Genomic DNA, 57,671 nt, shown 5'->3' with positions numbered 1-57,671 from the left:
GGCGCGAACAATACGAAAAAATCGCCGCCGGCTGGAATCACTTTTACATTGAAGCCAACACTTATCCCGGCAGTGGCAACGCCTCAAAGCTGCACTGGATGAGTTCGGCCCAATTTGCGGCCGCTTTTAGCGGCGGCGACTATCACATTGAAGGCGATGCCTCCCAAAATATGTGGTCCGCTTATGAATTTGACGCCGGCGTTTACCAGCAAGTGAGCGGGCTGGCGGTCGGGCAGGGCTACAGATTTTTTATCAAGATGGTCACTTACTGGCGGGGGCCGGGCTACCCTGATACCGACGGCAAGATGGTCAAACAGGTGGGTATTGACCCTTACGGCGGCACCGACCCCACCGGCAACAACGTTATCTGGAGCGCCCCCGATGCCAATGATAATGAGTGGGTTGGAATGGTGGTGGCCGCCACCGCCGAAAGCAACACCATCACCGTATTTGCCAAAGTACAGGCCCCGGAAAACGATTCTTTTAACCACACCGATCTGGATATGGTTTATTTTGAAGACTCCCGGCTGGAAGAGCTGGCGCCCGGCCCCACCACCAGCCTGAACGTGGCCGCCAATGGCAACACGGTCAATCTGAATTGGTCCGGTAGCCCGGCTGGGGGGTGGGTGCTCAAGGGCTACGAGGTTGAGTACAAAGACCAGGCCGGCGGCGACTGGCTGACGATCCAGGACAAGGCCGGCGCGGCCACCGGCGGCTCCTTCATCGGCCAGGTGCTGCATACTTATACTGTTCGGGCGCGAACCTGGCAGACAAACGGCAGTATAGACATGCCGGGCCAGTGGGTTGAAAAAAGTATCACCATTGCTGATGCCGTGACCGGACAGGTGATTGACCACGCCGGTTTGGGCTTGAGCGGGGTCAGGGTATCGGTTAGTGGCCAGACTACCTCTACCTTAAGTAACGGTGGTAGTTATGCCTTACCAACCGGCCCCGGTACTTTTCACATTGTGGCCGATGATTTTGATAGTCTGGTCGCCCCGCCTCCCACAACGGTGAATGTGCCCCCTAATGGCGTTGGCAGCCTGACAATCACCCTGATCCCCACGGGAACCCATCAGGCCATCAGCAACAATCACTTTGAAACCGATCTGTCTGGCTGGAATGTGAGTGATGGTTTGGCTGCCGGGGTTTCAAGCGTAAACCAACATACGGGCAGTGGGAGCTTATGGTTATCAAATACCGTTAATATCTCACAAACCGGCGTTGTTTCCCAGATGAACGCCCCCCTGCTTTCTTTCTGGCACAAAAACAATGTTCCTTTTACCGTTGAATTTTTAGCCGAAGGAGCGGGGGCATCATCCCTTGACCCCAGTGCCGCGCGTCCTATCCTGGTTCAAACGGTGGGCGCGGCCGGTGATTGGTCTCACTTTACCCTCCGCTGGGCGGCAGATAGTGATTATAGCGGTTCTCTGGGGGTTAATTTTAGCCATAACGGTGGGCCGGCTAATATCTTTATTGATGAAGTCAGTATTGCCGCCGCTGGCTTTGAGCCCGTTTATCTGCCCGTGGTGGTGAAAAATTAAAATACTGCGCCGGCGTTACGCATCCAAATAAGGCGTTATTTTGTTTAAGATGGCTTTTTTGGATTGAGCGCCCATTAAACGTTCAACCGGCTGGCCAAACTTAAAGAGCATAAGCGTGGGCAGGCTCAATACGGAATACCGGCCGGGGGTCAAGGGATTGGCGTCAACATCCAGCTTAACTACTTTAATCCGGTCCTTGTATTCGGCTGCAATTTCATCCAAATACGGGGCAATGGCTTTACAGGGGCTGCACCATTCGGCCCAAAAATCGGTGAGCACCGGAATATCACATTTTAATACTTCGGCATCAAAATTGGCGTCAGTTACGTGAATGGGCGTTGTCATTTTTTTCTCCATTTGGTGTTATGTACCTGCTCAATAGAAAATATTTCCGCCCAAATATACAAGGCTTTTGTTATTTTGACAAAGTTTCCTTTAAATCGCCAATCTCCAAGATATACCCCTAAATATGGGATCATGTTAATAGAGATTACTATATATTGTAGTTGTTTTTTTAATATTTTTCACTTGACCCATTGAATCTAGTCTGATATAATGATAGCCGATTACTTCCACTGAGTTATCAAAGGAGGCGCTTAAGTGGGAGAAGTGCTTGTGCTTAATGCAACTTATGAACCCCTCAGCGTGGTTTCCATCAGGCGGGCGGTGGTTTTGCTGCTGAAGGAAAAGGCCGAATTGATTGAGGCAGCCGAAGCGAAGCTGCGTTCGGAGAATCTCAGTTTGCCTGTGCCGCTGGTGATTCGCCTGGTGTATTTTGTCAAAATACCCCGCCGGGTGGCCCTGCCCGTTACCCGGCGAGGCGTGTTATCGCGCGATCATTACACCTGCCAGTATTGTGGGGCCACGCCGCCGCGCAAGAATCTAACGGTAGATCATGTGGTGGCTCGTTCGCGCGGTGGCAAAACTACCTGGGAAAATGTGGTGACCGCTTGCGAAAAGTGCAACGGGCGCAAGGGCAGCCGCACCCCGGACGAAGCTAACATGAAATTATTATCCCAACCCAAACGCCCGCGCTACCTGGCCATTGCCGCGCTCTCCAGTGTAGAAACCAAGCAGGCCTGGGGTAAATATATCCTGTGGGATTAAGGTGTTTGGCTCATCACCAACGCCTCGGTACCGGCTGTACTGGGGCGTTTTTATTATTCAACTTTGCAGGGAGATGTAGAAAAGGAGTTTAACATGGCTGATTATAAAGAGCGGATCCGGGTGCACATTGCGGGCAAGGAATTCAGCGTGGTGGGGGGCGATTTCCACGACATGCTGGCGGCGGTGAAACAGATCAACGGCCGCCGTTTTGTGAGCGAGCTGAAAGTATGGCAATTGCCGGGAACAGCGGAAGAGGTGCAACATCAGCTTGAGATCAACGGCTATTACCTGGAAGGCGGCCAGCCGATTGCCGATGCTGCTGCTCCGGCTGCGCCTTCCCCACCCTCTCGCGGCGACCGGGTGCGGATTATGGTTGGCGGCCACCCGTTGGCCGTGGCAGGCGGCAGTTTTCAGGAGATGTTGGCCGCGGTGAAAAATCTGCCGGGCCGCCGTTATGATGGAGAAACCAAAATGTGGGAGATCCCGGGTGAAGTGGGCGTGATCAAAGGCATGCTGCAAGCCGCCGGTTTTGACCTGGAAGGCGCAGCCAACATTCCCCAGGCCCCCATCCCGCCCATGGCGGCGCTGCCATTTTCCAGCCCCGGCGAAGATGTTCCTCCCTTTGCCCCGCCGGATTGGGATGAGGATAATCTACCGCCGCCGCCCAATCCGCCGGCTTGGGGGGATGATGAATTGATCCCGCCGCCTGATTATGATTTATACGACCAGCCCCCACCTTTTGACCTGGAACCTCTACCTGGGCAACAGAAACCGTCCGGCTCAACCTCGGCCAAAATTCCCGGCAAACAGCAGCGCGGCGGCGACCGCATCCGCGTGCGCGTGGGGGTGTTCCCGCTGGTGATGACCGGTGGTTCGTTTCAAGAAATGCTGGCTTTTATCAAAAATATTCCCGGTCGTCGTTTTAACGGCCAGGATAAGGTGTGGGAAATTCCTGATGAGGTGGGCCTGGCGGGCATGAAGCAGATGATCAAGACCGCCGGCTTTGAGGTGGAAACGGGGTAAAAACACAACCGGGGGCGTAGCTGAAACTACGCCCCCGGCCCTGGATCCATCTTTTGTGGTTAGGTTAATGACCGAACCGGCAGGGCCAGCGCTTCGGCCTGGCCCGCGGCGTGGTAGCTGCTGCGGACCAGCGGGCCACTTTCCACCCAGCGAAAGCCCAACTCCAACCCTACGTGGTGAAATTCTCCGAACTCGTCTGGATGAACGTAACGGTAAATGGGCAGGTGCAGCGACGAAGGCCGCAGATATTGGCCGATGGTCAAAATATCAACCTGATGTTCCCGCAGGTCGCGCATAACGTTAAAAATTTCTTCTTTAGTTTCACCCAGGCCCACCATAATCCCGCTTTTGGTGATTGCGCCGGGATCCAGTTCTTTGGCCTGGGCCAGAACCTTGAGCGAGCGTTGGTAATTGGCCTGAGGCCGCACCGTCCGATAAAGACGAGGCACGGTTTCAATATTGTGGTTGAGAATTTCGGGCCGGGTCTCCATAACCTTCTGCAAAGCCGCTCGGTCGCCCTTAAAGTCGGGAATGAGCACCTCAACCGTGCAATGAGACATCCGTTTGCGAATTTCACGGATGGTGTTGGCAAAAATGTGCGCGCCGCCGTCGGGCAACTCGTCTCGGTTAACCGAAGTTAGCACGCAATGGTTGAGCTTCATGGCCAGCACGCTCTCGGCCACCCGGCGGGGTTCGTCTTCATCCAGCCCGGCAGGGCGGCCCGTTTTGATATGGCAAAAGCCGCAGGAACGGGTGCAAATATCTCCCAGGAGCAAAAAAGTGGCCGTGCCTCGGTGCCAGCACTCGCCAATATTGGGGCACATTGCCTCTTCACACACCGTATGCAGGCCCTTTTCCTGCATTAACTTTTTAAGGCGCTCATAGCCATTACTGGCCGGAATACGCACTTTTAGCCATTTTGGTTTGCGTTGCGGCAACTTATTCTCTGGAGCAATCTTATTATTTGAATCAATTAAATTTGGCATCAACCATTAATTTAGGGGTGCGCCAGCTAAAATTTTGACTTGTTGGCGCGGGCGTTGTTAGCGAAAGTGGTTCTAAGGCAAAAATCTGGCAAAAGGCTTGCAGCACCGGTTCAATGACCGCCCCCACTTCTATAGGCTCATTTAAAACATGGTGCAGGGAGGTGATGTGACCGTCTTTGACCCCGCCCGGCATGATTAGATCAAAATATTGTAAACTGGGATTAACGTTAATCCAAAAACCATGGCTAGTGACATTAGCCCGATTTACTTTTACCCCTACAGCGCCTATTTTGGCCACCGCACTATCAAATTGGCTATATTTGCGTTGGGTGCCAGAAAGCACCCAGATCCCGCCTTGCCCTGGTTGTCGAAAAGCCCGGACCTCAAAGAACGATAAGGCCCGAATAATAACGCTTTCTATAAGCTTGATGTAATCATGGTAATTGTAACAATTTTGGCCTAACTTCAAAATTGGATAAACTACCAACTGCCCGGGACAATGGAAAAAAATCGGGCCGCCCCGATCTGCCGTATAATAGGCAATGTTGAGTCGCGCCATCTCCTGCTGGCTGATGAGTAAGTGCCCTCGATGAGCATCAGCGCCCAGGGTGTAGGTAGGTGGGTGTTCCAGAAATAACAAAGTGTCAGGAATTTCCCCGACAGTTCGTTTGGCAACTAACTCCTTCTGAAGTTCCAAAGCCCGTTGGTACCCTAGTTGGCCAAGCCATTGCCGTTGACAAAGATTATTCATGGTATCCTCCTTTTCTTCTTTGAAAAGTGCAACCATTAATATTTTGTTGTGAGTAGTCTAAAGTCTAATAGAACAGTTGAGCGAAGAGAGAGTGTTTTGAGCCTATCTGGAATGATGAATAGTTTGGCTGTCTGCTGGCCGATTTCTCTACATTTTTAAAGTAAAAACAAATAATGGGAATTAAATATTGGATTGAAGGCCGATAAACGGGGTGTAAAAAAAATGCGCTATTATGAACTAACTAAGTATATCATATTTTTTAGCAAATGGAACCCCCAATTTTTAAGGGATTTTAACCCATCATCACAAGCAAAACCATCGCCCTCGTTTTACCCTCAACCATCGCCATAACTGGCTAACATAGCTGGCAAATCACCATTGAAAAAAATATAAACATGTTGATTCCACAATACGGTATCTACCGCATCGTAAACTTCGTCGGGATTGGGGCTATGAGCAATAAGCTTGCCGTGGACCGGCTCGTAATCATCATCCTCTTCTGGAGAAATGACGAACGCTAACCATTCGTTAGGAAATATCCGGGCGATTTTCTCAATAAGGGGCAACTGCTCTACCTTGGACATGGCGTTGTAAGGACAGCCACAATCGCAATCATCATCACCCTGACCGGGTGTATGACCTCCCCTTCGTTTGGTAAAAGGGTCAACATACCAATTTTCAGCGCCGGTTTGTTTTGCCGAAGCCATCCAATTGTCAGATAGGGTTATTCCTGCCACCAAATATTATGCCTTTTCTTTGAATGATTTTTTATCTCCAACTGAAGGTACGTTTTTCGCTTTCTGGGCTAACGGCAGTGCCGGAACCGTCGTCGTTGAGTCGTTCTACCACCACAAACCATTCGTAACGATTTTCCGGGCCATCAATCTGGCCGTAAAGAGATAAGGGAATGGTCCACTCTGTTTCTTTGATGTTTGTTCCTTGATAAGTTGTTTCGCCCTGGAATTCATAAATCAACCGAATGGCGTATTGTTCATCTGGAGCCAACTCGCCCACCGATTGCCAGCGCAACACAATGGTATTGCCGCTGTTAAAATCGGTACCATCTTTTGGCTCCAATAATACGGGAGCCTGATACTTTATGGCCGGGGTGGGGGTATCGGGCGGCGGTGGGGTGTCGGTGGGGGCGGCGGAAACAGGGGTATCGGTAGGAAGAGGGGTAGGCGTGTCGGCCGGGATAGGCGTATCCGTAGGTGGCGGTAAGGGAGTATCCGTAGGAACCGGCGTGGCTGTATCTGTAGGCGGTGGGGTGTCAGTAGGCGGGAGGGACGTGGGCGTTGAGGTGGGAGGTAAAGTGGGCGTTGGCAGCGGCGAATTCAGGGGCGGCGTTAAAGAGGCCATAATATCGCTTTCATTTGGGAATGATCCCGCAGCCGTATCCGACAGGCCCAGCCGGGCCAATACCTCGTCGCCGGCTTCGCTTTGCCAAACCAGCCAACCCCCGCCGACACACACCGCGCATAACAAAACCAGCACAAAGGTCACCATCCCCATTGCCAGCCGGGGCCATATACTTGAGCCTTTGGCCGGGGCTTCTTGAGCAGTCAATTGGCCCATGCGTTTGTTGGGCCGCGAGCCGGTTAGGTCGCCTTTTTTCTCTGGGGAAAAACTCTCAGATTGCCCAAATTTGCTGCCTTGAGACTCTTCTTGTTTCCTTTCCGGCGAAGACTTCACCCCAATCGCATCCTCTTTTTTCAAAGCTGGCGAAGGCCGCCCGGGTTTATCAGCCGGAGCGGATCGTTCCAGTCTATCCTGCGGAGTAACCGGGACAGGCACGGGCCGGGGCGGACGGGTGGGCGGCGGTTTGGGCCTGGAGGTCGGTAAGGGAATATTAACCGGTTTGTCCTCTTCCGGCGCGGTTGGCGGCGGCTGGAAAGCAACGGGCCTGAGACCGGCCAGGCCCGGCGGGGGCACGCCCAGTTCCGGCGCGGAAGGCGGCGGGGCCGGGCGGGAAGCTCTATCGAACATTTCGCTGGCCGAAGGCCGTTTTGTTTTTGCCTCTGAAGTTTTTGAGCGGCCAGGATCGGGCGGCTTGTCCGCCGGAGAAGGAGGTTGGGTTTTTGCGGCCTTGCCCACAAGCTGTTGTATCTCCTGCCAGTCCATGGCTTCGGTACTTTGCCCCGGGAACAAAAAATCGCCAATCGAGTCCGGTCGAGCTACCAGCCAGCCGACTAAGGCCCGGTGCGCTTCCAAATCAAGCTCCATTGTTTTGGGCGTGTCACTCCCCTCAGGCTTAAAGCTAAGATGGGGGTTTTTGCCGGCCAGGTGCAGGTCAGACAAACGCAACTGAGCCACTTCTTGCGGCGTTAAACCAACGTGCCTAACCAGGGTATACAGAGTTGTGTTCAGGATTGTCTCTTTTTCAGACTGTTCGCTCATAACTATATCTTGCCATGCTTTACTTTGTCAGAATAGGGTCTGATACTGTCATTCTACCGATTTTGCGATAACGGGCAAACTGGCCAATTAATAAATCATCCTCGATCAGCCGGTTGGCCGAGGCCCTCAATCACCCCTTATAGCAACGTTACGGCCTTTTGCCGCCTATTCAAAATTCCCTGGTTTGCCCAATTTGACCCTGGGGTTGGCTCCAAAATTCTGGCCGTAGAGACAGGATATTGTCCTGTGTCTACCCTATCAAAAAATTGGGATAGTCCCCGGGCCTGGCTTAAGATTGACAGCCTTTCCATAATGCGATATAATGCTCTCCTATGCACACGTGTGCATAAATTAACGCATTGGACTATAAAAATCTCATTCTCCAGACGCCTATATTATCCATCCATTTGCCAATATTCAAAGGAGATCAAAATATGTATCTTGAGGAACTCACCAAATTATACGATTTCACCGGCCGCTCGGTGGTGATTACCGGCGGGGCCGGGATATTGGGTGGTGAGTTGGCCTGCGCCCTGGCCGAGGTTGGGGCCAACGTAGCCATTATAGATCGTAACCCGGAGTTGGCCGAACGATTGCTTGACCGGCTGGACCTCTGCTCCGGCAAAGCTATTGTGGCGTATGGCGATGTTCTGGATGCCGCCTTGATGAAACAGGCCGCCGACCAGATCGTCCAGGAATTTGGCCGCGTTGATTGCCTGATCAACGGCGCCGGCGGCAACAATCCCCGCGCTACTACCGCCCCTGATTTATCCTTTTTTGACCTACCCGCCGACGCCTTGCGGTTTGTGTTTGATCTCAATATTTTGGGCACCATTATTCCCAGCCAAGTTTTTGGCAAAATTATGGCCGAGCAAAAAGAGGGTATTATTTTAAATGTCTCTTCCATGAACGCATTCCGTCCTCTCACCCGTATTGCGGCCTATTCGGCGGCCAAGGCCGGGGTAAGCAATTTTACCCAATGGCTGGCGGTGCACATGGCCCAAGAATATTCGCCCCGCATCCGGGTCAATGCCATTGCTCCCGGCTTTTTTATAACCGATCAAAACCGTTTTCTTCTGACCGACGAACAAACCGGCGATTTAACGCCGCGCGGCCAGGCCATTATTACCCACACGCCCATGGCCCGTTTTGGCCGCCCCGAAGATTTGGTTGGCCCCGTGCTGTGGCTGCTCTCCCCGGCTTCGGCTTTTGTAACCGGCGTGGTAGTGCCCATTGACGGCGGATTTGCGGCGTATAGCGGTGTATGATTTGATAGAAGTGAGTTATTTCTTATTCTCCGGCCTAATTCTGTATTTATGACCAACGATGGAGGTGACCATGCTCATTGGCCAGGGTTATGAAAACAAACATTTAACCGAAAACGAAATTCGTGATTTGATGTCGGCGGCGCTGGCCCAGGCAAAACTGGCCGGCAAACGAGTGCTCATCATCATCCCAGACAGCACTCGCACCGCGCCAATGCCCCAAATGTTCCGGCTGTTTCACGAATGTTTGGGTGCTTCCGTGGCTGCCCTGGATTACCTGATTGCCCTGGGCACGCACCAGCCCATGAGCGAAGCGGCCATCAATAAATTGGTTGGGGTAACGCCAGAGGAACGCCGCGGCCTCTATGGGCGGGTCAATATCTTCAACCATCATTGGGACACGCCGGAAACATTTGTGACCCTGGGCCAAATTACCGAAACAGAAATAGCGGAAATCACCGGCGGACTGATGCGCCAGACTGTGGAGATCAGACTCAATAAACTGGTCTTTGACTACGACCAAATCATCATTTGCGGCCCTACCTTTCCCCATGAGGTGGTGGGCTTTTCCGGCGGCAACAAATATTTTTTCCCTGGCATCGGCGGCGCAGAGGTGATCAATTTTTCCCACTGGCTGGGCGCGGTTATCACCAGTTATAACGTGATCGGCACCAAACATACGCCTGTGCGCCAGGTAATTGACAAAGCTGCCTCCTTTATTGACCGGCCCAAGCTGTGCTTTAGCATGGTAGTCACCGGCACTAACCTGGCCGGGCTTTACATCAGCACCCCAGAAGAGGCTTACGAGGCCGCGGCGGATTTGTCGGCCAAACTGCACATCAAGTGGGTGGATCGGCCCTACCGGCGCGTGCTGGCCGTGATGCCGGAAATGTACGACGATCTGTGGACCGGGGCCAAGGGAATGTACAAAATGGAACCGGCCATTGCTGATGGCGGCGAAGTGGTGATCTACGCCCCGCACATTAACGAGGTCAGCTACACCCACGGCCAATACCTGGATGAGATCGGCTACCACGTGCGGGATTACTTTTTGCAGCAGTGGGATAAGTTCAAAGCCTATCCCGGCGGGGTGCTGGCTCATAGCACCCATTTACGCGGGATGGGCGCGTATAACGCCGAAACAGGCATTGAAACGCCGCGCCTTAAGGTTACATTGGCCACCGGCATCCCGGCGGAACGCTGCCGCCGGTTGAATTTAGGTTATCTGGACCCGGCCCAGGTTAAGCTTAACGAATGGCAGGGCCGCGAAGCTGAAGGCATTCTGGTAGTACCCAAAGCCGGGGAGATGTTATACCGGGTCAAGCCGGGGTAACGAGTTTGTTACCTGGCATAGAATTTCTGTTTGGTCAAGAACAAACCCATGAGGCCGGTAACACCTTGTGGGTTTGTTTTTTGGTTCCCGCATACTTTTGGCAGGACAATTTGGTTGATATAGACAAATAGTCGTCTTGTTTAACCAACAAGGGTGCAAATTTTTGTCTATTTATTTGATATATCGAAAAAGTTTCATTTTTCATTCCCCGCACGGCCAATTCTAAAAAAAATTTTGCCAAGAATTGATTTCTCCTTACAATGTTCCAAATAATTTGCCGGGCCAAAATGCGGGGGCGACGGTAGGCGGCCATGAATTCCGGCAAGTTCACATTGGTAAATTATAAATACGCTTACAAGGGGCGCAGCCCACAGGAGCTAACCATGACAAACTTGGCGCTTATCGGTTACGGCAAAATGGGAAAAATCATCGAAACCCTGGCTACGGAAAAGGGGCACCACATTGTGGCCATTGTTGACCCTTACGCCGAAGGCTGTTATAAAAAAATCACGCAGGAGGCAATTTCAGGGGCGGAGGTTTGCCTGGATTTCACTCACCCGCAAGTGGTGGTGAACAACATCCGGCAGATCGCCGCCCTGGGTAAGAAGATGGTCATTGGCACCACCGGCTGGTACGAGCAACTGGATGAGGTAAAACAGGTCGTCGAGGCCAACCGGGTGGGTCTGATCTGGTCTGGCAATTTTTCTCTTGGCGTCAATGCCCTTTTCAGGCTGGTGGCGTATGCGGCCAGGGTTTTCAACAACCTGCCTGATTACGATGTATTGGGGCACGAATTTCACCACAGGCACAAGGCCGACTCGCCCTCGGGCACAGCCGCTATGCTGGGCCAGATTCTGCTGGACCATCTTGAGCGCAAACAAAAGCTGGTTTACAACAAACTCGACCGGAAAATAGAGCCGGACGAGTTGCACTTTTCCAGCAGCCGCGGCGGGGCCATCCCCGGCACGCACCTGGTGATGTTTGACAGCCCGGTGGACACCATAGAGATCAAACACACGGCCCGTGGCCGGGAAGGTTTTGCCGCCGGCGCGCTGCTGGCCGCGGAGTTCATCCAGACTAAAACCGGTTTTTACCATATCAATGATTTAATGGATACATTAGTGTAACTGTTCAGGAGCGTAAAATGTTTAGAGGCGTTTTTACCGCAATTGTCACCCCTTTCAATGAAGATGAGAGCGTGGACGAAGTAGCCCTGAAAAACTTAATAGACTTTAATATTGAAAACGGCGTTTCCGGCCTGGTGCCCTGCGGCACCACCGGCGAAAGCCCCACCCTCTCCCACGAGGAACACGACCTGGTGATTGACCTGGTGGTGCGGCACGTCAATGGTCGCGTGCCCGTTATCGGCGGCACCGGCTCAAACAGCACCAGAGAGGCTATCCGCCTTACCCAGCACGCAGAGTCGGTGGGCGTGGATGCGGCGTTGCTGGTCAATCCCTATTACAACAAACCTACCCAGGAAGGGCTTTATCGGCATTTTAAGGCCATCGCCGACAGCGTGAGTATTCCCTGCATTGTTTACAATATCAAGAGCCGCACCGCGGTCAATGTGGAAACCCCAACCCTGCTGCGGCTGATCCGCGATTGCGACAACATTGCCGGCGTTAAAGAGGCTTCCGGCGATATAGGCCAGATCCGGGACGTCATCAAGCAAAGCCCGGCGGCATTTAGCGTGCTTAGCGGCGACGACAACATTACCCTGGACCTGATCAAGGCCGGCGGCGATGGGGTTATCTCTGTGGCCAGTAACTTTATCCCGGCCCGGATGTCCCGGCTGGTTGAGTTAGCCCTGGTCGGAAACTGGGCCGAGGCGGAGCAACTGAACCGGGAGTTGACGCCACTTTTTGAGGCCGAATTTGTCGAAACCAATCCTATTCCGATAAAATATATGCTCTACCGGGCCGGCATGTGCCGTGAAATTTACCGCCTGCCTATGTGCGAGCTGCAACCGGAAAACAGAGACAAGGTTGACGCGGTTCTGGTTGAGATGGGCTTACTTGAACAATTAGAGCCGGTAATTGCTTGAGTAGTCTGAAACAGGAGCCGGGACACAGATGCAATCCATAACCATCTGGGTCCCGGCCCGGAAAACAAACAGGGTCATCTAAAGAGGTAAAAATAACCATGAAACAACTACGTGTTGGCATTATGGGCGCCACCGGCGTGGTGGGGCAAAATCTGATTAGCGTGTTGCATAAGCGCAACTTTCCCCTTGACACCCTTCGGTTGTACGCTTCGGAACGGTCCGAAGGCAAAACTCTGGCTACCCCCTTTGGGGCCATTACCGTAGAAAATGCCGATCAGGTGGATTACGGCCAACTGGATATGGCCTTTTTTGCCATTGGTGGGGGCTGGCCCCAAGAAAATGCGCCTAAAGCGGCAGCGGCGGGCTGCGTGGTTATAGACAACTCGTCCACCTTTCGCTACCACGAGCACGTGCCGCTGGTCATCCCGGAGATCAATCCGCAAGCCATTGGCAACGCGCCCCTGATCGCCAACCCCAACTGCACCACGGCTGTGGCCGCCATTCCCCTGTGGATCATCCATCAGCATTACCGGCTCAAAAAAGTGATCATCGCCACCTACCAGGCCACCAGTGGAGCAGGTAACCAGGGTATGGTCGAACTGGAAGCCGAAACGCGCAAAGTGTTGAGCGGCGAAACTCCCGGCCACAACACCTTTGTCCACCCCATTCCCTTTAACCTGATTCCACACATTGATTCCTTCCAGGAAAATGGTTATACCCGGGAAGAGATGAAAGTAGTGTGGGAAACGCGCAAAATCTTTGGCGATAACACCATCCCCATCTCCTGCACCTGCGTCCGTATTCCCACCATGCGCGCCCACGCCGAAAGCATTGTGGTGGAAACCAAACGACCCATTAATCCCGCCGATGTGCGCAAACTGTTTGCCGCAGCCAACGGCCTTGAAGTAAAAGACGACCTTGAGCGCAACGTTTACCCCATGCCGTTGACTGCCAGCGAAAAATTTGACGTAGAAGTGGGCCGTATCCGGCAAAACCTGATCTACGGCGAGCACAGCCTGGAGTTTTTTGTTTGCGGCGACCAATTGCTCAAGGGCGCGGCCCTGAACGCCGTGCAGATTGGCGAACTCATTGTTGAGCAAAGGTTCTTGGATTAATAGATTTACAGTTACTGCTTGTTGGTTGTAATGATTTACGACGAAGGACGATTGACGAACGAGGGACGAACAACAAAAGTTGGTCGTTGCTCGTTGGTCGAAAACACCGCATCCGTTTCCGTTTAACCGAGTTGCAAACCTAGAGAGAAGCATGTCCAAAACACTGCCTTTTACCAAAGAACAGATCATCGAGTTAACCCAAAGATTCCCCACGCCTTTTCACATTTACGATGAAAAGGCGATCCGGGACAATGCCCGCCGGTTCAAAAAAGTTTTTAGCGGCGTTCACGGCTTTAAAGAATATTTTGCGGTGAAGGCCCTGCCCAATCCCTTTATTTTGAAAATCCTGGCCGAAGAAGGTTTTGGCGCGGATTGTAGCTCTTTGCCGGAATTGCTGCTTTCGGAAAAAGTGGGGCTGCGGGGAGAGGATATTATGTTCTCCTCTAACGACACCCCGGCTCAAGAATACCAAAAGGCCAAAGCGTTGGGCGCCATTATCAATCTGGACGACCTCAGCCACATCGAATTTCTGGAACGGCACGCCGGCCTGCCTGAATTGCTCTGTTTTAGGTACAACCCCGGTCCCTTAAGAAAAGGCAATGTCATTATCGGCCACCCCCAAGAAGCCAAATACGGCTTTACTCGCCAGCAGCTTTTTGAAGGGTACCGGATGATCAAAGCCAAAGGCGTTAAACGTTTTGGCCTGCACACCATGGTGGCTTCAAACGAGTTGGAAAATGAATACTTTGTGGAAACGGCCCGGATGTTGCTGGATTTGGTAGTGGAAATCTCCACTGAGATTGGTATCAACTTTGACTTCATCAACATGGGCGGCGGCATTGGCATCCCCTACCGGCCCACCGAGGCTCCTGTTTCTTACGAAAAGATTGCCGATGGTGTCAGCCAGGTCTACGAAGAAACCATTCACCGGCATAATTTACAGCCCCCCAAAGTGTACCTGGAGTGCGGGCGGGTGATTACCGGGCCTTACGGTTACCTGGTATCCACCGTGCTGCACAAAAAAAATACGTACAAAACTTTTGTTGGTCTGGATGCGAGCATGGCCAATTTGATGCGTCCGGCCCTTTACGGCGCGTATCACCATCTTACGGTTTTGGGCAAAGAAAACTACCCCCCCACGCGCCAGTACGATGTTACCGGCTCGTTGTGCGAGAACAATGATAAGTTTGCCATTGACCGGATGCTGCCGGAAATTGAGATTGGCGACATTGTGGCCATTCACGATACCGGCGCGCACGGGTATTCGATGGGTTTTAACTACAACGGCAAACTCCGTTCCGCCGAACTGCTGCTGCGGGAAAACGGCGAAGTGGTGCAAATCCGCCGGGCCGAAACCCCCGCCGATTATTTTGCTACGCTCGATTTTGGACGGTTTGAAACCTTCAGGGTATGAGCCGTTTACCTGACGAACGACGAATGACGATTGACAAACGAAAAGCCCCAGATATTCATGGCTTTTTCGTTGTTTGTCGTTGCGTATTTGTCAAAAGGGTAAAGTTGGTTTCCCGTGCTCTATGAACCATCCCGATTTTTATAAAACAATTAGCGAGAAAAAATCATGGTGCAACGAAACAAAAACATAGCCAAATTACAGGCGGGCTATCTTTTCCCGGAGATCAGCCGCCGGTGCAGAGCCTTGCTGGAAAAAAATCCCGCCGCCAAAATTATCAGCCTGGGCATCGGCAACACCACTAAACCTTTGACGCCCCACCTGGTTGACGCTTTAAAAAAGGCCGCCCTGGGGCTGGGCACGCCGGAAGGTTACTCAGGCTATGACGACGACGCCAAAGGCCAGGAGTTATTGCAAAACCTTAAAACCAGGCTGGCCGAAAAGTGGTACCACGGCCTGGTTGGCCCCAACGAAGTGTTTATCTCCGACGGGGCCAAGTGCGATTGCGGGCGGCTCCAGGTTTTGTTTGGGGCGGAGGTGTCGGTGGCGGTGCAGGACCCGGCCTACCCGGTTTATGTGGACGGCAGCGTCATCGCCGGGGCCACAGGGTCTTATGACCGGGAGCGGGGTTTGTTCAATAACATCGTTTACATGCGCTGCGCCCCGGAAAACAATTTTTTCCCAAACCTGGCCGGCCTGCCTCCCACGGATTTGATCTATTTTTGCTCGCCCAACAATCCCACGGGCGCGGTGTCAAACAAAACCCAATTGCAGGCGTTGGTTGACTTTGCCCGCCAAAACAAATCCATTATCATCTTCGACGCGGCCTATGCCGCCTTTGTGCGAGACGAGGCTCTACCCAAATCCATTTTTGAGATTGAAGGCAGCCGGGCCGTGGCTATTGAAGTCAACTCTTTCTCCAAACCCATTGGTTTTACCGGCGTGCGGCTTGGCTGGACGGTAGTGCCCCAGGAATTGACTTTTGATGACGGCTCACCCGTGATGAACGATTGGCGCCGGGTGACCAGCACCCTGTTCAATGGCGCCTCCAACCTGGCCCAGTACGGCGGCCTGGCTGCCCTTGATGACGAGGGTATGGCCGAAATGCAACAAACCGTGGGCTATTACATGGAAAATGCCCGGCTCATCAAACAAGCCCTGGCCGAATTGGGGATTACCACTTACGGCGGCGTCAACTCTCCCTATGTTTGGGCTGAATTTCCGGGGAGAAATTCCTGGGAGGTGTTTGCGGAAATGTTGGAAAAGGCCCACGTTGTAACCACGCCGGGCGTTGGTTTTGGCCCGGCCGGGGAGAGTTTTATCCGTTTCAGCGCCTTTGGCCACCGGGAAGATATTATTGAAGCAACCCGAAGATTAAAAGAAAAACTTTAACCTTTGGATACGGAAGGAACCAATGGACCTGACAGACAAAGTTGCGCTTATCACCGGCAGCGCCAAACGGGTGGGCAAAACCCTGGCCCTGGCCCTGGCCGGGCAGGGCTGCCACCTGGTGGTGCATTATGGAAATTCCGCAGAGGTGGCCCAGAAAACCGTGGCCGAAATAAAGGCCCTGGGCCGGCGGGCCTGGGCTGTCTCAGCCGACTTGAACAACGAAGCCGCCGTCAATACCCTGGTCCCCTTTGCCCTGCAACAAGCAGGCCGGTTGGACATTCTGATCAATAACGCCTCCATCTTTCCCCCGGAGGATTTTCTCAGCGCCGACTCCGCTACCTGGGACCGCAATATGATGATCAACCTCAAAGCGCCTTTTTTGCTCAGCCAGGCTTTTGCCCGCGCCCTGCCCAAAGACCGGCCCGGCAAAATCATCAATTTGCTGGATGCCATCGCCCTGCGCCCCCAGAATCATCATTTTTCCTACACTATTAGCAAAGTGGGCCTGGAGGGGTTGACCAAAGCGATGGCCCACGCCCTGGCCAAACACAATATTCAGGTCAACGGCATCGCCCTGGGAGCCATTTTGCCCAATGTCAATGACGACCCGGCCACGTTTGAGCGCCTGGCCAAACGTATTCCCCTGAACCGTACCGGCTCCCCCGAAGAAGTGGTAAAGGCTATGCTCTACTTGCTTAAAGATGGCGACTACGTGACCGGCGAAATCATTTGCGTGGATGGAGGGCGGCATTTGGTGTGAATACCAAGCCCACTGAACCCGAGGCATTCATAGATGGCCCCGATGATGGCGACGAAGCAGAAGAGGAACGTAAACTCAGTCTGGCGGCCAAGTTAATCATTCTGCTGCTGGTACTGGCTATGCTGACCACCTTGGTCTGGCCGCTGCTCAGAACCAGACCTCAACGCCGGCCCACGCCTACACCGACGCCCCTATATTGGCAGGAGGCTAAACAGGCGGCGTATACTTAATCTGTCTGTTTTCTCTTGGACAGCAGGGGCGCAATGGCGGTGGCCATCTGCTTGGTGTAAAACCAAACCACGCCGGGCTTACGGTTGGCATCAAAAACTACGGCCAACAGAAACGCCCCGTTAACGTCGTAAGTGTACACATTATAACCTTCCCCCTCATGAAAGCTGGATTTGAACACCTTCTGATTGCCCAGCAAATTGCCCAACTCTCCGGCCGACATAAAATTGGCCGCAATCAAGGCGCTGATATTGGGGATTGATAAATTTCTGGTATCTCCGACCGCATCCACCAGATAACCATCCGCCCGGAGCAAAACAACGCACCGCGCATTAGCGTTAACTTGTAGGGCCTTCAAATGATCGCGGAGATCCTCGCCCGGTTCGGGCACTTCCGGCAGAGGCATGTCTGGCCTGGTGCGGATAGGCTCTTCAACCATTTGTTTGACAATGCCCCGAATTTTCTGCACGGTAAAAGGTTTGTCCAGGTAGCCGTCAAAACCCAACGACTCCGTAGTGGCTCGCAACCGCTTGGTGCCATACGCCGTCATCAACACCACCGGGGTGGTGGGCGAGATACGGCGCACGGCGCGGGCTAGGTCAACGCCGGTAATTTCTTTCATTACGTAATCGGTGACCACCAGATTAAACGGTTCCGATTTTTCAACTAACTCCAAAGCCTCAACACTGCCCATGGCCGTGACCACCTGATACTCCGGCCCCAACTTTTTGAGGGCGAACTCTAGCATCATCAATATTTCTTTGTCGTCGTCTACAATCAAAACACGTTTGGGCATAAGGTTTCTCGTCCTAGAGTTTACTCAACACGGTTCCACTCTGGCAAATGGCGGATGACTAAAATGACGGCGAGTAAAATAAATAACCACTGCACCTTTGCGGCCAGGGGGATAAAAAGCAGCGAAAGGATGATCGCCACCGGAATGGTGAGGATAACGCAGCGAGGCGAGTATTTTTTCTTAAAAATCACCATATAAAAAAAAGCCCACACCGGAATAGCCAGCGCAATGGTTAGCGGCGACAAAATGAGAATCAACGCCCCGGCCGTGGCCAGGCCCATACCCCCGTGCAAGCGGGTGTAAATTGGCCAGCAGTGCCCGACAACGGCCATTGTTCCGGCCAGCGGCAAAGCCCAAGGATTTCCCTGCGTGGTCAAGTAGGCCACCGCCCAGGCCATAAGTCCTTTTAAGGCGTCAATTACCGTTACCGCAGCGCCGCTCCAAAATCCCATTAACCGCATGGTATTGGTGCCGCCAATATTGCCGCTGCCATGATAGCGAACATCAGGCCCACCCTTCAATTTAGAAAACACCACGCCGGTAGGAAAAGAACCAATTAAATACGCGGCCAGGCCGGCGCTGATAAACTGAAGATAAAGGCTCATCATTTCTTATTTCCAAACTTGCAGGGCGGCGGGTAAGATTTCAAAGTTAAAATGACGTCCGGCAAGGCATAAAATCTCACCATCAACGTGGCCGGGAATGCCCTGCTCCACAAAAACCTCTACGTTGGCGGCGCGAGCTATCGTCACGGCGGGATGGCCCACGTGCGTGCCGTTGAGAGTTTTGGGCAGCAGATTCAACAGGGTCAACCGGGACAGGCCCGGGGCGTAACACAGATCAAACAAACCGTCATCCATGCTGGCGTCGGGCGTCAGGTAAAAACCTCCCCCGGAGCGAGTGCCGTTGCCTACGGTAAAAAGGGTCAGGGGCTGCTGCTGCATTTGGCCGTTGAAGGAAAACCGGGCCTGGTAGGGCCATTGGCCAAAAAGCAGCACTCTAAAAACGCTCCATAGGTACATGGCAAAACCATGCAATCGCCTGGCCTGTTTGGTATCCACGGCCACTTCGGCGTCAAAACCCAGGCCCACCACATTCACAAAGATCCGAGACTGCCCGTCTACGGTCACCCGGCCCACATCAAGCAGGTGTTCCGAACCGTTTTTGATAATGGCGCAAGCTTGGGTCAGGTCAAGGGGAATGTCTAAATAACAGGCCCAATCGTTGCCGGAGCCGCTGGGAATAAGCCCCAGGCTGGCCGACCGACCCTGTTGCGCCGCCAGGAGCAGCCCGTTGGCAATCTCGTTGCAGGTGCCGTCGCCGCCCACCGCCACCACTCGCTCATAACCGGCGGCCACTGCTTGTTGGGCCAGAGTGGTGGCATGGCCGGGGCACTCGGTTTTAACCATATCAAAATCCACTTCCAGTTGTTGTAAAGCCTTGTTTATTTCCGGGAGCAGAGTCAAGGTACGGCCCTGGTCCGAGGTTGGGTTTACAATGAGTCTGGTCTGCATGGTTTGCTGTCTTCCATTATACCACAAAGTTGTGGTTATATAATTGCGACCCTCATAGGCCAATGGTACAATCTGGATTTGGACATTATACTCGCAGGGCGTTTTTTGTGCATTTTAAGTTTCTGGCAAAACATAACCCGTCGCCGATAGCCCCAAACCGCGCTTGGGTTTATCCCAACTTGCTTCTCTTGCTGGTTTATTTTCTCCTGGCCATAGCCTTAACCTGGCCCACCATCACCCACCCCACCACTCACCTGCCCGGCGATGGCGCCGACGACCCGGCCCTGGCCTGGAATTTGTGGTGGGTCAAATACGCTTTGCTTAACGCTCCCCAAAACCCTTTTCAAACTGATTTTATATTTTACCCCATCGGTATCAACCTGGCCTTTTATACCCTCACGGCCCTCAATGCGGTCACTGCGTTGCCGCTCACCTTGAACGGGGGCGTGATCATTGCCAGCAATCTGCACATGCTTTTTACCTTTATGCTTGGCGGATATGGCGCCTTTCTGTTGGTGCGGTATATTCTCTCCACTTTGCCGGCCCCTGACAAAAGACCGCCGGGTGCAGAAAATACCCCAGACGGCAGCCTCCTTTGGTTCAGCGCGGCCATGGCCGGAGGTTTTTATGTTTTTGCCAGCAGTAAACTTTTTTACGTGGCCCTGGGTCAATTCAATATTGCCAGCAGCCATTGGATTCCCTTGGCGGCGTTGTACATTCTGCGTACCGGCCACCATCCCCGCCGGCTGAAAGAGCCGTTTATGGCCGGTCTCTTTTTGACCTTTCAAGCCTGGGCTGAAATGACCTACGCCTCCTTTATGGTGGTGTTCATTGGTCTCTACTGGGTTTATGGCCTGGGCCGCTATGCCCTCCGCAAATGGCGAAATCCCGCCTTTGCTCCTGCCGCGTCTCCCCTGCTGCACCTGCGGGCGGCCCTGGTAATGGGTTTCACCCTGGCCCTGGGGCTCAGCCCCATTTTGGCCCAAATGCTGCCCGACATGCTGGCTGAAGGCGACTTTATGGCCCAAGGGGCCGGTTTTGCCGATGCCTTCAGCGCCGACCTGTTTGGTTTTGTGATACCCACCATGCGCCACCCGTTGTTGGGCCATTTGGTTGCCCAAACGGGAATTCATTACAGCATTGGCCAGCACATTTTCATCGGCTTGGTGCTGTTGGGCCTGCTGCTGGTGAGCCTGGTTACGGGCTATCGCTATGCCCGGATCCGTTTCTGGCTCATTGCCGCTTTTGTTTTTGCCCTGCTGTGTCTTGGCCCGGTTGTCACCATCAAGGGACAAGCCACCAGCCTGCCCGGCCCTTTTGTGGTGCTGCAAAGCCTCCCTTTTTTTAAGGGCAATCGTTACCCCAGCCGCTATAGCGTAATGCTGCTGCTGAGCCTGAGTGTTTTGGCCGGGTTTGCCCTGGTGCAGATTGGGCACTGGCTTGGTGAACGTCATCGTTTGAGCGGAATTTCTTCTATATCCGTAAAGCCCCAAATACGCCATACGCCAGACGTAATATCTTCAAAACAACTTACCGCGTATGTGGTCTTTTTTTTCATTTTCCTCCTCTTCCTCTTTGAACACCTTTCCCTGCCCCTGCCGCAATCCGATATGCGCCTGCCCCCACCCTACCGCCTCATTGCTGCCGAGGCCGAGGATTTTACCGTACTCGACCTTCCTCTGGCCTGGCGCAACGGCTTTCGCGTGACCGGCCCGTTGACCACGCAATTTATGTTCGGCCAATTCTATCAAACCACGCATCAAAAAAGTTTATTGCAGGGCAACACCAGCCGCAACCCCGAATTCAAGTTCCAATACTTCACCAACGCCCCCATCATCAACTCTCTGCTGGCGCTGGAAACCGGCAAATCGTTACCCCCGGCCCGGCAAGCCGCCGACCGGGTTATTGCTGCCCAGGTATTAGACTTTTTTAATATCAAATACATTGTCGTGCGGCCCGATTTTTCCGGCAACCCAGGTGTCACACCCCAGGCCGCCATGCCCTATATTGAAGCTGTTTTCCCGGTCCAAAAAATTCACAATGAAACCAATATCATTGTTTATCGGGTTGAGCATACCAACCAGGAGTCCAGCTTAAGACCTGAACTCCTCATAAAAACCGGCTCTCCCCTGGCCCCCCTCTACTTTGGCGAAGGCTGGGGGCTGCTCAGCCCTGGCCGGCCGCTAACGGCCCAACGCCGGGAGGCTCGCCTGCTGCTGCCCTTAAGGGCCGGGGCACAACAAATTACGCTACACATACGCTTACCTGATGAGACCATCCAGGCCACGCCCCAATCGGTTTCGTTGGCCTTGAACGGCTGGCAATCGCCGCCACAGAGTTTTGGCGCAGCGTGGCAGGAAATAACGTTTGACCTGCCCGCAGGCATCGTCCAACCCGGCCTCAACGACCTTCGCCTGCATTTTGCCGGGGTCACTAAACTGCCTTTCCCCGGCCCCAACACCCCCCCTCTGGATGTGACCGTGCTCAGCGCCGGGCAAGAAGTGGGCAGCTTTGGCCACATTTTTGTCAATGGTCATCAGGTTTCCCCCAACCAACGCGGCTACAACGTGGCCCTGATCCAGGCCAACGGCGACATCCGGGCCGCTCATTTTGACACCCATCTTGACCCGGCTGCTTCGGCCGGCCTGGCCGGTTTTATTGAGGCGGCCCCGCCCCAGGAGATGGTGGTGGCGACGGCGGCAGACGAAGCCAGCGCCAGTTTGAGCCAAGAAGCGGCGGCGGCCCTTCAATCCCTGGGCGCAAGAGGTGACTTACGCGGCTGTTTTCGCTGTAGCCACGCCCTTATCGGCCAAACCGGCCAAACCGGCGGTGCGGCCATTGAGTTGCTGGACCCTCTCCGCCCGGTTGGCCTCACCACGGCCTGGGGTTTGACCGAACCCGCTGTGGCCGCAGTGGTGGATTGGATTCGGGTTGAGGGACGTCAGGAATAGGCTGATATAGATGGCCAGAAAACAGGGTATCAGGTAGCAAGGTAGCAGATAAACAGATAAAAAGTTTGCTACTCTGCTTGCTACCTGTTTCACTGAAAAAAATTCTGGAGCACTATGTTTACAAGCAAAGCCATAGTATAACACACACTCCCAAAATTGACGTAAATCGGCTGACCACATATAGTATGGGCCGGACTTATTTTAAAAGGGAGAGGGTTTACTGCTATGGCTTGGTCTCATAAGATCAATTTATCGCCGTCAGCCGCCACTGGCATGGGTGACCTGCCCCGCAATGTTTGGGTAATCACCATCACCAGCTTCCTCACCGATGTTTCCAGCGAGATGGTGCTCAATCTGGTGCCTCTTTTTCTGGCCAATGTGTTGGGTGTGCGAACCGGCGTTATTGGTTTGATTGAGGGTATCGCAGAGATGGCGGCCAGTTTGCTGAAGGTCTTCTCCGGTTGGTTGAGCGACCGGCTTGGTCAACGCAAGTGGCTGGCTGTGGCCGGTTATGGCCTATCAACCCTGGCCAAACCCTTTTTATATTTTGCCAATACTTGGGGTTGGGTTTTGGGCGTGCGTTTTACCGACCGGGTAGGTAAGGGCATCCGCACCGCTCCCCGCGACGCCCTCATTGCCGACAGTATCACCGAACGCCGCCGGGGCCTGGCCTTTGGTTTGCACCGGGCCGGTGATACGGCCGGCGCTTTTATTGGTTTGTTGATCACCTTGGGTGTTATTTGGGCCTGGCAGGGCAGCAGCCTGACCCTGGCCCGACCGGCTTTTCAAACCGTGGTCTTGTTGAGCATTATTCCAGCCGGGTTGGCCGTATTGGTGCTGGCTGTGGGGGCCAAAGATGTGCTAACCACAAGCGGCGTGGCTCAACGTGTGCCCAGCCTGTCGCTAAAAGGCTTTGCCCTTCCCTTTAAACGATTTCTGGTGGTGATGGTTCTGTTCACCCTGGGCAATTCCTCCGACGCCTTCATCATCCTGCGCGCCCAAGAACGTGGTTTGAATGTGTTAGGCGTAATTGGCATGCTGATTACCTTTAATTTGATCTACGCCCTGATCTCTGGTCCCGCGGGCGCTTTGTCGGACCGCTGGGGCCGGCGGCGGCTTATTGTGACCGGCTGGTTGATTTACGCCTTTATTTACCTGGGCTTTGCCCTGGCCGGAGCAATCTGGCAGGTTTGGTTGCTTTTTGCCCTCTATGGCCTGTACTACGCCATAACCGAAGGGGTGGGCAAAGCTTTGGTGGCCGATCTGGTCCAGCCTGAGCAGCGGGGTACGGCTTACGGGGTGTACAACGCCGCTATCGGGTTGACTGCCTTTCCGGCCAGCTTTATTGCCGGGATATTGTGGCAGGGGTTTGGTGGTTGGTCGGGCTTGGGGCCGGGCGCGCCGTTTCTTTTTGGCGCAATTTTGGCCCTGGCTGCCGTGCTTCTATTAGTTTTGTGGCAGCCGCGACAAGTTGTGGCGGTATAGGCTGCTTTCAACCGAATAGTGCCAAATTATCCTAAACTCCCTAAATTTAAGACTATCCATAGCCGGGCTGATTGGGACCAGGCGCTTCTCTCTTTGCCTGATCCTCACGTTCTGCAAACCTGGACCTGGGGCGACTGCAAAAGTGATTGGGGTTGGACTGCCGAGCGCCTGTTGTGGCTTGAGTTGGACACGCCGGTTGCCGCAGCCCAAATTTTACGCCGACTCATTCCGCACACGCCCTGGAGTTTTCTTTATGCGCCTAAAGGCCCGGCTCTTGATTACGCCAATGACACCCTGACCAACCAAGTTTTGGGCGATTTGGAACGTTACGCCAAACAAACGCGCGCCCTTTTTATCAAAATAGACCCCGACGTGCCACTTCAATACGGCGAGCCGCAAGCCGGTCAACCATTTGAACTTGGGGGGCAAGCTATGCTCGATATGTTGGCTCAACGCGGCTGGCATTTTTCCCCGGAACAGATTCAATTCCGCAATACGGTGATAGTTGACCTGACGCTTGAGCCGGATGACTTGTTGGCTGCGCTGAAAAGCAAGTGGCGCTATAACATTCGGCTGGCCGAACGAAAAGGTGTCGCCATCCGCCAAGGGAACAGCGACGATATATCCACGTTTTACCGGATGTATGCCCACACTGCGGCGCGGGATGGCTTTCTCATCCGGCCCCAAGCTTACTACCGGCAGATATGGCAACGTTTCCTGGCTGCGGGTCAGGCCGAAATGCTCCTGGCTGCGGTGGAGGATGAGGTGGTAGCCGGATTGATTTTATTCATTTTTGGCCAAACAGCCTGGTATATGTACGGCGCGTCTACCGAACAACATCGGCAATTGATGCCTAATCATTTACTGCAATGGGCGGCTATGAGGCGTGCCAAAGAACGTGGCTGCGCCCGTTACGACCTGTGGGGCGCGCCGGATGTTTTTAATAAAGCAGACGGCATGTGGGGAGTCTACCGCTTCAAACAGGGGTTTGGCGGGCAGGTGGTGCAAGGACTGGGCGCTTTTGATTATCCGGCCAACCGCCCTTTGTATTGGGCCTTCACCGTGGTTTTGCCCCGGCTGCGGTCGTTACTGCGGCGGCTCAAAAGGTATTGACGGGTGTCTCACGCAAGAGGCAAAAAACTTGACCTCTTAGAACTCTGAGAGTAAGATAGAGTTTCGCGATTTATCAATGGTGCTCTTTTTTGGGAAGAAAAGAGCCTTAAGTTTGAAGCAAGACCTTGAAGACCTCCCCACCGAAATCGAGGTCTGGGGAAATGGAGATGGATTGTGACCCAATTGGGTGAGTTGCTCAGAACAACCCGCGAGGAGCAGGGTATCACGCTGGCTGAAGCGTCGGAAGCGGTGCGCATCCGGCGGCATTTGTTAGAGGCGCTTGAAGAGAACAATTTTAGCGCATTTCCCTCGCCGGTTATCACCCGCGGCCTCATCCGCAACTACGCTAAGTATCTTAATCTGGACCCCATCGAAGCTTTGACCCTATACGACGGGAACGGCATTGTGCCGGTCAAGGGCCAGCGCCTGACCCCGCACGGCATCGAGTTTATGAGCCTTTCGATGGCGCCCCGGCCTTTTATTACCTGGGATTTGATCATTGGTATTTTACTTTTTGTGGCCGTGCTTGGCGGCGCGGGTTATATTGGTTATAACACCGTTATCCAGCCCCAAATGACGCCTACGCCCACCAAAACCCCGCTCACCACTGCCCTGGATGAAGATGCGGCCCTGTTGCTGCCTACGGTCACTCCTTCGCCCAGCTCTACCCCTACGCCGTTGCCCCCCACCGATACTCCTACGCCCATTGTTTATGGCGGGGTGACGGTGGAGGTAGTTATCAAGCAGCCCTCGTGGATGCAAATTTTGGCCGACGAAGTGAAAGTATTTGAAGGTATTCTCCAGCCCGGCGAAACTCGTAGTTGGACCGGCCAGCGCCGGGTGGCGGTGCGGGCCGGCAATGGCGGCGGCGTAGAAATTTACGTGAATGGCGATTATAAGGGCATTATGGGGGCAGAAGGCCAGGTGGTGGATCAGGTGTGGGAAAAGGTAGATGACCCCGCCCTGTTGACTCCCCAACCTGAGCAGACCGACGAGAATGATATAACCAATGCCCTCCCCCCCACCGAAACGCCCCTCCTTCTTGAAGAACAAACCCCCATCCCTGCCGATGGCGACTCTGCGCCGGTTGAAGGCGAAACACCATTGCCGCTTGAGTCGGCACCGGATAGCCAGCCATAATAGATGTTTAGTAACTGCTCACCTGCATGTTATTTCGAGGCCATAGGCCGAGAAATCCCTATGGCGTGACAATTAAAGAAGTATTCTTTGGCTAAAATTCACCGTTTAATTGTGCTGGTTAAAGTTTTTATAAAAAAAGTAACCTCTTGGGGATTTCGTGCTAAGTTCCTTTGCCTATCGGTCGAAATGACATGCTTCTCAGGCAGCTTCTGAAGCAAAAACGGAGTGATCATGTTTCGGCGGGAGCGGTTATCGGAATCTGGGCCGGGCGGGGCTAAGAATAGCCTACCCCAAAGCGTTGTGGTGGCCGCTGGCAGAAGGTTAGTCAATGGAGTGATTTGATATGACGTACACATATCCTCTCCAACCGTTTTTAGATGAATTAGCGGCGGGCACAGCCACGCCCGGTGGAGGAAGCGCCGCTGCCATTGCCGGCGCTATGGGCGCGGCGCTGGTCAGTATGGTCTGCAACTTGACCATTGGCAAAGAAAAATTTGCCCACATAGAAGCGCAGATGAAAACCATCCTGGCCCGATCAGAAGCCCTGCGAACTGAGTTGACCCAACTCATAAATGATGATATTGAAGCGTTCAATACCGTCATGGCCGCTTTTCGATTGCCCAAAACTACAGATGAACAAAAGGCAGCTCGCCGGGGGGCTATTCAAGCCGCTACCCAAAAGGCCACCCTCCCTCCCCTGGCCACCGCCCGCGCCTGTGCCCAAGTGGTTGAACTGTGCCGGGTAGTGGCAGAAAGGGGTAACCCCAATGCCATCAGCGACGCCGGGGCAGGCGCTGCATGCGCCCAGGCCGGTTTAAAGGCCGCGGCCCTGAACGTGCTTATTAATCTATCTTCAATCAAGGATGAAACATTCATTGCGGCGCGCCAGGCCGAGTTGGACCAAATTTTGGACACATACAACCTGGCTGACCAGGTTTACAAGTCAGTTGAACAAAGTATTCGTGGGGGTTAGATATTGATAGGCGTGGACTTACTCATCCACAGCGCCGCCCAATTGCTCACCTGCGCCAGCCCGGACGGCCCTAAACGGGGCCAGGCCCTGGCCGACGTGGGGCTGATCCCCCAGGGCGCAGTGGCGGTAGCTGCCGGCGAAATTGTGGCCGTTGGTCCCTCGCCTCAACTGCTGGCCGGTTATACCGCCCCGCACGTCATAAACGCCGCCGGTCGGGTCGTCTGCCCCGGTTTTGTTGACCCCCATACGCATGTAGTTTACGCCGGCAACCGGCTGGCCGAGTTTGAACTGCGCCTCAAGGGCGCCGGCTATCTGGAAATTTTGGCTGCCGGAGGCGGCATTGTTAGCACCACCCAGGCCGTGCGGGAAGCATCGGCGGCCCAACTGGTGGCTGAAACCCGCCCGCGCCTGGCCGCGATGTTGGCCTTGGGCACAACCACGGTTGAGATCAAAACCGGCTACGGCCTTGACACCCCCAGCGAACTCAAAATGCTCCGGGCCATCGAAGAATTGGCGCTAACCTTCCCCGCCGATCTCGTTCCTACGTTCCTGGCCGCCCACGCCGTTCCGCCGGAGCACAACGGTGACGCCGGGGCCTATACGGATTTAGTGGTTGAAGAAATGCTGCCCCGGGCCGCGGCCTGGTATCAGAACTCCTGGTTTGGCCAAAACCATCGCCCCTTTTTTAACGACGTTTTTTGCGAAGAAAACGCCTTTAGCCCGGATCAATCCCGGCGGGTGCTGGCGGCGGGGCGGGCGCTGGGAATGTTGCCCAAAATTCATGCCGACGAGTTCACCTCGTTGGGTGGAGTGACGCTGGCGGTGGAATTGCAAGCCGTTTCCGCCGACCATTTAGACGTGACCACCCCGGCGGAAACCGCGCGCCTGGCCCGCTCAAACACTATTGGCGTTGTTCTGCCCGCCGTTAACCTCAACCTGGGCAGCGCTCACTTTGCCGACGGCCGAGCTTTAATTGATGCCGGGGTCGCCCTGGCCCTGGCCACCGACATCAACCCCGGTTCGGCCCCCTGCCCCTCAATGCCCCTGGTGATGGCCCTGGCCTGCCGCTACCAAAAATTGCTGCCCGCCGAGGCCCTGAACGCCGCCACCATCAACGCCGCCCACGCCATTGGCCTGGGCCACCGGCTGGGTTCAATTGAGGTGGGCAAACAGGCCGACTTGTTGCTGGTGAACGCTCCTGATTATCGTTGCCTGGCTTATCAGTTTGGGGGAAACTTGGTGCAGCGGGTGATCAAACGCGGGCGATTGGTGATATAACTTAACTCTCGTATTCAATCTCCCACCCATCCTGCACCAGCCGGTTGGCGGCTTTGATCAACTCGCCGTTGGCGATGAGCCGCCGTACGGCTTCGATGTAGGGGTACATCACCGCGTCCTTTTCCAGAAAGGGCACATGCTGGCGGATGAGGTCGTAAGCCGGTTGCGTGCCCCGCCCCAAACGCGCCTGTTGGCCTAATGTTTGTTTTCTAAAATCAATTCCCTGCGCCGCGGCCAGCAGTTCCAGGGCCAAAATATACTCCACATTTTGCACAATTTGGCGGGTTTGCAAAGCGGCGGTACAGCCCATGCTCACGTGGTCTTCCACGTTGGCCGAGGTGGGAATGGTATCGGCGCTGGCGGGGTGGGCTAATACTTTGTTTTCGGCGGCCAGGGCAGCGGCGGTGTATTGGGTAATCATAAAGCCGGAGTTGAGGCCGCCGTTCAGAGTCAGAAAGGGCGGCAAAACGTGGGCATTGCTGGCTTCATCCGTCAGCCGCATCAGGCGGCGCTCGGAGATGTTGCCCATTTCGGCCATGGCCAGGCTCAGATAATCCATGGCAATGGCCACCGGCTCGCCGTGAAAATTGCCGCCGGAAAGCACGGCGCTCTCGCCCGTGTGCTCGTTTACAAAGATCAGCGGGTTATCCGTGACCGAATTCAGTTCAATTTCGATGACCCAGCGGGCGTAGGCAATGGCGTCGCGCACCGCGCCGTGAACCTGGGGGATGCAGCGCAGGGTATAGGCGTCCTGCACATTGTGCGGGTCGTGATGGCGGGTGAAGTCGCTATCCTGTAGAAGTTCGCGCAGGTAAGCCGCGCAGTTAAGCTGGCGGGGGTAGGGCCGCAATTGTTGGATGCGGTCGTCAAAAGCCAGGTCTGTGCCGTGCAGCGCCTCCAAGCTGAGACATCCGGCCAGGTCCGACACCCGGCTCAACAGGCGGGCGTGGTAAACTATCAGCGCGCCCAGGGCGCACATCACGGCCGTGCCGTTGGTCAGGGCCAAGCCTTCTTTGGCGGCCAGGGTAACGGGCGACAGCCCGGCCTGTTGTAGCGCTTCGTTTCCCGGCAAAATCCGGCCCTGATAATCGGCCTCGCCTAAACCCAGTAAGACCAGGCTCATGTGGGCCAGCGGGGCCAGGTCGCCGCTGGCGCCCAGCGAGCCTTTTTGGGGGATCAGGGGATGGACGCCCGCGTTGAGCAGGTCGAGCAAATGCTGGAGAGTTTCCGGGCGGATCCCGGAATATCCTCGCGCCAGGGTGTTGGCCCGGATGAGCATAATGGCTCGCGTGGTGGGCAGGTCAAACGGCTCGCCTACGCCCACGGCGTGACTCATAATGATATTGCGTTGAAGTTGTTCAACCTGATCCGGCGAAATAAGGCGATCTTTGAACGCGCCAAAGCCGGTGGTGATGCCGTAAGCCACTTCACCCCGGGCCAAAAGCTGGGCTACGGCCTGCGCGGCGCGCCATACATTTTTTTGAGCAGCTTGGCTTAAAACAACTTCCGGGTGTCCTGGCTGCCCGTGCGCTACGGCCAGCACTTGTTCAATGGTCAGGCTTTCGCCGTTAAGAATGATCGTATCCATCTTTTTTAAACCGGCAGCATGGGAATTTTTATACCCTGCTGCCGGGCAAACGTTATGGCTTCGGGATAACCGGCATCGGCGTGGCGGGCGACGCCCAGACCCGGATCGGTGGTTAGCACCCGTTCTAACCGGCGGGCGGCGGCAGCGGTGCCGTCGGCCACAATCACCTGCCCGGCGTGGATGCTGTAGCCAATGCCCACGCCCCCGCCGTGGTGGAGGCTGACCCAGGTAGCGCCGCCCACGGCATTGAGCAGGGCGTTGAGCAGGGGCCAATCGGCGATGGCGTCGGAGCCGTCGCGCATGCCTTCGGTTTCGCGGTTGGGGCTGGCCACAGAGCCACTGTCAAGGTGGTCGCGGCCAATGACAATAGGGGCGCTGACCCGGCCCGAAGCGACCAGTTCATTGAATTTAAGGCCGGCCTTGGCCCGTTCGCCATAACCCAGCCAGCAAATTCGGGCGGGCAATCCTTGAAATTCAACTTTCTCTTGAGCCAAACGAATCCAGCGGGCCAGGTGTTCGTCGGCGGGGAAAAGTTCCAGGATGGCCTGGTCGGTAGTGTAGATGTCTTGCGGGTCGCCGGAAAGCGCCACCCAGCGGAAGGGGCCTTTGCCCAGGCAAAAGAGGGGCCGGATGTAAGCGGGCACAAAGCCCGGGTAGGCAAAAGCGTTTTGAAGGCCGTGGTCATAGGCGCGCTGGCGCAGGTTGTTGCCGTAGTCAAACACCACGCTGCCTTTAGCCTGCCAGTCAAGCAGGGTCTGCACGTGGCGGGTCATCGAATCGAACACCTGGCGTTGGTATGCGGCGGGATTGTTTTCGCGTAGTAAGTTCGCTTCAGCCAAAGACAAACCAGCGGGAATGTAACCGTATAGGGGGTCGTGGGCCGAGGTTTGGTCGGTAACCACGTCGGGCGTTACGCCGCGCTCGTAGAGTTGGGGTAGGGCTTCGGCGGCGTTGGCAATCAAGCCCACCGACTTGGGCTGCTGTTGGGCCAGCGCCTCTTCCACCCAGGTCATGGCTTCTTCAAGGTTGTCGGTGATAGCGTCTATCTGGCGCAAGGCGAGACGCCGTTCGGCCCGCCGGCGATCAACTTCCACAATCAAACCAACGCCTTGGTTCATGGTGATGGCCAGGGGTTGGGCGCCGCCCATCTCGCCCAGGCCGGAGGTGACCACAAGTTTTCCCTTAAGGCTGTCCCAGCCCTGCTGGCGGGCCAGGGACCCGAGCGTTTCGTACGTTCCCTGTAAAATGCCCTGGGTGCCAATGTAAATCCAACTACCGGCGGTCATTTGCCCGTACATGATCAGCCCGGCTGCTTCCCATTTATCAAAATTCTCTTGGGTAGCCCAGGCCGGAACGATGTTTGAGTTAGCAATCAAAACACGCGGCGCGTCGGGGTGGGTGGTAAATATGGCCACCGGCTTGCCGGATTGCACCAGCAATGTTTCGTCCGGCTCCAGCTGGCGCAGCGCCGCCAGAATCGCGTCGAAGCTGGCCCAATTGCGGGCCGCTTTGCCGCGACCGCCGTATACGATTAGCTGGTCGGGGTCGCCCGCTACCTGGGGGTCCAGGTTGTTTTGCAGCATGCGGTAGGGGGCTTCAATGAGCCAGTTTTTGCAGGTCAATTGGGGGCCACGTGGGGCTTTAATTGTACGAGCCATATTGCCTCCGGGGGAATTGTGAATTGCGAATTGTCAATTGTGAATTATTAATGATTGTAGCCTGATGTCCACCGAATTGCTAACCGTCTGAATGGCTAACTGGTGCTGTTATCATGCATGATTGGTGGGGTGGGCTGAGTTTGTAATATCGCCTAACTTTAGGCTAACGCTTCTTCACAGACATCTTTAAAACCACAGGCCAGGCATTTGTTGGGTTGGTGGTGGTTGCGTTTTACGGTTTCGGCCAGCCGGGCCTGGCGGATGGCGGCCATGGTGTCTAATAACTCCCGGCGCAATTCCTGGGTAAAGTCAACTTCATAAAGCGCATCGGCGTATTTGAGCAGGCCGTGGGGCGGAGTGCGGCCGGTGGTTTCTTCAACCAGAAGACAGTAAGCGGCCAATTGCAGAAGATGTCCCAGGTAGGGAATATTGGGAGCGTGGCCGGATTTTACCTCAACCGGAATAATGGCCTGCGGCGTTTCAACCAGGTAGTCCGGTTTGCCGGTTAGGTGATGGGTGGGGGAGTAGAGGGGGTTGTTATTGGGCCGCCAATTTTCATGGGTATCGGCGTAGATGAGCCGGCCGGCAGGCAGGCCGCTTTCCCGGCGCAGGGCGTTGGCGCGGTTGAGGAGTAAATATCCCGTCACCATCAAAACGAGGGCCAGAACAAATAGCCAGAACATTTTAAAACATTGAAAAGACAACGGTTAAAATCAACAAAAAACTACCGCCGCCAAGCAAAGCCAGGCCCACATAATGCCAGCGTAAGGCTGCCCGAATCTGGCGGGCATGGCGGCTATGAAACTGCACCCCCCGGGCCTGGTCCGACGGGTCGGCGGGGCGCATGTTTTTGACCGAGCCTAACCACCAGGCCCGGTGGCAGAAGTCATACTGGGTCAACTCGCTGGCCCGGATCAGGGCCAAATTCTTCTTCATCGTCATTGGGTAAGATCAATTCTTCATCAAGCAGGGTTGAAACGCCGATGCGTTTTTCAAATTCTTTCAGGGCGGATTTCATAGCTTCTTGACGCACGGCGGTGGTGACATCGCCGCGCGTGCGTTCCAAAACGCCGCGCACCATATCGGTGCTGCGTTTCAGGCCGCCGGTAATGGCGCCGGGAAAATCAACGGTCACTAACATGCTGTAGATGTCGTCCATGTGACTGAGAACTTTTTCGGCTTGTTGCACATCGCCCCGGCGCAGGGCGTCCAGGGCAAAACGGCGCAGTTCGCCGGCGGCTTCGGCCAGCCCGTTGAGATAGGCGGCATATTCTACCTGAAGTTCTTCCGGCGTAGGGAGGGGTTTGTTCAAGATGATGGCCTGAGTAAGGTGGGCTTCGGCCAGTTCTTTGAGGGCGTCTTGCGTATAGCCGGCGCAATGAATGTCGTTATAACCCTGGGCTTCGTTGAGCATTTGCGCCGCCACCTCCCGCGCCCTGGCAAGCAGGTCCCCGGTTTGTTCCGCATCGCCCCGGTGAGTGGCCCGGATGGCGTTGGCGCAATGCCGGATAAGCTCGCGCGAGCGGGTCAGGGTGCGGTCGCGCACGGCGTTTTTGATTTCAAAGGCCTGGTTGATGTTATCAATGATGGTTTGTAATTCCGACAAGGATGGCTCCTTAAATAATGGTGAATGGTGAATTATTAATTGTGAACGACGAACGGCTATTTTTGGATTGTTGGCCGGTTGTTGTTATTAATGGGTTTTTGGATTAGGGAGACATAAAACCTCGCTCGCGGTCTATCATGATGTTCTGATGGGGGGTTTTGATTTCGCCGTATTTCTCTTCAAATTTTTGCAGGTTCTCGGCCAGGGCGCGGTGCAGGAGTTTGGCGTTCATGGGCGTGAGCACAATCCGGGTGTGGACTTTGGCGGTGGGGGTATTGGGCATGATGCGGGCAAAATCTACCACCAACTCAGAGGGGGTGTGGCTGATGAGGGCAAAATTGGCGTAGGTTGGTTCCAGGTCTGCGGGCAGTTCGATATTGATCCGCATGGGTTGGGGGCCGCTTGGTTGGGTCATCGCTAAAGCTCCTTTATCCGGCATAAAAAAAGCCGCTCTTATTTTAGAACGGCTGCATGCTGCCTCATTGTGGCATGATTGTCAAACTAGAAGGGAATTTCTTCTTCGGCGATGTCCGGCCCGCCCTCGGCCATACCCGGGGCGTCGTCAAAGCTGCCGCCGGCAACATCACCCCGCCCGCTCAAAAATTTAACGTCAAAGGCAGTCATTTCATAGCTGGCCCGGGGACTGCCATTCTGATCGGTCCAGATACGGGGCCCCCCGGTGGCGGGGTCGGGGCGCAGGCGACCTTCCACTAAAACTCTGCTGCCTTTTTGCAGATATTGGTTATCAACTTCAGCTCTTTTGCCCCACGATGACACTCTGAACCAGATTGTTTCTTCCTGCTGCTGGCCGTCGCCACCGGTCCACTTGCGGTTGGTGGCCACGCTATAGTTGCATACGGCCTGGCCGGAAGGAGTGTAGCGTAGTTCGGGGTCGCCCCCCAGGTTACCCACTATTGTTAATTTTTGATACATTTTTCCTTGTCCTTTGCCCTTTCTATAAATAGTGGAGAATATTTGTTCTGTACCGCCTGCCCGCATTTTAACTTAAGAGTTGAACTTTGTCAAAAAATCATCTTAAATATGGTTTTACCGCTTGCCCAGCACCAAAATTGCCGCCGGATCAAGCCACACCGTCAACGTTTGGCCGGGCGGCAACGGCAATTCGGCCAGGGGCAGTTCAAAAGTGAGGTGTTGGCCGGAGACAGCCAGGGTCACTTGATAAAAACGACCCCGGAACAGGGCGGCGATACATTCCCCCTTGAGCAAAATGCCCCTGTTGGGGGTTAAAGAAGCTGCTTCGGGGCGGATGAGCAGGGTCACTTTTTGGCCGGCGTCACAATCTGCGGCGGCTACCGGCCAAACGCCCAGGGCGGTTTCAACCCTTTCATGGCTCAAACAGGTGGCTTCAAGTAGGTTGGGGAAACCCAGAAATCCGGCCACAAAGGGGGTGGCCGGTTGGCGATAAAGTTGCTCCGGACTGGCCTCTTGTTCCAGGCGGCCTTGATTCATCACAATGACCCGGTCGGCGACGGCAAAAGCTTCGGCATGGTCGTGAGTCACGTAGATGGCGGCCAACTCCACCTGTTTGAGGATTTGGCGTATTTCCAGCATCAACCGCTCGCGCAGGGCGCGGTCCAGCGAGCCGAGCGGTTCGTCCAGCATCAGCAAGCGGGGGCTGGGGGCCAGGCTGCGGGCCAGGGCCACTCGTTGCCGCTCGCCGCCGGAGAGGCTGTTGACGTCGCGTTCTTCAAAGCCGCTCAAGCCCACCAGGGCCAGCATTTGTTCAACCCTGGCTGCGGCCTCGGTTTCCTTTTTGTTTTGTAAGCCAAAGGCCACATTTTGCCCCACGTTTTTGTGGGGAAAAAGGGCAAACTCTTGAAACATCAAACCAAAGTTGCGTTTGTGGGGCGGCACGCCGGCCAAATCCTGGCCGTCAAACAAAATACTGCCCTCATCCGGCGTTTCCAGCCCGGCAATCAAACGCAGCAGGGTGGTTTTGCCGCAGCCGGATGGGCCAAGCAGGCAGAGGATTTGGCCCCGGTTGAGGGAAAAAGAAACCCCGGCCACCGCGGCCGTTTCCCGATCAAAAGATTTTTTTAGTTGGTTGACGCCAAGAATATCCCGCTTCACTTTTTTTCTTCTCGTTCTTCCTCCACCGATATTTTCACCGTTCTATGCAAACTGGTGCCATCCGGCAGCCGGATGGCCAGCCGGTATTTTTCGTCTTTTTTGGGGCATACTTTTTTTTCGCCGGAGGGGGTTACGCTTTCTTCGTTCAGGGTCACTGCGGCGGCTCCGGTCACCTGCCACTTTAATTTGGTGCAGTCACCTTTTTCAACGGTGCTGTCTTCGGCCTTAAAGGAAATGCTGTATTGGCGCGGGGCGGGGGTGGGGCTGATGGTGGTAGTAGGCGTGGCGGTGGGAATTGGGATGATGGTGACCGGGACAGGCGTAGCCGTAGGTTTGGGGGGCAGGGTGGGTAATTTAAGGATGATGGTGGGCGTGGCAGGGCGGAGCGGGCGAGGCGTGGCGGTGGGCACGCGAGTGTTGGTAGGAGTTGGTTCGGCCGGGGTAGGGGTCAACAAACCGGCTGTGGGCAGAAAATTGGCAAAGGTAGGCGTAGGGGGGGGAGAGGGCGGCAGCAGAACGGGTGTTGGCGAAGGAAACATGCGTTCAAAGGGAAAGAAGACCAGGACAAGCATGGCCATAAAAACCAGCACAACAAAGCCGGCTAAAACGCCGATGGTGAGGGCTTGGGAACGGGTCATAGTTTTCTCCCTTGAGCAGCGATTCTACTCTAAAATGGAGGAATGACCAAAAAGTGCCGCTATTACTGCCACCAATCTTTGCGCGAACGAGGGTCCATAAATCGGCCTGCATCCCGGATGGCCACGCCGATTTCTGGGCCGCGGGCGCGGCCCAGGGCTTGCCCGGCGCGCAGGGCCGGGAGATGGAGTCGCCCGGCGGCATTCATTTGTTCGTAGAGGGTCAATAGGTTGGGGTCAACACAAAGCCCTTCCAGGTGGAGGGTATAGCCGGACACCACGTTGTCTTCGCCGGTGTATTTGAGGGTAAGGCGTTCCGAGTCGGCGTACAGCACCAGGGCGGCGTAACCCTGGCCGATATTGTAGCCGGAGGGGGGGAGGTGAATTGTCTCAGCCGGGGTCGCGTTCAATCCGGCCAGCGTCACTTCATAATCGGTAATGGGGTTGCCTCTGGCATTGGCGTGCCAATCCCAGTGGTTTACCTGATAGGTTTGGTTGAAAACCCCGGCGCGTTTATCGGCGAAGAGGCCGGCCAATTGGGGGGCTTGCGAATCGGCGCTCCCATCCAGGTCAATCAAACGCAGACGGGCAGTGGTGACTGCGTAGCTGCGCAGGGCCAAATTCAGGTCGGCGTGTTCGGCGGCGGGACGGTCGGTGGGCGAACCAACAATGGCCAGCGTGCCGTAATTTTCCCCTGGAATGGGTTCGCACGGCTCAATTTTTCCGGTTGGGGCAGAAGAGGGGGTAGGCGGGTTAAGAGGCGTTAGGGCGATACTGCTCCAGCGCGTTTGATTGGCGGTGACAAAAGCGGATTTTGAAGCAGGGTGAAAGTTGGGATGCTCCGCCAAAACGATGTGCTCTCCAACCGGCAAATGGTCAAACAGATAAATGCCCCTGCTGTCGGTTTGAACCGTCTGCCCGCCGGTGGAGACCACTACCCCGGCCACGGGTTTGCCGGAGTGGGCATTGGTAATCAAGCCAATGAGCTTGCCGGTTTGGGGAGCAGGGGTCTGGGTTTGAGTGGGGGTAGGGGTAGAGGTGGGTGACGGGGTGGCGGTAGCGGTTGAGGTGGCGGTGGGGGTATTAAGCGGGATGAGGGTCAGACTGTTCCAACGAGTTTGGTTGGGGCCAACATAAACAGATTTGCTGATTGGCTTAAAACTGGGATGCTCCACCGAAACACTCTGTGTTCCCACAGGCAAGTCATTGAGTAGATAAACGCCGCTGCTATTGGTGCGGGCCACCTGTCCGGCTATGGTGATGGCCACCCCGGCCAGCCGGTCCCCGGTTTGGGCGTTGGTGATGAGGCCAATGATGTTGCCGGTTTGCGGCGCAGGTGTGGGCAAGTTTGTGGCCGGGGGAATGGCGGTAGTGGTAGCCGTGGGGCGAGGGGGGAAGGTAGCCGTTGGTGTAGTTGTGGGAGTATCAAGCGGAGTGAGGGCAATGCTGTGCCAGCGCAATTGTTGAGAAACCACGTACGCCAATTGGACCACGGGGTAAAAGCCGGGATGATTGATGGTTATCGCCACTTCTCCGGCGGGCAGCCCTTCAAATAGATAAATGCCGCTACCATCCGTTTGACCTGTTTGCCCGGCTACCGTAACATCAACGCCGATGAGAGGTTGCCCGGTTCTGGCATTGGTAATGAGGCCGGTCAGCGTACCCGGGGCCGGGATAGAAGTGGTCGTTGGCGTGGCGGTGGCCGAGGGGGTATTGGTGGCGGTGGGGGTGAAGGTGGGCGTAGGGGTGCCGGTATCGGTGGGCGTAGGGGTGGCTGTTTCGGTGGGCGTGGGGGTGAGGGTGGGTGTGGGCGTGTTGAGCGGAGTGGGGGTAGGAAGCGGCAGCATGCTAAAACTATTCCAGCGGACCATATCGGCAACAACCAGGCCGGCCCTGGCGGTAGGGTGGTATTGCGGGTGTTGAGCCGAGACCATCTGCTGGCCGGGGGACAGGCCATCCAAACGATAGATGCCGCCCCCATTACTCAGCACCATTTGCCCTGCGGCGGAAACAACCACGCCGCCGAGCTGTTGGCCGGTTTGAGCATCGGTGATGAGGCCGGTGAGAGAGCCGGTGTTGGGGCCGGGCAGCGGGGTTGGGGGTAAAGGGGTGGGGGTAGGGGTAGATGTGTTTTCTGATGTAGGGGTGGGGGTGGAGGTTGGCGTGGGCGTGATGGTCGGCGTGCGAGTGGCCGTGGGGTCAATCCCCGGCAGCATGGCAATGCTGTTCCATACCAACTGGTCGTCAAGCACAATCCGCGGTTTTTCGGTGGTCAAATAGCCGGGGAAACGGGCGATCACTACTTGCAGACCGTCGGTGACGCGGTCAAAACGATAATAGCCGGCCTGATCTGTCTGGGTGGTCTGGTTGTCTACCGAAACCTGGACACCGGCCAACCGGGCGCCGGTTTGGGCGTCGGTGATAATACCGATGAGGGAACCGTGGCCGGGCGTGGGGGTGGGAGTGGGGGTGAGGGTGGGCGTGGGCGTGGGCAAAACGGGCGTAGGGGGGAGAGCCTGACCGTAACGCAGGGCGCGGGTTAAATCAAGATAGTAGTTGCCGTAGGTGACGCTGGGTTCAATCTGGCTGTTTTCCGGCCACTCGTTAAAACTGGTGATAATCAGCATATCGGGTTCAGTGGCCATGGCTGCCTGCCACGATTCAATGTAAAACTGGCCGGTGCCTCGCTCGCGGAAGTTTTTGTCTTCACGGCCCAAGTGTCTTTCGTCAAAGCCGGGCATGGTGGTCGCCACCCAGTAGCGATCAACCTTAAAAAACCAATCATACCAGCGCACCAGGTCGCGCCAGTGCATCAGGGTTTCGGCGATATCTTCGGCCCAGGAGATATTGTAAAGGTGATGCCCGTCAAAGTAAGCCTGATAGCCCAGATCGGTGCCATCGGCAATCCAGAGGGTGGTGTGGTTGGGGTCAACCTCGGCGCGGATGCTTTCCCACTCGGCAACGGTAAAGCGTTCCTGTTTCCAGAAAAAAATAACGGGTTTGTTGTTGAAACGAAAATAGGCGGGGTGTTGGGCGTGGGTATCAAGCAGGTACTTGAGCGCGGCCACCACATCGGCCCGGGTGGCAAAAAAAGGGCTGAGCGTTTCAAAATCAACGGCGGCCCTAAAGCCGCACAATTGAGCTTCGGCCAGCAGCAGGCGAAAATTGGGTTCCGTTTGATTCTGAGCCACTTGCGGGCCGTACCACGACATCACCAGGCCGTTGACTCCGGCCTCTTGCGCCTGGCGAACGTGGCGGGCGATGACGGCGGGATCGCTGCTGCGGTACGGCTCCAGGGGCATATCAGGCGTTAAGCCCGACGTCCATGTTTGCGCATCGTACCAGCCATAGTAAAAAGCCAGCAGGGGGGGGTGTTCCGGGGTGGCCGATGAAGCTTGATGCGAGTGGGTTGACCATTGAAGGAGTAAGGCAACCAGCAGCAGCACCGGCAGCCATAGCCAGCGTAGAAAGTTTAACTTCATGGTATTCTTTGGTCAGAAGTGGTCAAGGTACAAACCCCGGGCTGATCATAACCCGTTGTTATCATAACTCCATCATGCCGCAGAGAGAAACAAAAGTCAATGGGAAATGAGGGCAAGGACTGAAGTCCTACCCTGGAAACCCTGGCGGTTTTACGGGTGGTTCTGCGGATTAAACATCAAGTGTCGTCGGCGTGACTTTGACTCTGGGGATGAGTTTTTTCCCACTCGGTAAGCTGGCCAAAAAGCTCTGTGTAAGGGGATGGCGGCTCCGGTTGGTCTGGCCCGAACGAATAGACCGGCAGGTTGAGCGGTTTGGTTTTGGTTTTTAGCGACCACCATCCGGCTACGGCCAGACCCAGCACGATGATAGCGGAGCATAATAGTATGGTCTCCCCGCCGGTATCCGGGCTGAAGCCGGTGACAGGTAATTGCGAGAGAGGGGTTGGCTCTGCCGCAGGAGAAGATGACGACGGCTCGACTGTGGCGGTGGGCAGTGGGGTTGGCACAGCGGTTGAAGTGGGGTCGGGCGCAGCCGGTCTGGTTGATAAGGCGGCGGGAGTTGGTGATTCTGCCAAAGGCTGAGAGATAATAACGCTCTGCCCTGAAGTTGAACTCTGAATAGAATCTTCAAGCTCAAGTTCAAGCAGTTGGGGGGTGTATTGCTCGTTATGCCTGAATATCACCCGGATAGGAGAGGACTGATCGGCATTGAGGGGCGACGTGACTGCTTTTAACAACACCTTGACCGTGGTGTTGCCCCCCCCCGGCAAGTTTCCCAGGCCAAGCTGGAGTTGATGCGGGGAATAATCTACGGTAACGTTTTGGTTGGCCTCAACCGCCGGGGAAACTCTGATGGGGCCTGGTGTTTCAATGTCAATGATACCGCCGGTAATAGGGTCGGCAGCGCGGTTGGTAACTTGAACCGTTAAAATGTTTTGCTCCAGATAGCCGGAGAGTAATAGCGGCATGGGCGGTTCATCGCCCCAATAAAAACCCAGGTCAACCTGTAAATCAGCCTCATGATATAACCAAATTGGCCAATTAAAAACAACCGGGTGCGCTCCCGGCGGCAGCCGTAGATTTACCACACCATTGCCGACACCCAGATTGCCGATCCGGTAATAGCCATTACTATCACTCACCGTTTCTACTTGCCAACCTTCACCCTGGATGACTATGGTGACGCCCCCTTCGTAAGCAGCGGTGGAGTAGTTATAGACAAAGCCTGAAACCGCGGCCCCGTCAGGAATAGGCGTGGCCTGATCATCTTTACCCCCCTCGCCGCCGCCGCTGCTACCACCACCACTCCCGCCGCCGCCACCACCACCACCATTGCCAATGTTGGTAGGGGTAGCTAATACGGGGCCTTGGGCCTGGGAGCCGGTGGGAACGGCCAGAATCATCAGAGCCAGGCTCATCAGAGCCGCAATAGGCAGTAATAACCGGATTTGTCGCCGGAGTGGCATTTTGTTTTGAGCCGTCATTTGAGGAGCCATCTCTTTATTTTATTGGTACTTATGTCTACATTTTATCCATTTTTAACGTTTATGTCCAGTTGGTGTCACTACTACGTTTGCTGACGCCCCACTGCGTTAAGGCGTTAAGGTCGGCGTCGGCAGCGGCCCGGACGGGGCCGGACTGGTTTGGGCCTCCGCGTCACCACCCGGGCCGGTGATGGTGATGTTATTCACGTCGTAGGTATTGTTGGCCTCGTTGGATTCAACTACCACGTTGAACGGATCAGCCCAGGCCGTAAAAATATGTGTGCCGGGAGAAGTAGTGCAATCTCCGGTCAAAACATAACTCTGGCCGGCCCCAAACCAAGACCCCTGCACGCCCCAATTACAGATATAGTTTGCAAAGTTGCCATCTGCATACACCGCCACGTGGAAGTTGTTGCCAAAAGCTACCGGAACGGCAGACTGATTGGTAACAGTTACCTCTACGGCCGCATTGCCGCCGCCGGTGGGCGTCACCGTCATGCCGGAGACTATCAGGTCGGGCGCAGGAACGCCGGTTTTGACGATCAGGGGCAGGTAGATGCCGCCGCCAACAGCGGGCACGTTGATGGTAATTGTGTAAGTATCGTCGCTGGGGGTGGCGTTGCCGGCGCGGTCGTAGGCAACAACCGTCCAGGTATAATCATCATCTGCCAGATTGGCGGGTGGAGTAAACACCGGGGTATTGGTGACGTAAATGGTGGGAATGCCGCCGCTGTTGGTGATGATCAAGGTGTAAGTGACCGGCCCGGACAGGATATCTATTGACGAGTTCCAACTGAACATCGGCCGCGCCGTGGTGGTAATGACCGCGCCGTTGGGGGGTGAAATCAAGGAGAAAGCGGTGGGCGGGGTGAGGTCCACCGTTACCTGCCAGGTATCGGTGTAACCCAGGGTGCGGCTGTAGGCGTCTATGGCCTGCATGGTCCAGGTGTATACGCCCTCGCCGGGCAACGCCGGGGTATGGGTAGTGGCCGGGGCCAGCACGTCGTAATAGAGAACGCCGCTCACGTTGAGGGTATACGTGACCGTATCGGCGGAGGGCGACCAGACAAAGGGCACGTTGACGGTGTTGAGGTAGCTCAGGTTGGGCGGACTGATCAGGGTGGGGCGCTCCGGCGGCCCGTAATCAATCAAGGCTGTGTCGCTGGCGGTCACAAAAATGCCTGTGCCGGGCACAAGGCCGGTCACTACCGCGGTATTGATCACGTCCACCGTACTGGTCAAGGTAACGTTGCATTCGTAGCTTGTGCTAAGCCCGGGGCCTAAAGCGAGCACGTTATCGCAAGCAGGGGCCACCACGTCGGTGACGGTAATGGGCGAGAGGGCCACGTCGCCGGTGTTGGTCACGTAAATGGTGAAGGTGACGGGTTGGCCGCTATACCCCACCTGGCTGTCGGGCGTTTTGGCAATGTCCAGGCCCGGGTTGATGGCGATAACCTGGGCCGTATCGTCATCGGTCACCACCCCGCCAATGAACATCGGCGCGCCGGTGACTATCACGGTATTGGTCAAAGTGCCCGGAACCCCGTTGAGCTGGCAACTGTAAGTATTCGGCGCGTTCGGGGGCAAGGTGGCAATATCCTGGTTACAGCCGGACGCCAGCGGGTCTCTGATCGTCACTCCGGTCAGGGTGATGTCGCCGGTATTGGTGATGGTGATGGTGAAGTTGGCCGTGCCGCCGGTGACAACCTGCTGGCTGTCGGGCGTTTTGCTGATTTGAAGGGAGGGGCTGACCACGTTCACCACGGCTATGTCGGTGCCGGTCACGGTATCGCCCACAAAGGGCACGGCAGTGATCACTACGGTATTGGTGAAATCAGCGGTAACGCCGCCTGCGGCGCACGTATAATCCCACACCCCGCCGGTGACGGGCAAGATGCTGTTGTAGATGGTCATACAAGCGGGCACGGCAATATCCGTTACCGTGATGGGCGCTTGCAGGGCTATATCGCCGGTATTGCTGAAACGGATGGTGAAGGTGACCGTATCTCCATAGCGCGCAAATTGGTTGTCCGGGGTTTTGCTGATGGTGATGTCCGGCTCCACCACATTCACAGAGGCGTTGGCCGTGTCGGTTACGGTACCGCCGCCGATGGTGGGCGTGCCGGTGGCCACCACCGTGTTGGTAAAGTCGGCGGTTAAGGAGAGGTTGCAGGTATAGCTGAAGGGTTGGCCGGGGACCAGAGTGGTGGTTCTATCGCACAGGCCGCCGGCAATGGCGGTATCGGAAACCGCCACGGTCAGGGTGATGTCGCCGGTATTGGTGACGCTAATGGTGAAGGTAACCGGATCGCCGCTTTGAACATCTTGGTTGGTGGGCAGTTTGCTGATTTCAATGTCCGGGCCAATCACTTCCACGTAGGCCGTATCTGTTTGGCTCACCGTGCTGCTTAGCGGCGACAGGCCGCCTGCTACGGCGGTATTGGTGAAGTCCACTGTAGCCTGGGGCAAAACGCAACTGTAGGGAATGATGGCTTGGCCCGCCAACAAACTGCCCAGGTTGCGGTTACAATCGGGCACAAGCGGATCGCTGACCGTCACTGGGTTCAGGGTCACGTCGCCGGTATTGGTCACGTAAATGGTGAAGGTCACCGGGTCGTTGTAGATCACGGTCTGGGTGTCGGGTGTTTTGGCAATCTGGAGAGACGGGCTGATCACTGTTACCAGGGCGCTGGCCGTTTCGGTGACCATACTACCGCCAACTGTGGCCGTGCCGGTGGCCGCGATGGTATTGGTGAAGGAGGCCGTCACGTTGGCCACGGAGCAGGTATAGGTGTCGGTCAGGCCGGGGGATAGGCTGGCGGTGTGGTCACAGGCAGGATAGTTTGTATCAGAAATAGCCACGGTCAGGGTAAGGTCGCCGGTGTTGGTAATGTAAATGGTGAAGGTGACGGCATCATTGTATTGCACCATCTGGCTGCCTGGCAGTTTGGCCAACTCAAGATCAGGCAGCAGCACGTCTACGTAAGCCGTATCTTCATCGCCGATATCGGGGCCGGCGGGTGGAGTGGCCGTAACCACGGCCGTGTTGGTCAAATCAACTGTGGCCGTAATTGCGCAAGTGCCAACGTTATAGGCTCCGCCGGGCAGGCTACCGATGAACCTGTTACAGGCCGGCGCTTGCGGGTCGGTGACGATCACGTTGGTCAGGGGCGCTGTGCCGGTGTTGGTGACAATAATGGTAAAGGTGACCGGCGTGTTAAAAGCGGCGGTTTGGGTGTACGGCAATTTGGCAATTTGAATGGCGGGCGTAATCACGGTTACGTAGGCCGAGGCGCTATGGGTGACCACTGCGCCGCCAATCTCCGGCGTGCCGGTGGCGGTGGCGATGTTGGTGAAGTCGGCGGTAACGCCGGGTTCCGCGCAGGTGTAAAAGTCGCTGTCGCCGGGGGCTAGGGGGCCTAAAGCGCTGCCGTCACAATTAGCCACCCGCGGGTCGCCCACGGTGACGGTGGTCAGGGTGATGTCGCCGGTATTGGTCACGATGATAGTGAAGTCGGCCTGAAGTCCGCTTTGCATCGCCTGGGTGAGGGGCAGTTTGCTTATCTCGATGTCGGGCGTAACCACCGTGACAACGGCTATGGCCGTGTCCGTGGCCACCAGGCCGCCAATCTCGGGCGTGCCGGTGGCGATGGCCGTGTTGGTGAAGGTGGAGGTGGCGTTAGTGAAAACGCAAGTGTAACTTCGACTTTCGCCCAGGCCAACGTTATTGAACACTTGGCCGTCGCAATCCGGCGCTAACGGGTCGGCGATGGTGACGGTAGTGAGCGTGATGCTGCCGGTATTGGTGAGGTAAAGGGTAAAGGTCGCCGCGCCGCCGGAGCGGATAAATTGATTGGCCGGCGTTTTGAGCAGGCTCACGTCGGCCAGCGGCGCAATAAGCGTGACCGGCGCGGTATGGGTAATAACGGTTGAGGTCAGGCTATAAGTGGCTGTGACAGCCCGGTTGTAATAAGTGCCTACGGTCAGGGCTGTGGTAGCCGTAAAAGAGAGCGTGGCCGCGCCGTCGGCACTCCAGGTACGGCCCGGCACCACCACGTTGGTAAAGTAAGTGGTGGGGATGAAACCTGACGGCAGCAGATCGGTGAAGGCTACGGTGGCAATGCCGTTGCCGCTGTTAGTGAGAACGACGGTATAGGTTACTACCTGGCCAACGGCGGTGGTGGTGGGGTCAACCGTTTTGTGCAGGCTGATGACGTTGGTTGAGGTGACGGCCGTGGTCAGCGCGCCCGACGCCGTTCCGGCCATATTTCCGGCCGTAACCATGTAGGTATTGGTCAAAATAGTTTGCGCCGCCAGCGGGCTGGTGACGCGCACCGAGGCCGTCACCTGGAGCGAGTCGCCCGGCCAGAGGGCATTGTTTAACTGCCAGCGCAGCAAATTGCCGGTATAGGTGTACGTGCCTGTGGCCGGCGACTCAAAGCCCATAGATTGGTAAACCACGTTAGCGGGCAGCGTATCACTGATCACCATATTTAAGGCCGGGCCGGGAGCTGTGGCCTGGTTGGTGATGGTGATGGTGTAGGTGAGGTAGCCGCCGGCCTGCGCCGGGTTGTTACTGGCGCGTTTGGTGGCGATGAGCATGGCCGGGGCGCTCACCGTAACCGTGACCGGCGCGCCGATTGCCGGATTTGGCGCGCCGCCGCCGTTAATTTGGTAAACGTTATTGACAATGGCGGTATTGTCGGTGAGGGAGCGGGTAACGGTGACCACGTAAGTAAATGAAATGGCGCCGCCGTTGCTGATGACCACCGTATCCGTCACCCACTGCACGGCAGGGGTGGTGGTTACGGGCGAGCCGGTGGCGGCAACAAAGTGGGTGTACGTGGGCAATTGGTCGGTGACGGTGTAGTAACCACTGGAGTCCAGATCGCCGTTGTTGCTGATGGTAAGGGTGTAGGTCAGGTACGCGCCGGGCTGAACCGGGCCGGGGGGATTGACCGTTTTGCCGATTTGCCATTGGGGGCTGCTAACGTTGATTTGGTCCGTTACGCCGGCGCTAACGTTGTTGGAAGCGGCCGTAATTACGGTCAGCCAGCTTTGGCCTTCGGCCCCGGCCGGGACGGTGTAAGTGACGATGACCGGGCGGCTTTCGCCGGGGCTTAGGGAAATAGGGTAGGGGGGCGTTTGGGCAAAGGCAATAGCCCAGGGCCGGTTGGTGGTGTAGGTAATGGTGAACACGTCGGAGAACTCGCCGGTGTTTTGCAGGGTGTGGCTGATGACCACGGTGGAAGGGGCCACCGTAAAGGTGACCACGTTGGGTGTGAAGAGCACGCCGGGTATTTGAAGGCGTTCATCCGCGCCAATGTCGAACATGCCCGGGCCGGGCAAGGGGCGGGGGTCGGAGTCGTAGTCAATGTTCAGGGTGGTGGCCGGGTTGCCTTGATCAATGGCAGGGGAACCTGATTGCAGATGCAGGTCCGGTAAGGCGGCCAACGGGTCAATAAATTGGGGGTTATCAGAGAAGTCGTGAGCGCCTTTTGTAGCTCCCTGAACATCATTGGTTTGGTTGAGGTAGTAGAGGTTGTAATCCAGGTTTGTAGTAGCAAAACCGGCATAAATTGCTCCTCCGCTGGGCGCCGTATTGGTGGCAAAAATGGTGTTGGTGACCAATAACAAATCGCCATCTATATGTATGCCACCGCCGGAAACAGTTGCCTGATTGTTATAGAAAGTGTTATTTTCCAGAATGATTGTGCCGTTAGTATTATAAATTGCGCCGCCTTGGGCTGTCGCTGTGTTGCCGTGCAACATGCAGTTTTGCAATAGTAAGTCACCAACAAAGTTGAATAGGCTACCACCTCTCGTAGCCGAGCCATTAGCTAGGCGAATGGCACTAAGCCTCAAGTTAGCTCCTTCATTGTAGATGTTGCCGCCGGCGTCTTCGCTGCTAGGCCCGCCGCCCAGTCCCGTGGCATCCCCGTTGCGAATGGTCAGCCGGTCAATGGTAATTGGGCCGGTTGTGGCCAGATAGAGGCCGCGCCCCAATCCCTGCGGGTCAATGATGGTTGTATAGGAGATGTGGTTGGGCGCTTGATCCCAGTCATCGGCGTTGTAGCCGCCGCGTAACGTGACCGATTTATCCAGGTAAACGGCCTGGGTAATCACGCCGCCGGCGGTGGCGGTGAAAACATTGGTATACACGCCGCTGCTGATCCAAATCTCGTCGCCGGGCGCGGCCTGGTTGGCCGCTTGCTGCCCGGTGGCGCACGCGCCATATACCAGGTCGGTGCAGTTGTTATTTTCGTCGGAGCCGTTGGCGGCTACATACCGCACGCCGGTGGTGCCGGTGATGGAGGTATGGTCGGCCACGGCATCGTCAACGTTGGGATCGGCCAGCCGATAGGCAACCACGTCTACAATGTCAAGCAGCCCTTTGGCCGGCCAATCCAAAAGCGTTACGCTCACTGTAATGGTGGTGCTCTGATTTGGCCCCAGTTGAAGGGTGGGCGGAGTAACGGTGGGGTTGCTGTAGTCCGGGCTGAGGCTGATGCCAAAGGTATCGGTAACATTGCCCAGGTTGGTGACCACATGGGTGTAAGTAACGGTTTGGCCGGGGGCTGCCGTGCCGGACCGTGACGGCGCAATTTCCACTCCATGAAAGGTGTTAACTGTAGTGGCGTCTACGGCTGTGTCAATGCCGCCGGTCCGGGCCGACGTGGCCTGCAAGACCGAAGTGTTGACCAGGCCGCCGGTTGCGCTGCACGGCACCTCAATCTGGAAGGTGAATTCAAAGGATTGGCCCTCGTCCAAGCTGACGATCAGGGGGTCAATGGGCAGAATGTGATTGTTCCAGGGGGGCGAGTTACTCTGGAGGGTGATGGTGTAGGTGTCTCCCATATTGCCCAGGTTGCTCAACGTGTGAGTGGTGGTAAAAACTTCACAGGGGTCTGCGGTGAAACTACGGTTGGGTTCAAGCGTGAAGGCAATGCGTTGGGGCACTTCATCCCAGCCAATGTCGTAGCCGTTAATTTGAGGGCGCGGTTCACTATCAACGTCAAAGGCAAAGGGGGCGGTAATGGGCGCGCCGGCGTCAATGAGCGGTGATGCTTCGCTGAGCCTTGAATTTGGCAGGCTGAGGTATAAGGGGTTGAGGGATAGGCTGTTGGTTCCGGTGAAAACGTTGCTGTCGGCGGTGCTGGTATTGGTGATGGCCGTATTGCGGTACCAATTGCTATAATCCACATCGGCCGGACCGGCAGTCTGGTAAAGCCCGCCGCCTTCGTTATCAGCCGTGTTCCAGTCAAAAATGCTGTTGCGAATAAAGGTGCTCGCGCTGGCGTTATAAATACCGCCGCCCCGGTCTCCGGCCTGATTTTGCAGCAGGTTGGTGTGCCAGATGTCGGGGCTGCCGCCGGCTATGTAGATACCGCCGCCGTTATCTGTGGCGATATTGTCCCAATAGATAATATTTTGCTGCACCGGGCTGCCGGACGCGTTGTAGAAGCCGCCGCCGTGTTGGGCAGCACTCCAAAAAACAGCCGTATTATACATGACAAAGTTAGAAGCAACGTTGTACAACGCGCCGCCCAGATCAGCCTGGCAGTAATAAACGCGGACGGCCCCATAAAACTCGGGCGTGCCGTTGGCAATGTGAATGCAGCCGCCGGCATCCTGCCCGCCTGAGCCGCCGCCCAAGCCGCCGGCGTCGCCCCGCACAAAGTCAAAGCTATTGAAGTCCGGATTGCCGCCGTCAAAATACAACACCCGTCCCCGGTTGAGCGCGTTCAAAATTGTAGGAGTGCCGTTGGGGTCACGGGGAACACTAAAATCCGGCTGCCAGCCGCCCTGTATGGTCAAGGTTTTGGTGACATAAAGATTTTGGTCGCTTCCTCCCGTATTATTGACCCCGTAGCAGACCCCGGCAATGTCTACGGTGTCTCCCGCCGAACTGAGATTGACCACCTGTTGTGGGCTGCCAAAAATCCCCGGCACCAGGGGATTGGAACTGCGGGCGTAACAACCGCCCAATTCGTAGGCGCCCATGTCAATGTATTGGTGGGTGGGCCGGATGGCGCCGATAAAGTCTTCATCTACCAGGGTGGTCGCCGGGTCGCCGGCGTCTACGGCCGGGGAGATGGGGCTATCATCGGTTGGGTCGGCCGGGTTGGTTAGCTGGAAGTTAAGGCTCATTTCATCCACAAAAAGCGGGTCAACCGAAATGTTGCCGTTTACGCCGGTAGGGTCGGCCATGCCGCCGTAGTTATCGCCGGCAATACTACGGGACACATCGTTGTATTGCAAAGACGGCGCGCCCCCGGCCACGTATACGCCGCCCCCGCTGCCCGCGCCGCCATTGGCCCGGTTCCGATCTACAATTAAGTTACGCAGGTCTGGCGCTCCGGCGGCCACGTATATGCCGCCACCCTGATCGTTAGCAATATTATTGTAGATGGTATTATTCAGCACGGTTGCGCCACTGGGGCTGGCCAGGTAGAAGCCCCCGCCGTCGGCGCCGGCGGTGTTGTGGCGCACAATGTTGTTCCAGATATTGGGCAGGCCGGCGGCTATATAAAGGCCCGCGCCGTCAATGGCAGTATTGTTATAAAACTGATTGATTTCCAGGGTGGGCGCGCCCCCGGCATTGTATAAGCCGCCGCCATTGGTAGCTGTATTGCTGAAAACCACCAGGCGATCTAATTGAGCATTATGCATACTGTATATGCCGCCGCCGTTGGTGGCGGTGTTGCTGTAAATGTTCAATTGTGAAAGGGTAGCGTTGCTGTTGTTGTAAACACCGCCGCCGTCGCCCCCTAGGCCGCCTGCGTCTCCGTTGCGTAGATTCAGGTCTCTAATTCCCGGGGCTACGGTCAGGCCGCCGTCAACGTACAACGCTCGGCCCTGGCCCAGGGGGTCCAGCGTGGTGGGGTAGAGCGCCGGGTTTCGGGCGGCAAAGAGGGGCGAGGTGCTCCAGCCTCCCTGGATGGTCAAGGTTTTGGTAACATAAAGGGTCTGGCGGAAGCCGCCCCTGGTGTTAACGCCGTAGCAGGTGCCGGCAATGTCTACCACGTCGGCATCGGATGTGGCCGCGTCAACCACAATTTGAGGATTGCCGACAATGGTTCTGCCGTTGGGCAAAACCACTCCGCCGTTGAGGCGGGCAAAACAACTACTGATCTCGTCGGCGCCCATGTCAAAACCCTGGTTGCTGGGCCGGAAATCGTCTTCAAAATCTATGTCCAGGGTGGTGGCCGGGTCGCCGGTATCGGCCGCCGGGGAGTTGATACCCAGCAGGTGAAAATTTTCAATAACCGCGTTGACAAAAAGCGGGTCTGCCGAGATATTTCCGTTTGAACCGGTCTGGTCGGTGATGCCGCTGTAGTTGGTGGCTTGGCCGTAAAAGTCGCTGTAGACTACGCCGGCCGAGCCGCCGGCCACGCGCAGGCCCACATTGCCGTTGTTGATTACCAGGGTATTGCTGATTGTCGGCGCGCCTGCGGCAATGTAGAGGCCATCGCCGTTGGAGGCGGCCTGGTTGCCATAAAAGGTGTTATGTTGCAGCAGCGGGCTGCCGGCCGCATTGTAAAAGCCGCCGCCAAAACTGTTGGCCGTATTACTATAAACAAGATTATTCTGGAGGGTCACAGTGGCCGGATTAGCGTTATAAACAGCCGCGCCCTGGTTGGCAAAATTGTTCTTGATGGCGTTGGCCGAGAGCAGCGATGGGCCATTGGCCAGGTAAACAGCGCCGCCAGTGGTCGCGGTGTTAGAATGAAGGGTGTTGTTGGCCAGGGTGTGGCTGCCATTGGCCAGGTAAACAGCGCCGCCGTTGGTCGCGGTGTTAGAGTAGATGGTGTTATTGGCCAGGGTTTGATCGCCACTGGCCAGGTAAACGGCGCCGCCGTTGGTTGTTTGGTTATTATGCAGCAAACTGTCTACTAAATTCAGAACGCCGCCGGCGTTGTACAACGCGCCGCCGCTGCCGGCCAGCGCCGTATTGCTGTAAAAATTATTGTGGCGAAGGGTCAAATCTCCATTGTAATGATAAAGGGCGCCGCCGGCCGCCGGGCCGCCGCCTAAAGTGGCGTTGCCGTTGATAATGTTAAAGTTTTCAATGGTTACGGTAGCGTTTGTGACCAGCAGGGGCCGGCCCAAGGTTACGGCATCCAGGGTGGCGTAGTTGTTGGGGTTGTAGCTTTGCAATTGCCGCAAAACCGGATTCCACGTCCAACCACCCTGCAAGGTGATGTTTTTGGTCACATGCACGGTTTGGGTGAAGGTGGTAGCGCCGAGGGTGAGCGGGTGCACTCCCTGGCAGATGCCGGCTACGCGGACGGTGTCGGGGATTGAGGCGGAGGCCACATCTACGGCGCGCTGCACGTTGCCGTATATTACGGTTGGGTTGCTGGCCAAACTGGCGTAACAACCGGCCAGTTCGTCGGCGCCTATATCAAAACCCTGGTTGCTGGGACGGGGGTCTAGATCAATGTCTTCCATCAGGGATACGGTGGGGTCGGCCACGTCAATGGCCGGCGAGCCGCCCTGCAAGTGGAAGTCGGCAGCGCCAGGGTTGGCAAACTGCGGGTTGCCGGTGATGTTGTTTGCGCCGGCTGCGCCAACCAGTTCAGGAGCGCTATTATTCCAGGTGTCGTTATAATTGAATGAAGCCACGCCGGCGTTGTACAACGCTCCGCCGTCACCGGCGCTGTTTTGGGCAAAGATATTGCTGCGCACGTCCAGGCCGGTGGTGCTGCTGTTGGCATTGTAAACGGCTCCGCCCCGGCCGCCGCCGTTGGCCTGGTTGCGGTAAAAGGTGTTATGCAACACAGTGGCGCTGATGGCCGTATTGAACAGGCCGCCGCCATTGCCGCCGGATACGGTATTGGTATAAACAAAGTTATTGAACAAGGCTAACGCCCCGCTGCTGTTGTAAATACCGCCGCCGCCGGTGGCCGCCAGGTTGTTGTAAATCCGGTTGCGCTCAATTGTGGGCGCGCCGCTGCTGTTGAAAAAGCCGCCGCCCTGGGTGGCCGCCGTATTGTTATAGATCTGGTTGTTTTGCAACGCGGCGTTGCCGCCGTTATTGAACACGCCGCCGCCTTGCCCAGCGTCATTATTGTAAATCTGGTTATTGCGGAGGGTAGCATTGCTATTGAGCAAGTACACTCCGCCGCCGCTGTTTGGCCCGCCGGCTACCGCGGCGTTACCGTTAACGGCGTGGAAGTTTTCTACGGCGGCAGTGGCGCCGCTAATCAACATAGTCCGCCCCAGGCCGCGCGCGTCGAGAATGGTGGGATAAATCAGGGGATTAAGGGCGCTAAAACTGTAATTCCAGCCGCCCTGGAGGGTGATGTTCTTTACAATGTGTACCGTCTGGCTATATGTCTGCCCTCCCCCAAGGTCAAAGGGATGCACGCCTCGGCACGTGCCATGCACCAAAATAGTTTGGCCGGGCGAACTGGCCTCAACGGCCGTTTGGATCACCTGGTAAATGGTCACTCTATCTATGGTGGCCCGGCAGCCCACCAACTCATCCGCGCCTATATCGGGGCCTTGGTCCGCCGGGCGGTCATCGTCGTCAATATCTTTGGTAAGGGTTGAGGCCGGGTTGCCCCGGTCAATCACCAACGAATCGGGGTGCAGGTGAAAGTTGGCAGCGACAACATTCTCAAAGTAGGGGTCTATAGATAGGCTATTTGGGCCGGCGCTCAACCCCACATGGTTTCCGCCGCTGTTTTGGTAAACGTTGTTATAATCATTGTTCACGGTTCCCGCGCTGCGCTGAATACCGCTGCCGGTATGGCTAAAAACAATGGTGCTGGTGATGGCCGTGGTTCCGCCGTTGAGCCAGATGCCGCCGGCGCCGCTGCCGGCCGCATTGTTGTAAAGGGAATTGTGCTCAACGGTGGCCTGGCCGCCGCTGATGTAGAGCGCGCCGGCGCCGCTGCCGGCGGTGTTGCTGTAAACAAAGTTATTTTGCAGGAGCAATAGATTTCCGGCGCTGGCCACCGCCCCGCCTCGCTGCCCGGCGGCATTGTTATAGATTCTGCTTTTGGTGAGAACAAGAGTGGCAGCCAGATTATGGTGGTATAAACCGCCGCCGTTGCCGGTGGCCTGGTTGCCGTGAACCTGGTTATCGCGCACGTATAGGATACCGGCGTGGTTGTATAACCCTCCCCCATTGGTGTCGGCCTGGTTGCTGTGGATTTCACTATTAAGTAAGGTGAGGGTTCCGGCGTTATTGTAGATACCGCCGCCGTTGGTGGCCTGGTTATTGCGGATAATGTTATAGCGCAGCATCGGCGACGCAGCGCCTTCAACATAAACGCCGCCGCCGCCGCCAATACGTTGGCCGCCGCTGAAAGTGAAGTTTTCAATCAGCGGCCGAACACTGCTGCTGTTGCCAATTTGCATCACCCGGCCCTGGCCTCCGGCGTTGATAATAGTGAGAGCCGGGTTCAGGGTTTGGTGACTAAAAGCGTTGTTCCACCCCCCTGTCATGGTAATGGTTTTTAACACCGACAGGTCATATTCGTTATAAGTACCGCTGGCCACATAAACGGTGCTGCCCACGCCTACAACCTGTTCCAAAGCCCGTTTGACCGTTAGACAGGGACGGTTTCGATCGCGGCAGTTGTTGACATTATCCGTAGCCTGGGAATGACTGCTGCTGGCGTACCGGTTGCCGTAAATGGCGTTGGCAGTAGTGGTGTCGGTTACCCCGGCCGATACGCCTGGATAGGTGTTGGAATTGGCCGTTAATTGAAAACGTTCCGTTAAACCGGCCTCGGCCCAGAGGGGCACCGTTACCACTACCATCACCTGGATTGTTTGGCCAGGGCCAAGCGTGACCACGGTTGAAGGCGTCACCAAACTGCCCCACGGTGGGATGCGGTCGCTGACCGGGTTGAGGGTAAAGGTGTCCGTCATCGGGCCGGTGTTGGTCATGCGGTGGGTGTAAGTGATGATGGCCCCGGCGTCAATGTTTTCGGTGTAGTTGGGGGTGAGTTCTACCCCGGGATTGGCGATGATGTCGGCGGCTGTGTCAAATATAGCGCCGTTGCTTTGGGAGGTGGCAGTGATGATAGTGCGGTTGTAGATGCTGGCGGGAATGGGAGCGGTGGGCGTAACAACCATCTCAAAGGATAGGGGAATGCCGGTGGTCAAAACCACCGGCGAACTCAAACCGACCAAGCTTACCGGCCAGCCATCCGTGTTGTGAACGGTAATGATAAAAGTATCGGCATACGAAGGGGTAAAGCCGGTGTTGGTGATGGTGTGGGCAAAGGTGATGGGGTTGTTGGCAATCGAACCGGTATCGGTGACAACGTACGGGCTGTTGATAGACTCGCTGATATCTACGGCGGTATAGAAGAGACTCTCATCCGCCCCAATATCGGCGCGACTGCCCTGGGGGCGCGGGTCATTCTCAAAGTCAATGCTCACCGGCGAAGCGGGTTCGGCTTTATCAACAACCTGCGATCTGGTGAAGTCCAGGTGAAAATCGTTATGGGCCGGATTGGCCAATCCCGGCGGCACAGACAGATCGTTGGGGCCGGCCGGGGTGAGGGGGTTGCCGTAGTTATTGGGGGTATTGCCGTAAAGGTTATTGTAATCCGAGGTAATGCCGCCGAGGGCGGCGCTTTCAATGCCGTTGCCGGCATTGCTGACGACCAGGGTGTTGCGCAGGGTGACCACTGCCCCGGTATTGGCGTAAACGCCTCCACCGCCGCTGCCGGCGGTGTTGCTGTAAATGGTATTGTGTTGCAAAAGGTTGTTGCCGCTGCCGCTGTTATAAACGCCGCCGCCGTAACCGTCTGCTTGATTGCGATAAATAACGTTATTGCGCAGGATGGCGCTGCCGCTGGCGCCCAAGTATACTCCCGCGCCGTTGCCGCCGCCGCCGGTGGCTCGCCCGCCGGTAAGGTACAGGTTTTCAATGGTCACGTTGCCGTTGCCGGTAACGTAAACAACGCGCCCGGTATTGTTGGCGTTTAAGGTGGTGCGGTAGTTGGGTTCAAGCCAATTGGTAACGGTGTAACCGCCCTGCAAGGTTAGCCCCTTGTTGATGGAAACGGATTGGGTGAGCACGCACTCCCCGGCCACCTGCACCGTGCCGCCCGCCGCGGCGTTGTTTACGGCGGTTTGCACATTGGTGTAAACCTGCCCGCCGACAATGCGAGCGTAACAAGGACTGCCCAGGATGGTGTACTCGTCGGCCCCGCGGTCAAAGCCGCTGCCAAAGGGACAGCCTTCGCCTTGAAAATCTATTTCTGCGGTGGAGTCCGTACCGGAATTGATGGCCGGTGAGCCGGGGGACAACTCTAAATTGTAACTTTGCGGAGCAATAAAGAGGGGGTCGGAGATGCGGTTATTAGTGCCAATGGTGGTGGGATCAATGGTGAGGCTGATATTGCCGAGATGATCCGGATAATTATTAAAAAAATCATTGTAGATCAAACTTATACTAGTATTACTGAAGATGCCGCCGCCTCTTGTTCCCGCGGTGTTACTGATGATAAGATTGTTGGTCATCGGCACTGTCACATTAGCGGCCAGAAGACCCCCGCCGTATGTGGCGGCGGCATTATCATATATCGTATTATTTTCAAGTTTTACGTTACCGCCAATAATTTGTATTCCACCGCCGTTTACGTTGCAAGAGTTGGTATAAATAAGGTTGCTTTTTAGGGTAACATTGCCGTTAAGGATGTATATCCCCCCGCCAACAGTGCTGACACGATTGCTAAAAACTTTGTTGGCTTCAACCGTCACACTACCCGAACGAACAGCGAGTCCGCCTCCATTGGAGGCTGTATTTGAAAAAATCTGGTTTCCGCGCAGAATCAAAATAGCGGCATTGCTGGCTTCTCCATTGGCAATGCCGCCGCCGTCCCCCCCGCCGTTATTACCGTAGATTTTATTGTTTTCTAGCGTTAAAGTGCCCAGTTGATTGTAAATGCCTGCCCCTGGCCCCGTACTGCCGCCGGTCAGGTGAAAGCCGGTTACGTGCGCCACAACGCTGCTGTTATTAATATGGATGACTCTGCCTGAACTGGGCCTAATAGTAGTCTGGTTAGTTTCAGGATCGGCCGCCAACCAATCTGTGCTGCTAAAGCCGCCCTTTAACGTTAAACTGCGATTGATTGAGAGCGATTCGATATAAGTGCCGGTTGCCGCCCGGATTTCGTCATCGTTGTTTGCTTGATTGATAGCTTGTTGAATGGTAGCGCACGGGTTATGAGCCAGGGTGCATGTATTGGCGCCACCTTGGTCATCGCCCAGGGGGGGCGGGGCAACATAGCGTATTTTGCCGATCGCCTGTAATGGGGAAGGTGAGCCTAATAAAGCCAGGAATGTACCTGAAAGCATACACAGCGCCAATAAAAAAACCAACCCAAAATGTACCAAACAAGGCATAAAAGTTTTGGATTGGTTTTGTTTCTTAGTGTTAAACTGACTCCAAGTGGCATCAGAGGTGGGTATTATAGAACTTGGTTCTTGCATGAAAATCCCTCAAGTTTTTATCTCAGTTATTGCAAGAGCCTGTCACTAGACAGTGTCGAATTAACATAAAATCCCCATAAGGGGATGGGTTAAGGATGAGCAAATTTTGGGTAAAATCCCTTTTGCCTTACACTAAAAGAAGGGTTTTACCCAAAATCTGCACTCCTGCCGGCAGAGCCGTTACCAATTCATTAAACTTTAATAACTGCCTGTTATGCTACCTTGAGAACCGGCAGACACCGTGAAATTTCCACCACTGGGGGCGGGATCAACCACAACTAAGCAGTTTGTCTGCGCTGAACAACTGGCTTGCCCTGATCCACCTCCATCTATTTGGACGGTAACTGTTGCTGCTTCAGCTACTTGTACCGTCACATGTAACTGATACGGTCCTACTCCCGCTCCGCCTATATCTACGGGGGCAGCGCTGATAATGGAAATAGTGCCGCACGTCCCCGGCTTCAGCACATTGGCTACTCTACAAAAAGCCTGATTAATAGCCGGGCCTAACTGCAACAAAATAGCAATTACCACAATGGCAACCAGCACCAGGATAAGGGCATATTCTACCAGCCCCTGGCCTTCTTCACGTTTAAAAAATTGATTGAACATCATCATGTCAATTGGGGGAGTACCATCAGAGCGAGGCACCTGATGGCAATCCCTCCCTCCTTTCTGTGGGGGTTTGAAATATATGATAACTTGACCGATAAATCAAAGCACAAGAACTAACCTATTATAGCATAAAATAGTTTGAATTTGGTTGGAAATGTTAACAAATTTACATTTAATTTGCCAAAGTATCCTAGGGTAATTGTCCTATATCCGGTCACAAACACGTCAAATGAAAAAAATGCAGGCGTTAAGCCTATTTTCTCCCACTACAAAGTCTACACCATCAAAAAAAAGATATGGCCTGTTGCCGGCGATGAGAAAAGTTTAAGAAGATTAAGAAGCCCAAAATTTGTAAGCGTAAAGGGCTGGGGACATACCGTAGGGGGAAAAGGGACAAAATAGCTTCGTAAAAAGGTAAAAAACAGGCTTGTGGCATGC

General features: G+C 55.5%; 38 protein-coding genes and 1 pseudogene (1 of these 39 running past the window's edge). 18 read left to right on the top strand and 21 right to left on the bottom strand.

What is annotated here, in order from left to right; translation table 11 throughout:
- Nucleotides 1–1,544: the 3' portion of a fibronectin type III domain-containing protein gene (locus tag JW953_16830; protein MBN1994365.1), read on the top strand. Its footprint begins 142 nt before the window's first position; 1,544 of the gene's 1,686 nt are visible here — the last part of the coding sequence; its start codon lies off the left edge, out of view; its stop codon occupies nt 1,542–1,544.
- Between the two features lie 15 nt (nt 1,545–1,559).
- On the opposite strand, the gene trxA is transcribed toward JW953_16830, so the two are convergent.
- Entirely contained in the window at nt 1,560–1,889 is a 330-nt protein-coding gene (gene trxA / locus JW953_16825) for a thioredoxin (protein ID MBN1994364.1), read from the bottom strand.
- A 255-nt stretch (nt 1,890–2,144) separates the two neighbouring features.
- On the opposite strand from trxA, the gene JW953_16820 reads away from it, so the two are divergent.
- Both JW953_16820 and JW953_16815 read left to right on the top strand, forming a co-directional pair.
- Nucleotides 2,145–2,651 (top strand): HNH endonuclease, encoded by a 507-nt coding sequence (locus JW953_16820; GenBank protein MBN1994363.1) that lies wholly within the window; start codon nt 2,145–2,147, stop codon nt 2,649–2,651.
- A 93-nt stretch (nt 2,652–2,744) separates the two neighbouring features.
- Entirely contained in the window at nt 2,745–3,674 is a 930-nt protein-coding gene (locus tag JW953_16815) for a hypothetical protein (GenBank protein MBN1994362.1), read from the top strand.
- 59 nt (nt 3,675–3,733) lie between these two features.
- Here JW953_16815 and lipA read toward each other — a convergent pair whose 3' ends face one another.
- The 4 genes from lipA to JW953_16795 form a co-directional block, all read right to left on the bottom strand.
- Nucleotides 3,734–4,660 carry a lipoyl synthase gene (gene lipA / locus JW953_16810; GenBank protein MBN1994361.1) on the bottom strand — a complete coding sequence of 309 codons (927 nt, stop codon included), beginning with the start codon at nt 4,658–4,660 and terminating at the stop codon, nt 3,734–3,736.
- Nucleotides 4,644–5,411: a lipoyl(octanoyl) transferase LipB gene (lipB, locus tag JW953_16805; protein ID MBN1994360.1), complete on the bottom strand. Its 768-nt coding sequence runs from the start codon at nt 5,409–5,411 to the stop codon at nt 4,644–4,646. The genes lipA and lipB overlap by 17 nt, the downstream gene beginning before the upstream one ends.
- A gap of 335 nt (nt 5,412–5,746) precedes the next feature.
- On the bottom strand, nt 5,747–6,118 hold the full coding sequence (locus JW953_16800; GenBank protein MBN1994359.1) for a hypothetical protein: 372 nt from the start codon (nt 6,116–6,118) through the stop codon (nt 5,747–5,749).
- A 61-nt stretch (nt 6,119–6,179) separates the two neighbouring features.
- Entirely contained in the window at nt 6,180–7,808 is a 1,629-nt protein-coding gene (locus JW953_16795; GenBank protein ID MBN1994358.1) for a hypothetical protein, read from the bottom strand.
- Nucleotides 7,809–8,242: 434 nt separating this feature from the next.
- On the opposite strand from JW953_16795, the gene JW953_16790 reads away from it, so the two are divergent.
- From JW953_16790 to JW953_16750, 9 genes are all read left to right on the top strand, one after another.
- Entirely contained in the window at nt 8,243–9,076 is an 834-nt protein-coding gene (locus JW953_16790) for an SDR family oxidoreductase (GenBank protein MBN1994357.1), read from the top strand.
- Between the two features lie 70 nt (nt 9,077–9,146).
- A complete protein-coding gene (locus tag JW953_16785; GenBank protein MBN1994356.1) occupies nt 9,147–10,406 on the top strand; it encodes a DUF2088 domain-containing protein in 1,260 nt (419 codons plus the stop codon).
- A gap of 383 nt (nt 10,407–10,789) precedes the next feature.
- Complete coding sequence (gene dapB / locus JW953_16780; GenBank protein MBN1994355.1) at nt 10,790–11,533, top strand: 4-hydroxy-tetrahydrodipicolinate reductase; 744 nt, start codon at nt 10,790–10,792, stop codon at nt 11,531–11,533.
- A 17-nt stretch (nt 11,534–11,550) separates the two neighbouring features.
- Complete coding sequence (locus JW953_16775; GenBank protein MBN1994354.1) at nt 11,551–12,453, top strand: 4-hydroxy-tetrahydrodipicolinate synthase; 903 nt, start codon at nt 11,551–11,553, stop codon at nt 12,451–12,453.
- 98 nt (nt 12,454–12,551) lie between these two features.
- Nucleotides 12,552–13,568, top strand: a complete 1,017-nt coding sequence (locus JW953_16770; GenBank protein ID MBN1994353.1) for an aspartate-semialdehyde dehydrogenase — start codon at nt 12,552–12,554, stop codon at nt 13,566–13,568.
- 151 nt (nt 13,569–13,719) lie between these two features.
- Entirely contained in the window at nt 13,720–14,982 is a 1,263-nt protein-coding gene (locus JW953_16765) for a diaminopimelate decarboxylase (GenBank protein ID MBN1994352.1), read from the top strand.
- 165 nt (nt 14,983–15,147) lie between these two features.
- The gene (locus tag JW953_16760; GenBank protein ID MBN1994351.1) at nt 15,148–16,371 is read left to right on the top strand and encodes an LL-diaminopimelate aminotransferase; all 1,224 of its coding nucleotides are present in this window, start codon (nt 15,148–15,150) and stop codon (nt 16,369–16,371) included.
- A gap of 22 nt (nt 16,372–16,393) precedes the next feature.
- A complete protein-coding gene (locus tag JW953_16755; protein MBN1994350.1) occupies nt 16,394–17,131 on the top strand; it encodes an SDR family oxidoreductase in 738 nt (245 codons plus the stop codon).
- Complete coding sequence (locus JW953_16750; protein ID MBN1994349.1) at nt 17,128–17,361, top strand: hypothetical protein; 234 nt, start codon at nt 17,128–17,130, stop codon at nt 17,359–17,361. The genes JW953_16755 and JW953_16750 overlap by 4 nt, the downstream gene beginning before the upstream one ends.
- Here JW953_16750 and JW953_16745 read toward each other — a convergent pair.
- From JW953_16745 to JW953_16735, 3 genes are read right to left on the bottom strand one after another with little or no spacing between them, the layout of a single operon-like run.
- A complete protein-coding gene (locus tag JW953_16745; GenBank protein MBN1994348.1) occupies nt 17,358–18,155 on the bottom strand; it encodes a response regulator in 798 nt (265 codons plus the stop codon). The genes JW953_16750 and JW953_16745 overlap by 4 nt on opposite strands.
- A gap of 20 nt (nt 18,156–18,175) precedes the next feature.
- Complete coding sequence (locus JW953_16740) at nt 18,176–18,763, bottom strand: glycerol-3-phosphate acyltransferase (GenBank protein MBN1994347.1); 588 nt, start codon at nt 18,761–18,763, stop codon at nt 18,176–18,178.
- A gap of 3 nt (nt 18,764–18,766) precedes the next feature.
- Nucleotides 18,767–19,669 carry a diacylglycerol kinase family lipid kinase gene (locus tag JW953_16735; protein MBN1994346.1) on the bottom strand — a complete coding sequence of 301 codons (903 nt, stop codon included), beginning with the start codon at nt 19,667–19,669 and terminating at the stop codon, nt 18,767–18,769.
- Nucleotides 19,670–19,776: 107 nt separating this feature from the next.
- Here JW953_16735 and JW953_16730 point away from each other — a divergent pair, with 107 nt between their 5' ends.
- The 6 genes from JW953_16730 to JW953_16705 all read left to right on the top strand — a co-directional run bounded on the left by JW953_16730 (nt 19,777) and on the right by JW953_16705 (nt 28,609).
- Nucleotides 19,777–22,620, top strand: coding sequence for a hypothetical protein (locus JW953_16730; GenBank protein ID MBN1994345.1), 2,844 nt, complete (start codon nt 19,777–19,779; stop codon nt 22,618–22,620).
- 225 nt (nt 22,621–22,845) lie between these two features.
- Nucleotides 22,846–24,105 carry an MFS transporter gene (locus JW953_16725; GenBank protein MBN1994344.1) on the top strand — a complete coding sequence of 420 codons (1,260 nt, stop codon included), beginning with the start codon at nt 22,846–22,848 and terminating at the stop codon, nt 24,103–24,105.
- Between the two features lie 93 nt (nt 24,106–24,198).
- Entirely contained in the window at nt 24,199–25,218 is a 1,020-nt protein-coding gene (locus tag JW953_16720) for a peptidoglycan bridge formation glycyltransferase FemA/FemB family protein (protein MBN1994343.1), read from the top strand.
- Between the two features lie 174 nt (nt 25,219–25,392).
- Nucleotides 25,393–26,358, top strand: coding sequence for a helix-turn-helix domain-containing protein (locus JW953_16715; protein MBN1994342.1), 966 nt, complete (start codon nt 25,393–25,395; stop codon nt 26,356–26,358).
- Between the two features lie 343 nt (nt 26,359–26,701).
- Nucleotides 26,702–27,331, top strand: a complete 630-nt coding sequence (locus JW953_16710) for a cyclodeaminase/cyclohydrolase family protein (protein ID MBN1994341.1) — start codon at nt 26,702–26,704, stop codon at nt 27,329–27,331.
- Nucleotides 27,332–27,334: 3 nt separating this feature from the next.
- On the top strand, nt 27,335–28,609 hold the full coding sequence (locus JW953_16705; protein MBN1994340.1) for an imidazolonepropionase: 1,275 nt from the start codon (nt 27,335–27,337) through the stop codon (nt 28,607–28,609).
- 1 nt (nt 28,610) lies between these two features.
- Here the strand turns inward: JW953_16705 and hutH are convergent, their stop codons facing one another.
- From hutH to JW953_16640, 13 genes and pseudogenes are all read right to left on the bottom strand, one after another.
- Nucleotides 28,611–30,197, bottom strand: a complete 1,587-nt coding sequence (hutH, locus tag JW953_16700; protein ID MBN1994339.1) for a histidine ammonia-lyase — start codon at nt 30,195–30,197, stop codon at nt 28,611–28,613.
- A gap of 5 nt (nt 30,198–30,202) precedes the next feature.
- Complete coding sequence (hutU, locus tag JW953_16695; protein MBN1994338.1) at nt 30,203–31,855, bottom strand: urocanate hydratase; 1,653 nt, start codon at nt 31,853–31,855, stop codon at nt 30,203–30,205.
- Nucleotides 31,856–32,013: 158 nt separating this feature from the next.
- Nucleotides 32,014–32,538 carry a CRISPR-associated protein Cas4 gene (gene cas4, locus JW953_16690; GenBank protein ID MBN1994337.1) on the bottom strand — a complete coding sequence of 175 codons (525 nt, stop codon included), beginning with the start codon at nt 32,536–32,538 and terminating at the stop codon, nt 32,014–32,016.
- 1 nt (nt 32,539) lies between these two features.
- Nucleotides 32,540–32,791, bottom strand: coding sequence for a hypothetical protein (locus JW953_16685; GenBank protein ID MBN1994336.1), 252 nt, complete (start codon nt 32,789–32,791; stop codon nt 32,540–32,542).
- On the bottom strand, nt 32,742–33,443 hold the full coding sequence (locus JW953_16680; protein ID MBN1994335.1) for a haloacid dehalogenase: 702 nt from the start codon (nt 33,441–33,443) through the stop codon (nt 32,742–32,744). Before JW953_16680 ends, JW953_16685 begins: the two co-directional genes overlap by 50 nt.
- A 121-nt stretch (nt 33,444–33,564) precedes the next feature.
- The gene (locus JW953_16675) at nt 33,565–33,876 is read right to left on the bottom strand and encodes a DUF3467 domain-containing protein (GenBank protein MBN1994334.1); all 312 of its coding nucleotides are present in this window, start codon (nt 33,874–33,876) and stop codon (nt 33,565–33,567) included.
- A gap of 86 nt (nt 33,877–33,962) precedes the next feature.
- The gene (gene ssb / locus JW953_16670; protein MBN1994333.1) at nt 33,963–34,394 is read right to left on the bottom strand and encodes a single-stranded DNA-binding protein; all 432 of its coding nucleotides are present in this window, start codon (nt 34,392–34,394) and stop codon (nt 33,963–33,965) included.
- A gap of 114 nt (nt 34,395–34,508) precedes the next feature.
- The gene (locus JW953_16665; protein ID MBN1994332.1) at nt 34,509–35,552 is read right to left on the bottom strand and encodes an ABC transporter ATP-binding protein; all 1,044 of its coding nucleotides are present in this window, start codon (nt 35,550–35,552) and stop codon (nt 34,509–34,511) included.
- Nucleotides 35,549–36,190, bottom strand: coding sequence for a hypothetical protein (locus JW953_16660; protein MBN1994331.1), 642 nt, complete (start codon nt 36,188–36,190; stop codon nt 35,549–35,551). The genes JW953_16665 and JW953_16660 overlap by 4 nt, the downstream gene beginning before the upstream one ends.
- A gap of 62 nt (nt 36,191–36,252) precedes the next feature.
- Entirely contained in the window at nt 36,253–39,669 is a 3,417-nt protein-coding gene (locus tag JW953_16655; protein MBN1994330.1) for a carboxypeptidase regulatory-like domain-containing protein, read from the bottom strand.
- Between the two features lie 176 nt (nt 39,670–39,845).
- Nucleotides 39,846–41,153 (bottom strand): hypothetical protein, encoded by a 1,308-nt coding sequence (locus tag JW953_16650; protein ID MBN1994329.1) that lies wholly within the window; start codon nt 41,151–41,153, stop codon nt 39,846–39,848.
- Between the two features lie 108 nt (nt 41,154–41,261).
- Nucleotides 41,262–56,483, bottom strand: a complete 15,222-nt coding sequence (locus JW953_16645; GenBank protein ID MBN1994328.1) for a DUF11 domain-containing protein — start codon at nt 56,481–56,483, stop codon at nt 41,262–41,264.
- 597 nt (nt 56,484–57,080) lie between these two features.
- A pseudogene (locus tag JW953_16640) lies at nt 57,081–57,230 on the bottom strand (Flp family type IVb pilin).
- Between the last annotated feature and the right edge of the window lie 441 nt (nt 57,231–57,671).

The sequence above is a fragment of the Anaerolineae bacterium genome (assembly GCA_016931895.1).
Taxonomy (GTDB): domain Bacteria; phylum Chloroflexota; class Anaerolineae; order 4572-78; family J111; genus JAFGNV01.
The sequence above is the reverse complement of the archived record's forward strand: the minus strand, read 5'-3'. Positions and strand labels throughout refer to the sequence as shown.

Coding starts and splice junctions, on each gene's coding strand:
- JW953_16795 (MBN1994358.1), bottom strand. CDS start 7,808: ATGAGCGAACAGTCTGAAAAAGAGACAATCCTGAACACAACTCTGTAT.
- JW953_16710 (MBN1994341.1), top strand. CDS start 26,702: ATGACGTACACATATCCTCTCCAACCGTTTTTAGATGAATTAGCGGCG.
- JW953_16755 (MBN1994350.1), top strand. CDS start 16,394: ATGGACCTGACAGACAAAGTTGCGCTTATCACCGGCAGCGCCAAACGG.
- trxA (MBN1994364.1), bottom strand. CDS start 1,889: ATGACAACGCCCATTCACGTAACTGACGCCAATTTTGATGCCGAAGTA.
- JW953_16645 (MBN1994328.1), bottom strand. CDS start 56,483: ATGCTTTCAGGTACATTCCTGGCTTTATTAGGCTCACCTTCCCCATTA.
- JW953_16815 (MBN1994362.1), top strand. CDS start 2,745: ATGGCTGATTATAAAGAGCGGATCCGGGTGCACATTGCGGGCAAGGAA.
- JW953_16775 (MBN1994354.1), top strand. CDS start 11,551: ATGTTTAGAGGCGTTTTTACCGCAATTGTCACCCCTTTCAATGAAGAT.
- JW953_16740 (MBN1994347.1), bottom strand. CDS start 18,763: ATGATGAGCCTTTATCTTCAGTTTATCAGCGCCGGCCTGGCCGCGTAT.
- JW953_16745 (MBN1994348.1), bottom strand. CDS start 18,155: ATGCCCAAACGTGTTTTGATTGTAGACGACGACAAAGAAATATTGATG.
- JW953_16765 (MBN1994352.1), top strand. CDS start 13,720: ATGTCCAAAACACTGCCTTTTACCAAAGAACAGATCATCGAGTTAACC.
- cas4 (MBN1994337.1), bottom strand. CDS start 32,538: ATGTTCTGGCTATTTGTTCTGGCCCTCGTTTTGATGGTGACGGGATAT.
- JW953_16800 (MBN1994359.1), bottom strand. CDS start 6,118: ATGGCTTCGGCAAAACAAACCGGCGCTGAAAATTGGTATGTTGACCCT.
- JW953_16760 (MBN1994351.1), top strand. CDS start 15,148: ATGGTGCAACGAAACAAAAACATAGCCAAATTACAGGCGGGCTATCTT.
- JW953_16735 (MBN1994346.1), bottom strand. CDS start 19,669: ATGCAGACCAGACTCATTGTAAACCCAACCTCGGACCAGGGCCGTACC.
- JW953_16785 (MBN1994356.1), top strand. CDS start 9,147: ATGCTCATTGGCCAGGGTTATGAAAACAAACATTTAACCGAAAACGAA.
- lipB (MBN1994360.1), bottom strand. CDS start 5,411: ATGAATAATCTTTGTCAACGGCAATGGCTTGGCCAACTAGGGTACCAA.
- hutU (MBN1994338.1), bottom strand. CDS start 31,855: ATGGCTCGTACAATTAAAGCCCCACGTGGCCCCCAATTGACCTGCAAA.
- lipA (MBN1994361.1), bottom strand. CDS start 4,660: ATGCCAAATTTAATTGATTCAAATAATAAGATTGCTCCAGAGAATAAG.
- JW953_16660 (MBN1994331.1), bottom strand. CDS start 36,190: ATGACCCGTTCCCAAGCCCTCACCATCGGCGTTTTAGCCGGCTTTGTT.
- JW953_16685 (MBN1994336.1), bottom strand. CDS start 32,791: ATGAAGAAGAATTTGGCCCTGATCCGGGCCAGCGAGTTGACCCAGTAT.
- JW953_16790 (MBN1994357.1), top strand. CDS start 8,243: ATGTATCTTGAGGAACTCACCAAATTATACGATTTCACCGGCCGCTCG.
- hutH (MBN1994339.1), bottom strand. CDS start 30,197: ATGGATACGATCATTCTTAACGGCGAAAGCCTGACCATTGAACAAGTG.
- ssb (MBN1994333.1), bottom strand. CDS start 34,394: ATGTATCAAAAATTAACAATAGTGGGTAACCTGGGGGGCGACCCCGAA.
- JW953_16675 (MBN1994334.1), bottom strand. CDS start 33,876: ATGACCCAACCAAGCGGCCCCCAACCCATGCGGATCAATATCGAACTG.
- JW953_16770 (MBN1994353.1), top strand. CDS start 12,552: ATGAAACAACTACGTGTTGGCATTATGGGCGCCACCGGCGTGGTGGGG.
- JW953_16655 (MBN1994330.1), bottom strand. CDS start 39,669: ATGAAGTTAAACTTTCTACGCTGGCTATGGCTGCCGGTGCTGCTGCTG.
- JW953_16725 (MBN1994344.1), top strand. CDS start 22,846: ATGGCTTGGTCTCATAAGATCAATTTATCGCCGTCAGCCGCCACTGGC.
- JW953_16650 (MBN1994329.1), bottom strand. CDS start 41,153: ATGACGGCTCAAAACAAAATGCCACTCCGGCGACAAATCCGGTTATTA.
- dapB (MBN1994355.1), top strand. CDS start 10,790: ATGACAAACTTGGCGCTTATCGGTTACGGCAAAATGGGAAAAATCATC.